Origin of the sequence: Paraburkholderia sp. A1RI_3L (genome assembly GCF_048957895.1) — a bacterium.
Lineage (GTDB): Bacteria > Pseudomonadota > Gammaproteobacteria > Burkholderiales > Burkholderiaceae > Paraburkholderia > Paraburkholderia kururiensis.
Window position 1 is genome coordinate 342,516 of sequence record NZ_JARCHA010000002.1, and the last position, 57,671, is coordinate 400,186.

The window sequence follows — 57,671 nt, forward strand, 5'->3', positions numbered from 1 at the left end:
GCCGCGCCGCCGAGCCGGTCCTCCTGGCGCTGCACGTGCACCACGGGCACGGGCGCTTCGGGCGAGATGCGATTGACGTCGCCGAACCAGTAGCGGTCGAGCATCACATCGCCCACCACGAGCACGCGCGCGCCGGCAAGCCGCTCGCGCGGCACGATGCCGACCTCGGGAGCCAGCCTGCTGCCCGGCGCCATGGCGCGCGCGCCGTCAGACTGCGACGCCGGAGCCATTCTGGATTGCGACATGGGGCCGTCCAATCGAGTAATAGTCGATGCCGAGTTCGCTCATCGCGTCCGGTTCGTAGAGGTTGCGACCGTCGAAGATACGCGGCGTCTTGAGCACGGCCTTCAGATGCGCGAAGTCCGGTGCCTTGAATTCCTTCCATTCGGTCACGATCACGAGCGCGTCGGCACCCGCGAGCGTTTCGTCCTGGGTGCCTGTGAAATGCAGGCGCGCGAGATGGTCCGGTGCATTCTCCAGGTCCATGGCGAAGACGCGGCGCGCTTCCTCGGTCGCGACGGGATCGTAGGCGCGAACCTGTGCGCCGCGTGCGAGCAGATCGGCGATCACGCGGCGGCTCGGAGCCTCGCGCATGTCGTCCGTGTTCGGCTTGAACGCGAGCCCCCACACGGCGAACGTACGGCCGCGCAAGTCTTCGCCGAGCGTCTTCGTGATCTTGCGCACGAGGACTTCCTTCTGCGCATGATTGACGTCCTCGACCGCTTCGAGAATGCGCAGATGCTCGCCGATCTCTGCCGCGGTGCGGATCAACGCCTGGACGTCTTTCGGGAAGCACGAGCCACCGTAGCCGCAGCCCGCATAGAGAAAGTGGTAACCGATGCGCGGGTCCGAACCAATGCCGCGACGCACCGCTTCGATATCCGCGCCGACGCGGTCGGCCAGATTCGCGAGTTCGTTCATGAACGAGATGCGCGTGGCGAGCATCGCGTTCGCAGCGTACTTCGTGAATTCCGCCGAGCGCACGTCCATGTACAGCGTGCGCTCGTGGTTGCGGTTGAACGGCGCGTAGAGCCGCTTCATCTTCTCGCGCGCAACCAGACCGTCCTCGTCTTCATCGCTACCAATGAGGATGCGGTCGGGTCGCATGAAGTCGTCCACGGCCGCGCCTTCCTTGAGGAACTCGGGATTGGACACCACCGAGAAACGATGCTGCGCGCTGTCCGCAAGGCCACGCTGCGCGAGCTCGGCGCGCACCGCGTCGCTCACGCGCCGGGCCGTGCCCACCGGCACCGTGGACTTGTCCACGATCACCTTGAAGCCGTCCATGTAGCGGCCGATGTTGCGTGCCGCTTCGAGTACGTACTGGAGGTCGGCGGAACCGTCTTCGTCGGGCGGCGTACCCACGGCGATGAACTGCACGTCGCCATGCGCAACGCTCGCTTCGATGTCGGTGGAAAACGTGATACGCCCTGCCGCACGATTGCGCGCGATGATCTCCTGCAAGCCGGGTTCGTGAATGGGCACGCCCCCGTTGTTCAGGATGCCGATCTTGCGCGGATCGACGTCGAGACAGAAGACGTCGTTGCCGATTTCAGCGAGGCAGGCCCCCGTGACGAGGCCGACATAGCCGGTGCCGATGATGGTGATTTTCATACGTGTTCCGGGTCTAGATTCCGGTCATGAAGTTCGTTGACGGGTTCCGGGAAGGCCCGGGCAATCTTCGTGCAGCAAGCGCCCGCGCGAGCGGGGCTGCTGCGGCGCCTCAGCTCGAAGCGGTAATCGGCTCGACGCGGCGCGGCGCGTAGGTTTCCCAGCCGCTGCAGCCGGGACATTGCCAGTAGAAGAGACGCGCCCGGAAACCGCAATTCTGGCACGTATACCGTGGCAGATTTTTGGTGCGCTGCCGGATCAGCGTGCGCATGAGTTCGAGTTCGCTCTTGCGCGGTTCCTCGGCGGTGGCTTGCTGGGCTTCCAGCAAGCGCATCATGCCCGCGAGGTTGGGCGACTTCTGCATCTGCGCGCGCGCGAGCGCGTGCGCAGCGTCGAGACCGCGCAGGTTCTCGACATAGCGGTACGCCACGTCGAGCAGATCGTTCGACGGATAGCGGTCCACCCACGACGTGAGCAACTGCACGCCCTCTTCGGCACGGCCGAGCGTCTCGTACGTCTTCATCACCTTTTCGGCGACGAGCGGCAGATACGATGCGTTCTGCTCCTCGACGCGGCGCCATTGCGCGAGCGCGGCCTCGTGATGGCCGGCCGCCGCATCCACATCGCCCGTCAGGATCGTGGCGCGCACGTTCTGGGCATTCGCCTTCAGCGCGAGATCGAGCTGACGACGTGCCTCGTCGGGCTTCTTCTGCTGCAGCGCTTCCTGCGCAAGTTCGCAATGGAACTGCGCGATTTCGAGATCGAGCGAAGCCGCGCCCATGGTCTCCAGCTTGCGAGCCGTGTCGATGGAGCGGTTCCAGTCCTTTTCGATCTCGTAGATGGTGAGCAGCGCGCGCTGGGCACCGAGGGCGTAGTCGCCAGCTTCGAGCGCCCGGAACGTCTCTTCGGCGCGATCGAGCAGGCCTGCCTTCAGGAAGTCCTGACCCAGCTCATAGAGCGCGTGATCGCGCTCGCTCGCGGGCAGGTCGGCGCGAGAGAGCAGGTTCTGATGCACGCGGATCGCCCGGTCCGTTTCGCCGCGACGACGAAACAGGTTGCCGAGGGCGAAGTGCAGCTCCACGGTTTCGGGATCGAGCTTAGCAACCTCGATGAAGGCATCGATCGCCTTGTCGGGCTGCTCATTGAGCAGGAAGTTGAGGCCGCGGAAATACGAACGCGGAAGATTGGCGCTTTCGGAAAGCAACGCCTTGAGGTCGTAGCGCGCCGCCATCCAGCCGAGCGCGAACGCGACCGGTATGACGAGGAGCCACCAGAAATCCAGATCCATGCGAACGATGGTAAAGGCAGGAACAAAGCCGCGCGCGAACGGCGCGCGGCGACGGGAGTTTGGGTCAGATGAGCGGCGGCATGGGCGGCTCGGCCACCGGCGCCGGCGTCTCGCGCGCGGCGCGAAGATCGCGCTTCAGGCGGCCGTTCTCGAGCCTCAGTCGAAACACCTGCGGCAGCAGCGAAACGAGGCCCGCCAGCAGGCCAACCACGAAGAAGACGAGGCCGATCAGGATCAGCGGCGCCTGCCACGCATAGCCGGCAAGGAAATTCAGCGTAGCGCTCTGCGTGTTCGCAAGCGCAAGCACGAGCAGCAAGACGAACACCAGTACACGAATCAGCCAGGCGATAAATTTCATGAAGAGGTCTCTTGGCAGTTGCAGGGCGGCGCCGGCCGTGGGATGCCGCACCACGGAAGGTCCGCGCCGAAGTGACCCGTATTGTAAATGAAGCCCTGGCCCAACAGACGTAGGCGGTAAGCCGCGGAAAGCAGGCAGAAAAAAAGCGCCCGGAGGCGCTTTTTTAATCAATGCCGTCTGACGTTAGCCGCCGGCTGCATTCAGGACCATCGGAAGACGGCGCTTACTGATCGTCGTCCGGCTCCTCGGCCTTGAGCGGTTCGCCCGAACGCCGGTCCACACGCTCGCGCAGTTCCTTGCCCGGCTTGAAGTGCGGTACGTGCTTCTCCGGTACCAGCACCTTCTCGCCCGACTTCGGATTGCGCCCGACGCGCGACGGACGGCGGTTCAGCCCGAAGCTGCCAAAGCCGCGAATTTCGATGCGATGTCCTTTCGCAAGCGCTTCGGACATCGCGTCGAGCATCGTCTTGACCGCGAAATCCGCATCCTTGAGGACAAGTTGCGGAAATCGCGTAGCCAGCTGCGCGACCAATTCAGATTTGGTCATACTTCAGCGAGCCTCCTCGAGGCTTACTGGTTCTGGCCGTCGAGCTTGGCCTTCAACAGCGCGCCGAGGTTCGTCGTGCCGCTTGCCGCCGCGTTCGTGTCGGACGAGATGGTGCGCAGGGCTTCCTGCTGCTCGGCCGAATCCTTCGCCTTGATCGACAGGTTGATGCCGCGCGACTTGCGATCGATGTTGATGATCATCGCGTTGACCTTGTCGCCTTCCTTCAGCACGTTACGTGCGTCTTCGACGCGGTCCTGAGCGATTTCCGACGCGCGCAGGTAGCCTTCGACGTCAGCCGTGAGCTGCACCACAGCGCCCTTCGCGTCCACGGCCTTGACCGTACCGTCGACGATCGAGCCCTTGTCGTTCATGGCCACGAAGTTGCTGAACGGGTCGCCTTCGAGCTGCTTGATGCCGAGCGAAATGCGTTCCTTCTCGACGTCGATGCCGAGCACGACCGCTTCCACTTCGTCGCCCTTCTTGTACTTGCGCACGGCTTCTTCGCCGGTCTCGCTCCACGACAGGTCGGAGAGGTGAACCAGGCCGTCGATGCCGCCAGGCAGACCGATGAACACGCCGAAGTCGGTGATCGACTTGATGGCGCCGCTGATCTTGTCGCCCTTCTTGAAGTTGCGGCTGAAGTCGTCCCACGGGTTCGGCTTGCACTGCTTCATGCCGAGGCTGATACGGCGGCGGTCTTCGTCGATCTCGAGGACCATGACTTCGACTTCGTCGCCCAGCTGCACGACCTTCGACGGTGCAACGTTCTTGTTGGTCCAGTCCATTTCCGACACGTGGACGAGGCCTTCGATGCCCGATTCCACTTCGACGAATGCGCCGTAGTCGGTGATGTTGGTGACCTTGCCAAACAGGCGCGTGCCCGACGGGTAGCGGCGCGAGATGCCTTCCCACGGATCGTCGCCGAGCTGCTTGATGCCGAGCGAAACGCGGTTCTTTTCCTGGTCGAACTTGAGGATCTTCGCGGTGACTTCCTGGCCAACCGACAGCACTTCGCTCGGGTGACGCACGCGACGCCACGCGATGTCGGTGATGTGCAGCAGGCCGTCGATACCGCCCAGGTCCACAAACGCGCCGTAGTCGGTGATGTTCTTGACCACGCCGTTGACGATCGCGCCTTCCTTGAGCGTCTCGAGCAGCTTCGCGCGCTCTTCGCCCTGGGTAGCTTCGATCACGGCACGGCGCGACAGCACGACGTTGTTACGCTTGCGGTCGAGCTTGATGACGCGGAATTCGAGCGTCTTGCCTTCGTACGGGGTGGTGTCCTTGACCGGACGCGTGTCGACGAGCGAACCCGGCAGGAACGCGCGGATGCCGTTGACCATCACGGTCATACCGCCCTTCACCTTGCCCGTGATCGTACCGGTCACGAGTTCGTTGTTGTCGAGGGCCTTTTCCAGCGACAGCCACGAAGCCAGACGCTTCGCCTTGTCGCGCGACAGGATGGTGTCGCCATAGCCGTTTTCCAGCGCGTCGATCGCGACGGAAACGAAATCGCCCGCCTGAACCTCAACCTCGCCCTGGTCGTTCAGGAATTCCTCGATGGGAATGTAGGCCTCGGACTTGAGGCCGGCATTGACGACCACGAAGTTGTGATCGACACGCACGACTTCGGCAGAGATGACTTCGCCGGCGCGCATGTCCTGGCGGGTCAGCGACTCTTCGAACAGAGCCGCGAAAGATTCGGTATTCGGGGTAGAGGTTTGCAGGTCGGACATAAAAATCGGAAGTTGCATGGTTTTCGCCGCTCGACTTGCTGGACGCGCCAGGTGGCACGCCTGCCGACTGCTGCGCCGCAACGAAAACGTTCGCGGCCCGATGCGAAAGCCATACGGGGTTAAAGGGTTTAACACACGCTCCGCGTTTCACGGCGGAGCACCTACTGCTCGCTGCTTACTGCTAATTCTTGCTGCCTACTGTCTGCCGTGGGCACCGTCATGCTGGGCGCCCGGCACTGCGCGGTACCACTGCACCACTTCACCAACCGCCTGGTCGATGGAGAGCGCCGAGGTATCGAGCAGCCTTGCATCTGCCGCAGGCTTGAGCGGCGCGGCCGCACGCGTACTGTCGCGCTCGTCGCGTTCACGCAAATCCCGGAGCAAGTCATCCATATTAGCAGAAAAACCTTTTTGGATCAATTGCTTATGCCGGCGCGCCGCGCGGGCCTCCACGCTTGCCGTCAGAAAGACCTTCAGCGCGGCATCCGGGAAGATGACGGTACCCATGTCGCGGCCGTCCGCAACGAGGCCCGGCGGCTTGCGGAAGGCACGCTGGCGCGCTACGAGCGCCGCGCGCACAGCGGGATGAACGGCAATGGCCGAGGCGCGCTTGCCGATCTCTTCGGCCCGGATTTCCGTCGATACGTCCACGCCGTCCAGCTGGGCAAGACCTTCGCGAAACGTGATGTGCAGGTCGTCGACGAGCTTTGCAAGACCGTCGGCGTCCTCCGGCGCGATGCCGTAGCGCACGCTGGCGAGCGCGGCGAGCCGGTACAGGGCGCCGCTGTCGAGCAGGTGAAAGCCGAGGTGCGCCGCCACGAGCGCGGCGACGGTGCCCTTGCCCGAGGCAGTCGGGCCGTCGATGGTGATGACGGGCGTCTGGTGAAAGGGACGGGTCGGTTTCATCAGGTCAGGCTTTCGCGAGCGCGAGGAAGCGCTCGAAGTAGTCAGGAAACGTCTTGCCGACGCATTTCGGGTCGTTGATGCGCACCGGCACGCCGCCCAGGCTCACCAGCGAAAAGCACATGGCCATGCGATGGTCGTCGTAGGTATCGATGGCGGCATTCGGCACGAGCTTCTCGGGCGGCGTCACCACGAGGTAATCCGCGCCTTCCTCGACCTGCGCGCCCACTTTGCGCAGTTCGGTAGCCATCGCGGCGATACGGTCGGTTTCCTTCACGCGCCAGCTCGCGATGTTGCGCAGCGTCGTCGTGCCGCGCGCGAAAAGCGCGGTCACGGCGATCGTCATGGCCGCGTCCGGGATCAGGTTGAAGTCCATGTCAATGGCTTCAAGCCCGCCGCCCACGCGCCCGCTGCCGCGCACTTCGATCCAGTCGTCGCCCATGATGATGTCGGCGCCCATCTTCTCGATGGCATCCGCGAAGCCCACATCGCCCTGGATGCTCGCGCGGCCCACGCCTTCCACGCGTAGCGGTCCACCGCCAATGGCACCCGCCGCAATGAAGTACGACGCCGACGACGCATCGCCCTCCACCATGATGCGGCCCGGCGACTGGTACCGCACGCCCGCGGGAATGGTGAAGCGCTGCCAGCCCTCGCGCGCAACCGTCACGCCGAAGCGCGCCATCAGGCGGATCGTGATGTCGATGTAGGGCTTCGAAATCAGCTCACCGTCCACTTCGACGGTCGTGAAGCCCTCTTTCGCGCGCACGAGCGGCAGGCTCATCAGGAGCGCCGTGAGGAACTGGCTGGACACGTCGCCGCGCACGCGGATCGGCGCGTCCACCGAGAGCGGCGCCGCGCGGATGCGCAACGGCGGGTAGCCCTCGTTCGCCTCGTAGTCGATCTTTGCGCCGATCTGGCGCAGCCCGTCCACGAGGTCGCCGATTGGCCGCTCGTGCATGCGTGCCACGCCATGAATACGGTAGTTGCCGCCGTTGACGGCAAGCGCAGCCGTGAGCGGCCGCACGGCCGTGCCTGCGTTGCCGAGGAACAGATCCGCCGTCTTCGCCGTGAACGCGCCGCGCGTGCCCTGCACGACACAGGTGTCGCCGTCGCGCTGGAGCCGCACGCCGAGCTTCTGCAGCGCGTCGAGCATCACGCGCGTGTCGTCGGAATCGAGCAGGTTCGTGATCGTGGTTTCGCCTTCCGCCAGCGCGGCAAGCAGCAGCACGCGGTTCGAAATGCTCTTCGAACCGGGCAGGCGAACGGTGCCTTCGGCGCGGGTAAACGGTCCGAGGTCGAGGTAGTCCATATGCGTGTCCTGTTTATTCAGCGGGCGCGCCGTCTTCGGGCGGCGCCTCGGGTGTTGCTGCGGCGGGTGCGTCAGCCGCTTCGCCGCTCGTTGCCAGCTTGCCGCCACGCTCCTGCCACGCGGTGCGGGCGACGCGCGAACGCGTAAATACCGCTTCGAGCGCGGCGCCGTCGCCGGCGTCGATCGCCACGCGCAGACGCGCGAGCACCGCGGTATAGGCGTCCAGTTCGTCGAGCAGCGCCTCGCGGTTCGCGAGGCAAATGTCGCGCCACATTTCGGGACTCGACGCGGCGATGCGCGTGAAATCGCGGAAACCGCCCGCGGCGAACGAGAACTTCAGCTCCGCGTCGGGCGAACCGAGAATCTGCTCAACGAGTGCGTACGAGAGTACATGCGGCAAGTGACTCACCGATGCCAGCACGCGGTCGTGCTGCGCGGCGGACATCGCGCCCACTACCGCGCCCGTCGCGCGCCACATCGCCTCGATACGTGCCACCGACTGCGGCGCGTTCTCCGGCAGCGGGCACAGTACGACGTTGCGTCCTACGTACAGGTCGGCCAGCGCCGCGTCCACGCCACTCGACTCGCGACCTGCGATGGGGTGGCCCGGCACGAACTGGCCGATGCGCGCGCCGAGCGCCGCGCGCGCGGCCGCGACGACGTCGGACTTGGTGCTGCCCGCGTCGGTGACGATCGTGGCGGCGTCGAGGAACGGCGCGATGCGCTCCATGAGCGGACGCGTCTGCGCGACGGGCGCGGCGAGCAGCACGATATCGGCGCCGGCGAGCGCCGCGGCAAGCGCGCGGTCGTCGTCGAGCGCTACGGCGGCATCCGTCACGCCGAGTTCGACCGCGCGCGCAGCGGAACTCACCGAACGCGCGACGCCGATCACCTCACGCGCGCCGCCCACGCCGGGCCGCTCGCGCAACGCGCGCGCGAGCGACCCGCCGATCAGCCCGACGCCGAAAATCACAAGTTTGTCGAAAGAGAACGCCACCACGCTGCCCAACCGGAAAGAAGACGTGCCGCAGCGCCCCTGCGGGCTGCGCCACGCCATACTGTTCAACGCCCCATCGAGAGGTTCATGCCGCGACGAGTGTCTTCTCGAGCGCCGCGACGAATGCCTCGTTTTCCTCGGGCAAACCGATCGTCACGCGCAGCCATTGCGGCAAACCGTAGTTGCCGACGGGCCGCACGATCACGCCCTGCTTCAGAAGTTCCAGATTCACGCGGTTGCCCGCGCCGTCGTCGCTGCCCACGCGCACGAGAACGAAGTTGCCGTCCGAAGGCACGTACTCGAGCCCGAGGCGCTCGAACGCCTCGGTCAGGTGCCGATAGCCCTGCGCATTGAGCGCGGCGCTGCGCTCGATGAACGCGCTGTCGTTGAGCGCTGCGATCGCCGCGGCCTGTGCGAGCGTGTTCACGTTGAATGGCTGACGCAGGCGGTTCAGCAGATCCGTGAGTTCCGGCTGCGCAATCGCGAACCCCACGCGCAGGCCGGCCAGACCGTACGCCTTCGAGAACGTGCGCGAGACCATCAGGTTCGGATAGCGCTTCACCCAGCCCATTGCGTCGTAGCGCTTTTCGGCGGGCAGGTATTCGGTGTACGCCTCGTCGAGCACGATGGCCACGTGGCGCGGCACCTTCGCGATGAACGCTTCCAACGTAGCACCGTCGATGAACGTGCCGGTCGGGTTGTTCGGGTTCGCGACGAACACGAGCCGCGTGTCGTCGGCGATCGCGGCCAACATCGCGTCGAGATCGTGGCCGTAATGCACGGCGGGCGTCACGATGGCGCGCGCGCCCAGCCCTTGCGTCGCGAGCGCGTAGACGGCGAACGAGTACTGCGAGTAGACGATCGACTGCCCCTTCTCCACCAGCGCGTGTGCCGCGAGTTCGAGGATGTCGTTGCTGCCGTTGCCGAGGGTGATCCAGTCGGCCGGCACGTCGTAGCGCGCCGCCAGCGCGGCCTTCAGTTCGAACGCGTTCGAGTCGGGATAGCGGCCCAGTTCGCTTGCGGCCTGCGCCATCGCGCGTTGTGCCGACTCCGGCATGCCGAGCGGATTCTCGTTCGACGCGAGCTTGACGATGCGCGCCTCGTCCAGCCCGAATTCGCGGGCGACTTCCGAGATCGGTTTGCCGGCAACGTAGGGCGCGATGGCGCGCACGTAGGTAGGACCGAATTGCATTGTCATGATGGCTCCAGATCGGCGATGGCTGTGTGCGACAAAGGTAATTTGGCTGACGGGGCAGCGCGCCAGGTTGTGGTCGGTATAGCTCGTTAGTGACTCGTTACGCGCTGCCGGGGAACGGCCGAAGTGCCGGCCTCGCATGGCGTCCAGGGCGCCGGCGCATCGGAAAGCCGGTGCAAGGACGGTGCATGGCCAACACAACGCCGCGCAGGACGGCGCCCCCTGTCGTTCAACGGGAACGCGGATACGAACCGAGAATCTTGAGGAACGCTGCCTTCTCTTCGAGCTCAGCGAGCGCAGCCGCAACCGGCGCGTCGTCGCGATGGCCTTCCAGGTCGATATAGAAGTAGTACGCCCATGTGCCCGAACGCGCGGGCCGCGACTCGAAACGCGTCATCGAAACGCCGTGGCGCGCAAGCGGTTCGAGCAGGCGGAACATCGCGCCCGGCTCGTTCTGCACCGAGACGATGAGCGACGTCTGGTCGTAGCCGCTTGGCGCTGCAGGCTCCTTGCCGATCATCACGAAGCGCGTGCGGTTGTGCGGATCGTCCTGAATCAATGCGTACGCCACCTGCAAGCCATAGTGTGCGGCCGCGCGGTCGCCCGCGATCGCGGCCACGGTCGGATCTTCGGAAGCGATACGGGCGGCCTCGGCGTTGCTCGATACCGCCTGGCGCTCCAGGTGCGGCGCATTCGCCGTGAGCCAGTGCTGGCACTGCGCGAGCGCTTGCGCATGGGCGCATATGCGTGTCACGCCGGTGAGGTTGCCCGAAAGCGTCAGCAGGTTGTGATGGATGGGCAGCGCCAGTTCGCCGCCAATGACGAGTTGCGTTTGCAGAAAGAGATCGAGTGTGCGCGAGACCGCGCCTTCCGTGGAGTTCTCGACCGGCACCACGCCGAATTCGGCGGCACCCGCTTCGACGGCGCGAAACACCTCGTCGATCGACGGACACGGCAGCCCTTCGATCGATTGCCCGAAGTACTCGTGCATCGCCTGTTCGCTGTAAGTGCCGACAGGACCGAGAAAAGCGGTCTTGATGCTCTTTTCCAGCGAACGGCTGGCGGCCATGATTTCGCGCCAGATCGCGCTGATGTGCCCGGCGGCGAGCGGCCCTGCGCTCATCGACTGCAGGCGCGCAATCACCTGCTGCTCGCGCTCGGGGCGAAACACCGGCGCGTTGAAATGCTTCTTGACTTCGCCCACTTCGAGCGCGACCGCCGCGCGCTGGTTCAGGAGCGCAATGAGTTGGGCGTCGATCGCGTCGATGCGCTCGCGTAAGGGTTTGAGGCGTGAATTGAGTTCGTCGTCCATGCGTGAAACCGGCCGTATCAGAAAGGACAGAAAGGAAGTGCGCGCAGACGCATGGCGTCAGGCGCAACGCGCTTCGAATTCCTTCATGTACTCGACGAGCGCCTTCACGCCCTCGAGCGGCACCGCGTTGTAAATCGACGCCCGCATGCCGCCGACGGACTTGTGGCCCTTCAGCTGCAACAGCCCGCGCGCTTTCGCGCCGGCAAGGAAATCTTCGTTGCGTGACTCATCGGCGAGGAAGAACGGTACGTTCATCCGCGAGCGCGCATGGCGCTCCACCTTGTTGATGTAGAAGCTGCTCGAATCGATGACATCGTAAAGCAGCTTCGCCTTTTCGATGTTGCGCGCCTCCATCGCCTTGAGGCCGCCTTGACGCTTGAGCCACTTGAACACGAGGCCCGAAATGTAGATCGCGTAGGTGGGCGGCGTGTTGAACATCGAGTTGTTCTCCGCCACCGTCTTCCATTCGAACGCCGAGGGGCAGATCGACATGGCGCGGCCCAGCATGTCCTCGCGCACGATTACCACCGTCACGCCGGCAATGCCGATGTTCTTCTGCGCGCCAGCATAGAGCACGCCGTACTTGGCGATGTCCATGGGACGCGAAAGGATGTGCGACGAAGCGTCTGCCACGAGCGGAATGTCGCCCAGATCGGGGATATCGAACGTCTCGACGCCGTTGATCGTCTCGTTGGTGCACAGGTGCACGTAGGCCGGGTCCTCGGAAAGCTGCCATTCGGTGCGCGCGGGAGCGCGCGTGAAGCCGTCTTCCGTCTTGCCGGTTGCCGCGACGTGCGCGGTGCCGTACTTCTGCGCTTCCTTGAACGACTTCTGCGACCACGAACCCGTGATGATGAAGTCGGCGCGCGGCTTCGAACCGAACAGGTTCATGGGCACGATGGCGTTTTCGCCAATGCCGCCACCCTGCAGGAAAAGAATGTGGTGGCTCGCCGGCACCTCGAGCAGCTCGCGCAGATCGACGAGCGCCTCCTGGTGGATCGACATGAACTCCGCGCCGCGATGGCTCATTTCCATGACGCTCATGCCGCTGCCGTGCCAGTCGAGCATTTCGTCGGCGGCCTGGCGAAGCACTTCTTCGGGCAATGCCGCTGGTCCGGCGGAGAAGTTAAAGACGCGCATGTGAAGAACCCCGAGGCAGGCGCTGCGGCAAAGAAAGACCGAATACCGCGATACCGCGCCCAGAAAAGAAAAAGGCCGCTTGCGCAGATCGCGCAAACGGCCATTATCGCACCCTCGCCACCAACCCGCCAAACCAGGCGGCCTATGCCGCGAGGCTTTCAGGCGCGCCGCCCGAGGCAACGAACGATGCCGCGAGCAAACGCCGGAGCGTGGCGAGAAAGACTGGCGCCGCCGGTGTGGCGACGCGTCTTCTTACTTGGCCGGCTTGACCGAAGCGACTTCCTTGTCAGCCTGGTCGCGGGTCGCCTTGATCGATTGCGGCATGTACTTCTGCATCAGACCGTTCACAACGTCGCGGCCCACCTGGTCTTGCACCTGGATGAACTTGCGGCCCGTCGGGCTCTTGTAGAACGTGGTCAGGTCCTTGATTTCCTGCGCGCTGTAGTACTTCGCGTAGGCGTCGTACTGAGCTTGCATGGCGTCCTGGCGGAATTGGTCCGTAGCGAAAACCTGGCCTGCCGAGTCAACCAGCTTCGGCACGGCATTCTTCTGCAGGGTCGGCACGGCGGCCTGCTTCTGCTTGTCCGACAGCGTCTTGTTCTCCGACAGCGCGTCCGACAGGATGGCCGGCACGAGCTGCTTGGCCTGCATCTGGGCGCTGTTGCCGATGGCACCGACGAGTTTCTGTGCATCGATTGCGTCGAGCAGGTCCTTGATCGCGGCCTGCTTGGCCGGATCGACCGGTGCTGCAGTCGCGCTCGCTGCCGGCGCCTGGCTCTGCAGAGCCTGAGCCATTGCGAAGGTCGGCACAAGAGCGGCCAGCAACATTACCTGCTTGAATCGTTTTTGCATCATTACTCCCTAAGAGAAATTAGTCGAACTCTCGCCTGCGGACTCAAAAAAACGGCGCCATCTGTTCTCGTCTGGCGCCGCTTCCAGCCTGCAAGGCCTAACCATTGCCTGCGGGCGGGCGCGGTTTTAACTCTCCGCGCCGTCTTCACCCGGGTCAGCCGCTTCGCCACCGTCGGCAGCCGACGCGTCGGCGTCTCCTTCAGCTTCGGCCTCCGCCTCTGCAATGTGTTGCAGACCCGAAAGCTTCGTTCCTTCGTCAAGGCTGATGAGTGTAACACCTTGCGTTGCGCGCCCCATTTCACGGACTTCCGACACGCGCGTGCGAATCAGCACGCCCGTCGTCGTAATCAGCATGATTTCCGATTCCGGGTCTACGAGGGTCGCGGCGACCACCTTGCCGTTGCGCTCCGACGTCTGGATCGCGATCATGCCCTTCGTGCCGCGGCCGTGACGCGTGTATTCCGTAATCGGCGTGCGTTTGCCGAAACCGTTTTCCGTGGCCGTTAGCACCGACTGCCGCTCGTCGCCGGCCACCAGCATGGCGATTACCTGCTGGCCGTCTTCGAGTTGCATGCCGCGCACACCGCGCGCTTCGCGCCCCATGGGGCGCACGTCGTTTTCGTCGAAGCGAACCGCCTTGCCGGAGTCGGAGAACAGCATCACGTCGTGCTGGCCATCGGTGATGGCCGCGCCAATCAGGTAATCACCGTCGTCCAGACCGACCGCAATAATACCCTTGCGCAATGGTCTGCTGAAAGCCTCCAGCGGCGTCTTCTTGACCGTGCCGAGCGCCGTTCCCATGAAAACGTACTTGTCGGCCGAAAATTCCTTCACGGGCAGCACGACCGTGATCTTCTCGCCTTCCTGCAGCGGGAACATGTTCACGATGGGGCGACCACGCGAGTTGCGCGAGCCTTGCGGCACCTCGTAGACCTTCACCCAGTAAACGCGGCCGCGGTTCGAGAAGCACAGGATGTGATCGTGCGTGTTGGCGATGAACAGCGTGTCGATCCAGTCGTCTTCTTTCATCGAGGTGGCCTGCTTGCCGCGACCGCCCCGCTTCTGGGCTCGATATTCCGACAACGGCTGCGATTTGACGTAGCCCGTGTGCGACATCGTTACGACCATGTCCTGCGGCGTGATGAGGTCTTCGGTGTTGAGCTCCGTGGCGTTCATCTCGATCTTCGAGCGACGCTTGTCGCCGAATTCGGTTTTGATCGCCGCGAGTTCGTCGGAGATGATAGACGTTACACGCTCCGGCCGGGCCAGGATGTCCAGCAGGTCGGCGATCTGCGTCATGACTTCGCGATACTCGCCAATGATCTTGTCCTGCTCGAGACCCGTGAGGCGCTGCAGCCGCATTTGCAGGATTTCCTGCGCCTGCGTATCCGACAGACGGTAAAGTCCGTCGCCCTGCATGCCGAACGCCGGGCTTAAGCCTTCCGGACGGTACGCGTCGCGGCCGCCGGCGGTGGCGTTCTCGGACTCTGCGCGCGTCAGCATCTCGCGCACGAGGGACGAGTCCCACGACCGCGCCATCAATTCCTGCTTGGCGATGGGCGGAGTAGGCGCTGCCTTGATGATCGCGATGAACTCGTCGATATTGGCGAGCGCAACGGCGAGACCTTCCAGCACATGGCCACGCTCGCGCGCCTTGCGCAGTTCGTAGATGGTGCGCCGGGTGAGCACTTCGCGCCGGTGGGCGAGGAAGTACTCGAGCATTTCCTTGAGGTTCAGCAGCTTCGGCTGGTTGTCGACGAGCGCAACCATGTTCATGCCGAAGGTGTCCTGCAGCTGCGTAGCCTTGTACAGATTGTTGAGGATGACCTCGGGCACTTCGCCGCGCTTGAGCTCGATCACGACGCGCATGCCGCTCTTGTCGGATTCGTCGCGGATGTCCGAGATGCCTTCCAGCTTCTTCTCGTTGACCAGTTCCGCGATGCGCTCGAGCAGCGAACGCTTGTTGACCTGGTACGGCAGCTCATCAACGATGATCGCCATGCGCTGGCCGCGATCGATTTCCTCGAAGTGGGTCGTCGCGCGCATCACGACGCGGCCGCGGCCCGTGCGATAGCCGTCGCGCACACCGGCGACGCCGTAGATGATGCCGGCCGTCGGAAAATCGGGGGCCGGGACAATCTCGATCAATTCGTCGATCGTCGCCTCGGGGTGCTTCAGCAGGTGCTGGCACGCATCGACGACCTCATTCAGATTGTGCGGCGGGATGTTCGTCGCCATGCCGACCGCAATGCCCGACGAACCATTGATCAGCAGATTCGGGATGCGGGCCGGCAGGATCAGCGGCTCGCTTTCGCTGCCGTCGTAGTTGGGCCCGAAGTCGACCGTTTCTTTGTCGATGTCGGCGAGCAGTTCATGGCCGATTTTGGCCATGCGGATTTCGGTGTACCGCATGGCGGCGGCGTTGTCGCCGTCCACGGAGCCGAAGTTGCCCTGACCGTCCACGAGCATGTAACGCAGCGAGAAGTCTTGCGCCATCCGCACGATCGTGTCGTAGACCGCCGTGTCGCCGTGAGGATGGTACTTACCGATGACGTCGCCGACGATACGCGCCGACTTCTTGTAGGCGCGGTTCCAGTCGTTGTTGAGCTCGTGCATGGCGTAGAGAACGCGCCTGTGAACGGGCTTCAGGCCATCGCGAACGTCCGGAAGCGCACGCCCCACGATCACGCTCATCGCGTAATCGAGATACGAGCGACGCATTTCCTCCTCGAGGGAGATGGGCAGGGTCTCTTTGGCGAATTGATCCATTTATCCGTGTCTTGTGCGTACTTGCTCGGGTGCCGCACCCTCCTTCGCACACGTGCTTTGCTGGCTAAAGCAAAGCGGTGGCAGGGCGCCGGGCATCACGCGATTCTACCACGCGCCAACTCCCGCCCCGCGCCTACGTATACCTATTAGAGGGAGGCCGGGCCGACGCCTCGAAGCTGCGTCAAAAAGACCACCGAAGGGATCAACGGGACACGCCACCAATGGCACTCGGTCGGCTATGCGGCCGCAAACCCACGCCGGGCGGCCTTTTGTTGCGCATGCACCACAATTGGAACCGGGCTGCCAGGAGGGGCGGCTTTTTTTATCGTCGGACGGGAACGATATGGCAAAATGCCAACGCACAAAGTCAGACGCTGCTCGAAGTCTATACAAAGCGTCGCTCACAACGCACCGATGTTATACTTCGAGCAATGTATGACTTGTCTTCGTCATCAGGCTCGCAGTAAACCTGCGGTAATCTCAATTTCGAGAGGAGAAATATGAATAAACTTTCAAAGCTCGCGTTCATTGCAGCTACCGCAGTTATGGCTGCATCCGCTTCGGCACAGTCCGTGCCGGCGTCGCGACAAGCCACGAATGACAACTGGGTGAACGGCACCGGCGAATACGTGTGGATGAACGGCACGAACGAGCTTTGCTGGCGCGATGCGTTCTGGACGCCGGCAACGGCTAACGCAAAGTGCGACGGCGCACTGGTCGCCCAGGCACCGCAACCGCCGGTCGCTCAACCGCCGGCACCGGCTCCCATCACGAGCCAGAAGATCACGTATCAAGCCGACACGCTGTTCGACTTCGACAAGGCTGTCCTGAAGCCGGCCGGCAAGCAAAAGCTTGACGAGCTCGCATCGAAGATCCAGGGCCTGAACCTCGAAGTGGTCGTTGCAACGGGCTACACGGACCGCATCGGTTCGGACAAGTACAACGACCGTCTGTCGCTGCGCCGCGCTCAAGCTGTGAAGGCATACCTGGTCAGCAAGGGCATCGACGCCAACCGTATCTACACGGAAGGCAAGGGCAAGCGTAACCCGGTCACGACGGGCTGCAACCAGAAGAACCGCAAGCAACTCATCGCCTGCCTCGCACCGGATCGTCGCGTGGAAGTCGAAGTTGTCGGTACTTCGAAGCAGTAAGCAGCAAGTTACCGCAGCATCCAAAGCCCCGCTTCGGCGGGGCTTTTTTTCGTCTGGCGCTCGCCCAAAGTGGCTCCGTCCTGCGTCGCCCGCGCGACAGCTGACCGCGCGCAATCCGGAAGTGCTGCATTTTGCCGCCATGGCACGCCGCCTATATACTCCGGGTTTATCCCCGTTCCCCGCTCCGCGCGCCCCAATCAAGGCCGTCCGACCCATGACCAACGCCGATCCCCACGAACTGCAGAAATTCAGCGATCTCGCGCATCGTTGGTGGGACCCGAATGCCGAGTTCAAGCCGCTGCACGAGCTGAATCCGGTGCGGCTCGACTGGATCGACGCGCACGCGCATCTTGCAGGCAAGCGCGTGCTCGACATTGGCTGCGGCGGCGGCATCCTGTCCGAATCCATGGCCGGGCTTGGCGCGAACGTCAAGGGCATCGACCTTTCCCACGAGGCACTCGGCGTCGCCGACCTGCATAGCCTGGAAAGCGGCGTCACGGTCGAATACGAGGAGATTGCCGCCGAAGCGCTTGCGGCCCGCGAGCCGGCCTCGTACGACGTCGTGACCTGCATGGAAATGCTCGAGCACGTGCCGGAGCCGGCGGCGATCGTCGCGGCCTGCGCAGCGCTCGTCAAACCAGGCGGCTGGGTGTTCTTCTCCACGCTCAACCGCAACGTGAAGTCGTATCTGCTTGCCGTGGTCGGCGCCGAATACATCGCCCGCATGCTGCCGCGGGGCACGCACGACTACGCGCGCTTCATCCGTCCGTCCGAACTCGCCGGCTTCGTGCGCGCCGCCAGGCTGAACACGGCCGACATCAAAGGCATTGTCTACCACCCGATCAGCAAGCATTTCGCGCTGTCGGACGATACCAGCGTCAACTACCTGCTCGCCTGCCGGCGCGAGGCCTGAGCCTCTACCGTTCGCACGCCAAAACCACGTTCATGAGCGACCCGACGCCCCTGCCCCAGCGCGAAAACGACGACGCCTCCATCCGTCTCTGTCAGGCTGTGCTGTTCGATCTGGACGGCACCCTTGCCGACACCGCGCCTGACCTCGCTGCTGCTGTGAACCGCATGCGACACGAACGCGGCCTGGAAATGGTGCCGCTCGACAAGCTGCGGCCGCTTGCGTCGGCGGGTGCACGCGGTCTAATCAGCGGCGCGTTTGGCATCGGGCCCGATCATCACGATTACGCCACTTTGCGCGAAGAATTCCTCGCCAACTACGAGGCCGACCTGTGCATCGAAACGACGCTCTTCCCGGGCATCGATACGGTGCTCGACGAACTGGATGCGCGCGGCGTGCGCTGGGGCATCGTGACGAACAAGGTCACACGGCTCACCGAACCGCTTGTTGCGCTGCTCGGTCTCGAAGAACGCGCGAGCTGCGTGGTCAGCGGCGACACCACACCGCACTCCAAACCGCATCCCGCCCCGCTGCTCCATGCCGCGAAGGCGCTCGACATGGAGCCGGAGCGCGTCGTCTATGTCGGCGACGATCTGCGGGATGTCCAGGCCGGGTTTGCGGCCGGCATGGTTACCGTGGCGGCGGCCTACGGCTATTGTGGCGACGACCTGCCCCCCTCCCATTGGCATGCGCAGCACGTCGTCGAATCCACGGCCCAGCTGCGTCTGCTCCTGCGCGACATCAGCTGAGGGGCGTCTCTTCAGTCGCTTCTTCGAAGCGACCTCTTGAAACCCCACCTCTTGAAACCCGGTCAGTTAGCCCCACATCCGCTTCTATGGGATAATGCTTGTTCCACTTGGGGCCGACCTGGTTTCGACGTGGGTAATGAAGCAGCTCAGGGCATACCGAGGACCCGTCACCTCGTAAATCAATGGGACTTAAGTAACTGCGAACGACGAAACGTACGCATTGGCGGCTTAACCCCGCCAACCTCGCACTGACTCGCTGACGGGTCAGGGTCGCAAGACCAGCGAGGTCATTCACGTCAGATAATCCTCAGCGATGTCACGGCGCCGGGGCCGAAAATCAAGTGACTCGCCGTAACGAAGCGTGTTCGTCCGCGTCGGTGCGGTTAAATCAAATGACTGAACTAAGTATGTAGAACTGGTTGTGGACTACTTGCGGACGCGGGTTCGATTCCCGCCGGCTCCACCAAGACACCTTCGAGCATCCGGACACGGATAGCAAAAAACCCCGACGGCTGAACGCCCTCGGGGTTTTTTGTTGCCTGTTCAATCTTGCGGACACTGCAGGTTGCAGCCATTCGGATCGCCATCGTCACCGCGACGACGCATCTTCGAGGGCGCGCCTTTCTGGTATTTCTTCGAGGGCGCCGATGCCGCGAATTGCATCTGAGGATGCTCCTGCAAACGGAACTCGTCCTGCAGGATGCCGCCCGGCACACCGGGCGAGTTCTGGGCAAAGGCAATCGAAACGGTGGCGAAGAGCGTACCGGCCGTCGCGGCGGCCACGCATGCGTTGAGCAGAAATTTCATGTCGGATGGGCGCGGTGGTCGCGCGGCAGAAAGCAAAGCGTAGCGCAAAGTATCGCAAAAACGACGGCCTGTTGCAGCGTGCTTGCGTCGCGCCGCCTCTTGCCTCGCGTTACTGCGTCTTACCGGAATCATCGGCGGAGGTCACCGCGAGCCCTTCTTCCAGGCCCACCACGGTGCCGCATGCGCGCGGGTCGTAGCCCTGCAATCCGGCCACGCTGGCATGAAACGCTTCGCTGCGCAGCAAAGCGACCACGGCGGCGAGCGGCTCGCGCGCGAGGCGCGCGCGCTCGCAGGCGAAGTAATAGTCCTCGTCCACCACGGGAATGAAGTCGAGTCCGAAATGATGCGCGGCCGGCTCGACGCCAAAGCCAACATCCGCCATGCCGCTCGCGACAAACGCCGCAATGGCCGAATGCGTGAGTTCCGCCGACGCATAGCCGTTCACGCGTTCCGGATCGATACCGATGCGCGTGAGCGCGAGATCGAGCAGCATGCGCGTGCCCGAGCCGGGCTGCCGGTTGACGAAGCGAATGTCGTCGCGGGACAGATCGCGCAGCGACCCGATCCGCTTCGGATTACCTCGTGCGAGAAAGAGGCCCTGCTTACGGCGCGTCAGATGAATCAGCACGTGGCGGTCTGGATCGAGCCAACGCCGGTAAACCGCGGCGCACGCGTCGCGAAACTCGCCGCGCGGCAGGTGAAAGCCGGCCAGATCGCACTCGCCGCGCGCGAGGGCGGCAATCGCGTCGGCGCTGTCGCGGTACTTGATATCAACCGGCAAATCCGACGCGACGAGTGCCGTCACGAGCGCTGCCACCGCATAGCCGTGCGAAGCGTAGATGCGCACGTTCAGCGACGGCGGCGAGAGCCAGCGGTTCAGGTCGCTTGCCACTTCGCTCGCGAGCGCCTGCATATTCCCGTCCAGCCGCTCCACGCACAGCCGCTGCGCCCGCAATACCGCCTCGCCGAGCGCCGAGAGTTGCGAGCCGCGACCACGCTCCTTCGCGATCAGGGCGCCGCCCAGGCGTTCCTCGAGCGCGCGCAGCAAACCCCAAGCGTGGCGATACGAGAGCCCCCGCCGTTCCGCCGCCTGCGCGATGCTCCCCGTTTCATCGACGAGCGCGAGCAACGGCACCACGTCGGTGAGGCTCGCTTCGCGGCCGTCTACGTCGCGCACCACCAGCTCAGCATGGCACTTTATCTGGATCATTTATGCAATCCGGTTTCCTATTGCACAAGTCATGGCAGCGGCCTATTGTTCGGCTAAACGTTTATGAGATAAGAAAGCATACGTGCGCGCCTTATGAAGGGCAAGTGCATATATGACTTTCCGAGGAGCCCCACTTTGGACGAGACACCCTCCCTCGCGCCCGACGATCTCGTCCGGCGCCATGCGCAGCCTGGCCGGTCGCTCGTGGCCGTGCTGCACGCCATTCAGGACGAAGCCGGCTTCGTGCCGCCCGCCGTGGTCACACCGCTTGCGCGCGCGCTGAACCTGTCGCGCGCCGAAGTGCACGGCGTCCTGACCTACTATCACCACTTCCGTACCTCGCCTGCCGCGCCGGTCACCGTGCAGCTGTGCCGTGCCGAGGCGTGCCGCAGCATGGGGACGGAAGCGCTCGCGCAGCACATCGAGGCACGCACCGGTTGCCGTTTCGATCAGGGCCACGACGCGGGGCACAACGGCACGGTCGCGCTCGAATCGGTCTATTGCCTCGGCCAATGCGCGCTGTCTCCTGCGATGACCGTGAACGGCACGCTCCACGCCAAAGTCACGCCGCAGAAATTCGATACGCTCCTCGCTGCTGCCACTGAAGCGGCTGAACGCGAGGCGAAGGGCGAAGCGAGGAGCGAGACGAAAACCCACACGAAGGAGCCGGCATGACGCGCGTCTACGTTCCCCGCGACTCGTCGGCACTCGCACTGGGCGCCGATGCCGTTGCCGCCGCGATCGTCCACGAAGCCGCGGCCCGCGGCGTCGCCGTAGAGCTGGTGCGCAACGGATCGCGCGGCCTACTCTATCTCGAACCGCTCGTGGAAGTGGAAACGCCGCGCGGTCGCGTGGGCTACTCGAACGTCGAGGAAAGCGACGTCGGCTCGCTGTTCGACGCGGGCTTTCTGGAAGGTAGCGAGCACGCGCGCCACGTGGGCATCGTCGACGAGATTCCGTACCTGAAGCGCCAGCAGCGGCTCACGTTCGCCCGCATCGGCATTACAGACCCGCTCTCGCCGGAAGACTACGTGGCCCATGGCGGCCTCGACGGTCTGCGTCACGCCATTGCCATGACGCCTGCGGATGCCTGCGAAGCGCTCATCGAATCGGGCCTGCGCGGACGCGGCGGCGCCGCCTTCCCGGCCGGCATCAAATGGCGCACGGTGCTCGGCGCCCAAGCCGACCAGAAGTACGTGGTCTGTAACGCCGACGAAGGCGACTCGGGCACCTTCTCCGACCGCCTCGTCATGGAAAGCGACCCGTTCGTGCTGATCGAAGGCATGACCATTGCGGGCATCGTGGCAGGCGCGACGATCGGCTACATCTACGTGCGCAGCGAGTATCCGCATTCCATCGCGGCGCTCGAAACCGCCATCGAAAAGGCGCGCGACGCCGGTTGGCTGGGCGACAACGTGCTCGGCAGCGGCCGGCGTTTCGATCTGTATGTCGCCAAGGGCGCCGGCTCCTATGTGTGCGGCGAGGAAACCGCGCTGCTCGAATCGCTCGAAGGCAAACGCGGCATCGTGCGCGCCAAGCCGCCGCTGCCCGCGCTCGCGGGCCTGTTCGGCAAGCCGACGGTGATCAACAACGTCATCACGCTCGCCACCGTGCCCATCATCTTCGCGCGCGGGGCCGCAGCGTATCGCGACTACGGCATGGGCCGCTCGCGCGGCACGCTGCCGTTCCAGCTGGCCGGCAACGTGCGCCAGGGCGGACTCGTCGAGCTCGCATTCGGCGTGACGCTGCGCGAGCTGCTCTACGACTACGGCGGCGGCACGGCAAGCGGCCGGCCCGCACGCGCCGTACAGGTGGGCGGCCCGCTCGGCACCTATCTGCCCGAGAGCCAGTGGGACATTCCGGTCGACTACGAAGCCTACGCGGCCGTAGGTGCGGTGGTGGGTCACGGCGGGCTCGTCGTGCACGACGACACGTCGAACCTCGCCGAACTCGCGCAATACGCCATGCACTTCTGCGCCATCGAATCGTGCGGCAAGTGCACGCCGTGCCGCATCGGTTCCACGCGCGGCGTCGAGGTCATTGCGCGCATTCGCAACGGCGATCGCTCGCCGAAGCAGGTCGAACTGCTGCGCGACCTCTGCGACACGATGGTGTCCGGCTCGCTGTGCGCCATGGGCGGTATGACGCCGTACCCGGTGCTCTCCGCACTCGAGCATTTCCCCGAAGATTTCGGTCTCGACACCGCGTCGCAGCGTCCTGCTGCGGCGGCGGCCTGACGATGGAGACAAGGATGTCAGACGCGCTCAATTCCAGCACGGGCGGTTGCGGTTCAGGCAACTGCAGCTGCAAGTCGCAGGCGCAGCAACGCGCCGCCCGCAATCCGTTCGACGACACCGACTACGGCACGCCGCTGCGTCACGCCGACGTGGACGTGACGCTCGAGATCGACGGCAAGAGCGTCACGGTGCCTGCGGGCACGTCGGTGATGCGCGCCTCGATCGAAGCCGGCGTCAACGTGCCGAAGCTCTGCGCCACCGATTCGCTCGAACCGTTCGGCTCGTGCCGCCTGTGTCTCGTGGAAATCGAGGGCCGGCGCGGTTATCCGGCCTCGTGCACGACGCCTGTCGAAGCAGGCATGAAGGTGCGCACGCAAAGCGATCGCCTGCAAAAGCTGCGCCGCAACGTGATGGAGCTGTACATCTCCGACCACCCGCTCGACTGCCTCACGTGCCCTGCGAACGGTGACTGCGAGCTGCAGGACATGGCGGGCGTGACGGGCCTGCGCGAAGTGCGCTATGGCTTCGACGGCGCGAATCACCTGCGCGACACGAAAGACGAATCGAACCCGTACTTCACCTACGACCCGTCGAAGTGCATCGTCTGTAACCGCTGCGTGCGCGCGTGCGAAGAGACGCAAGGCACGTTCGCGCTCACCATCGCCGGCCGCGGTTTCGAGTCGCGTGTGGCGGCGAGCGAAAGCCAGCCGTTCATGGACTCCGAATGCGTGTCGTGCGGTGCGTGCGTGGCCGCATGCCCCACCGCAACGCTGCAGGAAAAGAGCGTGACGCTGCTGGGTCAGGGCGAGCATTCGGTCATCACGACTTGCGCGTATTGCGGCGTGGGCTGCTCGTTCAAGGCCGAGATGAAAGGCTCGCAGGTCGTGCGGATGGTGCCGTACAAGAACGGCGAGGCCAACGAGGGCCACGCCTGCGTGAAGGGTCGCTTCGCCTGGGGCTACGCCACGCACAAGGACCGCATCACGAAGCCCATGATCCGCGCGAAGATCACGGACCCGTGGCGCGAAGTCAGCTGGGACGAAGCGATCCGCTACGCAGCTTCCGAGTTCCGCCGCATTCAGGACAAGCACGGCCGCGACTCGATTGGCGGCATCACGTCGTCGCGTTGCACGAACGAGGAAACGTACCTCGTGCAGAAGCTCGTGCGCGCGGCCTTCGGCAACAACAATGTGGATACCTGCGCACGAGTGTGCCACTCGCCGACGGGCTATGGCCTGAAGACGACGCTGGGCGAATCGGCGGGCACGCAGACCTTCGCTTCGGTGGAGCACGCGGACGTGATCGTCGTGATCGGCGCGAATCCCACCGACGGTCACCCCGTGTTCGGCTCGCGCCTGAAGCGCCGCGTGCGTGAAGGCGCGAAGCTGGTCGTGATCGACCCGCGCCGCATCGACATCGTCGATACGCCGCACGTGCAGGCTTCGTATCACCTGCAACTGCGCCCGGGCACCAACGTCGCCATCGTCAATGCGCTCGCGCACGTGATCGTGACGGAAGGGTTGCTCAACGAAGCGTTCGTGGCCGAGCGCTGCGAGCCGCGTGCGTTCGAACAATGGCGCACGTTCGTCGCGCTGCCGGAAAACTCGCCGGAAGCCACCGCCGACGTCACCGGCGTGCCCGCCGAACAGGTACGCGAAGCGGCGCGCCTCTACGCGCGCGGTGGCAGCGCGCCCGGCATGCCCGCGGGACGCTCGGCCATTTACTACGGCCTCGGCGTGACCGAACACGCGCAAGGCTCCACGATGGTGATGGGCATTGCGAACCTCGCGATGGCCACCGGCAACATCGGCCGCGAAGGCGTGGGCGTGAATCCGCTGCGTGGTCAGAACAACGTGCAGGGCTCGTGCGACATGGGCTCGTTCCCGCACGAACTGCCTGGCTACCGCCATATCAGCGACGAAAAGGTGCGCTCGCTGTTCGAGGACGCCTGGAACGTCACGCTGCAGCCCGAACCCGGCCTGCGCATTCCGAACATGTTCGACGCCGCGCTGGACGGCAGCTTCAAGGGCCTCTACTGCCAGGGCGAAGACATCGTGCAGTCGGACCCGAACACGCAGCACGTGGCGGCGGCGCTTTCGTCGATGGAATGCATCGTCGTGCAGGACATCTTCCTCAACGAGACGGCCAAGTACGCGCACGTGTTCCTGCCGGGTTCGTCGTTCCTCGAAAAGGACGGTACGTTCACCAACGCCGAGCGCCGCATCTCGCCCGTGCGCAAGGTGATGCCGCCGCTCGCGGGCTACGCGGACTGGGAAGTGACGCTGCTGCTCTCGCGGGCGCTCGGCTACGAGATGGACTACGCGAGCCCGTCCGAGATCATGGACGAGATCGCGGCACTTACGCCCACCTTCCACGGCGTCTCGTACGCGAAGCTCGACCAGTTCGGCAGTATTCAATGGCCCTGCAACGAAGAGGCGCCCGAAGGCACGCCGACCATGCACGTCGATACGTTCGTGCGCGGCAAGGGCCGTTTCGTCATCACGAAGTTCATCGCCTCGCCGGAAAAGGTCACGCGCAAATATCCGCTGCTGCTCACCACGGGCCGCATCCTCACGCAATACAACGTGGGCGCGCAGACCCGTCGAACCGAGAACTCGCGCTGGCACGAGGAAGATCGCCTCGAGATCCATCCGCACGACGCCGAGGAGCGCGGCATTCGTCACGGCGACTGGGTGGGCATCGAATCGCGCGCGGGGCAGACCGTGCTGCGCGCGAAGGTGACGGACCGGGTGCAGCCGGGCGTGGTGTACACCACGTTCCACTTCCCCGAGTCGGGCGCGAACGTCATCACGACGGACAGTTCCGACTGGGCCACCAACTGCCCCGAGTACAAGGTGACCGCGGTGCAGGTGAACCTCGTGCAGCAGCCGTCGCAGTGGCAGCGCGACTACTCGCGCTTCAACGCCGAGCAGCTCGAACTGTTGCGGCAGCGAAGCGCGGCCGGTGCGACCGAATCCGTGACCGCAGGGAAGTGACGCAATGGATCAACACCACCTGATCGAGATGGCGAACCAGATCGGCAGTTTCTTCGAATCGATGCCGGACCGGGAAGAAGCCACGGCAAGCGTCGCCGATCACATCCGCCGCTTCTGGGAGCCGCGCATGCGGCGCGCGCTGTATGCAGCTTTCGACGCCGGCACGCCCGGCATGTCGGAGATCGTGAGCAACGCGCTCACGAAGTATCGCGAGCAGTTGACGCCCGTTGCGGCCTAAAGGGTTGCGGTCGGCCGACCGTGGTCGGCTGTCGCAAGATCAGCCCTGCGCCGCGGCGCCGGTCTCGTCCGCGCCGCGCACAAACCAGGCCTCGCAGTGGCGCAGCAGCGCATTGAGATCCGACGCAGGGCGACCACGCGCCGCGATGTAGCCGTCGGGCCGCACGAGGTAGAACGCCGGCCGCGTGCGGCCATACGACTCCACGAGGGGCGCCGCGCCCTCGCCTTCGGTGTCCGTCACGCGCCAGATGCGCACGGCTTCGCCGAGCAGCCCTTCCACGGCGGAGACGAGGCGCGTGAGGTCGTCTTTGTCGCCATCGCCACCGTTCGCTGCGGCGAGCGTGAGGCGCTCGTTCATGGCCGTAACTGCCGGCGCAGACTCTGTGGCCACGTCCAGCGCATCCGCCGCTTCCGCTGCTTCCGCCTCCCGTTCCACGAGCACGAACAGCGAAAAGCAGCCGGGATCGTGCAGGTCGAAAATGCAGCCCTTGCCGGGCGCCTTGCCTAGCGGACCGTCAACGACGTGAACGAGCGCGTCGGGCGCCCGTTCTCCGGCTCGCGGTCCGCCGTCCAGCACGCGTTCCAGCGTGAGCGGGCTGCGCCGGTACTGGATCGCAAGCTCGCTGACCGTGGCGCGCGCCGCGTCGCGCAGCGGGCCGAACGCAGCAAGCAGCGGCATCACGCGCTCGCGCAGCAGCTTGAGCGGCCCGTGCTCCGCGCCCACCAACTGCGTGACGAAGCTTGTCTGCCGCAGCACGTCGCACTCGATCGGATGCCGTTCCATGTGATAGGTGTCGAGCAACCGGTCCGGCGCGCCGTGCGCGAGCACGCGCGCAATCTTCCAGCCCAGATTGAACGCCTCCTGGATGCCCGTGTTCATGCCCTGCGCGCCGGCCGGACTGTGTACGTGCGCGGCATCGCCGGCAAGAAACACGCGGTTCGCGCGCAATTGCTCCACCATGCGGCTGTTCACATGGAAGTTCGAAGACCACGAGAGTTCGGAGAGCATCACCACGTGATGCACGCGCCGTTCGACCACGGCCCGGCACTCGTCGAGAGAGGGCGCAGCCGCGGCCCCGCCATCCGGCACGTGCCCGCTGGCATCCGCTTCCTCGCCCTTCGCAGCTGGCATCCCCGCCGGCGCGTGATCGGCAATCAGCCGGTACCAGCCCTTGCCGAGCGGAAACAGGCCGACCAGACCTTCGCCTGACGCGAAGAGATGGAACTCGTCATCGGGCCATTCCGTTTCGGCGCTCACGTCGGCGAGCAGGAAAGTCTGCTCGAAAGCCTTGCCCACGAAGCTCATGCCGAGCCGATGGCGAATCGTGCTGTGCGCGCCGTCCGCGGCGACGAGATACGAAGGGCGCAGTGTTTCGGTATGGCCGTCGGTGCGCCGCAACGTGGCGTGCACGCCGGCCGACCCCTGCGAAAACTCCACGAGTTCCACGCCGCGCTCCACCTTCACGCCGAACGATTCCAGATGCGCGGCGAGAATGCGTTCCGTCACCGTCTGGTCCAGAAAGAGCAGATACGGATAGCGGGTTTGCAGCGGATCGAAATCGAGCCGCGCGCGGCGCTGCCCGTTCGAGTAGAGGTTGGCCACCCGAGCGCGATGACCGAGTTCGAGAAACGGCTCGACCACGCGATGCTGCTCGAAGAGTTCGAGCGTGCGGGCCTGAATGCCGATGGCGCGGGAATGCCGGGCGGGCTCGGGCGCGCGGTCGATCAGACGCACGGGAATGTGCGCGCGCGCAAGGCTCATCGCAGCGGCGAGCCCCGTCGGGCCGGCGCCGACGACGAGCACCGGCTGCAGGTCAGAAACGGCAGCCATGCATCGAACCTCCGAAGGTCGACATGCCGGTTAGTGTACGCCGCCCCATTTCGCTGTCGTTCACAACTTCGCGTGACAACACGCGACAACTTCGCGCAGCGGCCCTCGCGTCGCATCAAATTCGGGGCGCGTAGAACGCCGCGGCGAATGTGGGAAAATGCGGCGTTTTGTTTTTGCAGGCCTTCCCCGACCGTCATGGAACAGGTTTTTGCCCGCGCCTACGCGGCCCACCGCGACGGCCGGCTCGACGATGCCGAGCGCGGCTACCGCGCGACGCTCGACGCCAACCCCGTGCACGTCGATGCGCTGCACCTGCTCGGCGTGCTGCGTCACCAGCAGGGGCAGCACGCCGAGGCCGCGGATCTCGTGGGCCGCGCCGTGGACCTGCGCCCCGAAGACGCTGCGCTGCAACTGAACCTGGGCAACGCGCTCAAGGCGATGGGGCAGATCGATCGCGCGATCGAGCGCTTTCGCAACGCCCTCACGCTCGCGCCCACTTTCGCGCTCGCCCACTACAACCTCGGCAACGCCTACGCTGCGCTGGGCCGCCACGAAGACGCGGCGCACGCGTTCGATCGCGCTCTGCGGCTGCAGCCCGACGATGCCTCCGCCAGCAACAATCTCGGCAATGCCCTGCATGCGCTCGGCCGTCACGAAGAAGCGATCGAGGCGTTCAAACGCACGCTCGCGTTGCGGCCCCGACATGCCGGCGCGCACAACAACCTCGGCATGGCGCTCAACGCGCTGGAACGCACCGACGAAGCGCTGCTGCAATTTCGCGAGGCGCTCAAAGCCGAACCGCAGTTCACCGCTGCCCGGTTCAACCTGGGCAATACGCTCGACGCGCTCGGCCGTCACGAAGAGGCTATCGACGCCTTCGAGACCGTTCTTGCGCAGCAACCATACCTGCCCCCTGCGCTCTTCGCACTCGGCAATGCGCTTGCCGGGTTGGGTCGGCACGAGGAAGCGGTAGCCCGCTTCGAGCGCGCCATCGGTCACGATCCGAAATTCGCGCTCGCGTGGCTCGCGCTCGGTACGGCACACCATGCGCTTGGTCGGCACGCCGCTGCCTTGCGCGCGTTCGACGAAGCGCTGCGCCTGCGCCCCGATCTCGCCGCCGCCCACCTGAATCGCGCGCTCACGTGGCTCACGCTGCGCGACTTCGCGCGCGGCCTGCCCGAGTACGAATGGCGGCTCGATGCGCTCGCGCACAGCGCATTCGCCGTCGACCCGACGGCAACCGGCGCGGCAGATGCCGCAGCGCTCACGCCATCGCCCCGTACACCGGCGCTGCCGCGCTGGCAAGGCGAGCCGGCTGCTGGCCGCACGCTGCTGATCCAGGCCGAGCAGGGTTTCGGCGATACGCTGCAGTTCGTGCGCTTCATTCCGCTTGTGGCCGAGCGCGTGGGGCGCATCGTGCTCGAAGTGCAGCCGGAACTGGTGCCGCTGATCGCGCCCACGGCCGAGGCCTGGCGCATCACGCTCGTCGCACGCAACCTCGCACGCAACGCCGATGGCTCGCAATGCGGCCCGCGTCCGGCGGCGGACCTGCACTGTCCGCTGCTCAGCTTGCCGCTCGCGCTCGGCATGACGTTCGAGACGATTCCTTCACGTACGCCCTACCTCGCGGCGCCAGCCGCGTACCGGCGCAAGTGGCGCGGCTCGCTCGGCGGCCAGGCGAAGCGCAAGATCGGGCTCGCGTGGTCGGGGCGCATCCAGAAGCACGAGAACCGCACCATGCCGCTCGCCGCGCTGGAGCCGCTCTTCGCGCTTCCGGGCATCGACTGGCTCGTGCTGCAGCCCGACCTCAGCGCCGCGGAACAGGCCTCGCTCGACGCCCATCCGCGCGCCGGCACGATCCACCGTATCGGTCATCGCATTGCGGACTTCGCGGATACGGCGGCGACCATCGAACGGCTCGATGCCGTGGTCACCATCGACACGTCGATTGCGCACCTGGCCGGCGCGCTCGGCAAACCGCTCTGGGTGATGCTGCCGTTCGCCGCCGACTGGCGCTGGTTCACGGGCACAGACGAAAGCCCCTGGTATCCGGCGGCCACGCTCGTTCGTCAGCCGCAGCCGGGAGATTGGGCGAGCGTGGTGGAGCGGGTGGCTGCGGCGCTGCGACACGGTTAGCAGTTCGGCTTCATCGCCCGATTAGCCCTGAACGGCCCGTGCAGCAAGCCATAAAAACACAACAGCCCCGCACTCGCGAATCGAGTGCGGGGCTGTTGCTTTGAGGGCTCGCGGCTTTAACCCTCGCGGCTTTCACCGCTACGCCGCGTCGCAGCCTTCGTCACCGCGCCTGAACATCCACGGCGCAGCGGGCCGCCACAGCGTTCATGCCGTCTTGTACTGATTGCGCGCTTCGGGCGTGCGATAGAGCACGAGCGTCGCGATGAGCCCGCAGATCGCGGCCACGCCCATCCATGCGCCGGGCGCCGCCTTGTTGCCGCTCACGTGAATGAGCAGCGTCGAGATGGCGGGCGTGAAGCCGCCAATGGTCGTCGCAAGGCTGTACGCGAGCGAAAAACCCGCGGTGCGCACGTCAGACGGCATCACCTCGGTGAGCGCCACCACCATCGCGCCGTTGTAGCTGCCGTACAGGAACGAGAGCCACATTTCGACCGCGAGCAGGCGGCCGAACGACGGATCGGCCACGAGCCACTGCACCGCCGGGTACGCCGTGAGAATCGTGAGAACCGTGAAGGCGATCAGCACGGGACGCCGCCCGATACGGTCCGACAGTGCGCCCGAAAGCGGCAGCCAGATCAGGTTCGACAGACCGATGCAGACCGTCACGACGAGCGTGTCGATGGCGGAGAGCTTGAGCACTTCCTTGCCGAAGGTCGGCGTGTAGGCCGTAATCATGTAGAACGACACGGTAGTCATGATCACCATGCCCATGCCCGCCAGCACGACGCCCCAGTTCTGCGCCATCGACCTCAGGATCTCGCTCATCGACGGACGATGCTTTTTCGCGAGGAACTCATCGGTTTCCTTGAGCGAGCGGCGAATCAGGAACAGGAACGGCACGATCAGGCAGCCGATCAGGAACGGCACGCGCCAGCCCCAGGCTGTCATTTCCTCGGCGGGCAGCAGGCGGTTCAGGAACACGCCAATCAGCGCGGCGAACACCACCGCCACCTGCTGGCTACCCGACTGCCACGACGTATAGAAGCCCTTGTTGCCCTTGGTCGCGATCTCCGAGAGATACACCGACACACCGCCCAGCTCGACACCGGCCGAAAAGCCCTGCAGTAGGCGTCCCGCGAGCACGAGCACGGGCGCGAGCGCACCGATCGTGGCGTAGCCTGGAATCGCGGCCACGGTGAGCGTGCCGAGCGCCATCAGCGCGAGCGTGAGAATGAGGCCCTTGCGGCGGCCGTGATGGTCGATGTAGGCGCCGAGCACGATGGCGCCGATGGGTCGCATCAGAAAGCCGGCGCCGAACACGGAGAGCGACAGCATGAGCGAAGCGAAAGCGTTGCCGCTCGGGAAATAGGTCTTGGCAATCGCCGATGCGTAATAGCCGTAGACCATGAAGTCGTACATTTCCAGGAAGTTGCCGCTGACGACGCGGAACACAGTCCGGGCTTTCGACTCGTTGGGCGATGCGTGGGACGCAGTAGACATGACACTCTCTGAATAGCGCGCCGCGCGGCACGGCCGCACGGCTCTGAGTTGACGACGGGGGGCGCCGCGCCGGAGCGGGGCGCCTCGGGATATCCCTGATAGGGTCTACCCTTATCGCGCTGGGGCGGGCCATTATGCGCGGCTCGTCGAGGCGTCGATATCAGGGTTAAACCTGATCCAGTGAGCATCCCGCTGCGCCTCGTCGAACCACGCGCCGCCTGGCACCATGAGGCGAGTCGCCGCGCCCTGCCTACCTTTCGCGTACGCCGCCCGCCACAAACGCGGCAGAAGGCGACGGAAGGTGGCAGTACACTCTACCCTCCCCTCCGTTTTCGATGCAGCCCGATGCACGCCGACCGCTCCGCCACGCCTGCCCCGCTTACCCCGCTCACGTTGTCCCTGCGTACCGCGACACCCGCCGACGCCCCGCTCATCGCCGCCATGCACGCGGCGAGCTGGCAGGCCACCTATCGCGGGCTGCTGCCCGACACGTTCCTCGATACCGAAGTGAGCAATGACCGTGCGGCCTATTGGCGCGCGCGGCTCGAAGCGCCAGGCGAAGAGCGGCGGCTCGTGCAGATCGCCGAGCGCGCGCCGCACGAACCGGTGGGCTTCATGTGCGTGGAGCGGCAGATCGGCTCGCCATGGGGCGTGCTGCTCGACAACCTTCACGCGATGCCGGCATGGCAAGGCATGGGCGCCGGCAAGCTGATGATGCGCGCAGCGAAAGACTGGGCACGCGAACAGGGCGAGACGCAGCTCTACCTATACGTGCTGGAAGGAAATGCCCCGGCCATCGCGTTTTACGAAAGCCAGGGCTGGCAATACTCGGGCGCCGAACCGGACAAGATGGGCGGCATCGACATCACCGCGCTGCGTTACGTCTACCGGCTCCACGCGCAGGGCTGAGCGCAGCCGCCACAGCGAGGCGAGGCGCTAGAACCGCGTTTCGCGCGCCACGCGCAGGAAGGTATCGAGCAGCGGCGTGCAGTCGAGCAGTTCAGGTCCGCCCGCGCGGTGAAATTCGGGGTGCCACTGCACGCCCACCACGAACGGCGCGCGCCGGTAGCGCACGGCTTCGATCAGACCATCGCCCGCCGAGACCGCCTCCACGTTCAGATCTCGGCCCAGCGTCTTCACGGCCTGATGGTGAATCGAGTTGACGATAGCCTCGCGCCGGCCCGGGAACATGTGCGAGAGCGTGGAGCCCTCCGGAAAATGGATAGCGTGGCGATGCTGGTCGTAATGCTCGCTCACGTGGACGCCCGCGGTCGGCACGTCCGTCGCGATGTCCTGGTAGAGCGTGCCGCCGAACGCGACGTTGATCAGCTGGCAGCCGCGGCACACGCCCAGCACCGGCTTGCCCGACTCGACGAATTCGTGCAGCAGCTCCAGTTCGTACATGTCGCGCACGCGGTCGCCGGGCCATTCGGGCCGCGCGGCGCCGTCGGCATAGGTTTGCGGCGAGACGTCCGCACCGCCCTGCAACAGCAGCCCGTCGAGATGCTTCGCGTAGTCGCGCAGGCGGATGTTGCTCGGGTGCAACATGCCCTGATGACCGACTGTCGGGATCATGAACACCAGCACGTCACGCGACATCACCCAGTGCGCGATGGATTCCTCCAGATACTGCAGCGTCTTGCCCCGCAGGCCGACCGCCCCCGGCTCAGGGTGGAAGATGCGCGCCGACACGCCGATGCGCAGCGTGCGCTGCGTGATGCGCTGCCCGGCGCGGTCGAAAATCTGCCGCGCGCGGGCCGCGATGATGCGCCCGAACACCGACCACGCCGAATCGTTCTGGTGCAGGTAGCGCGGCGCGCCGGGCGGCAAGGCGCCAGGCGGCGGCGGATTCTGCGCGGTGAAGTCGGGCGCCTGGCCGAAACCGGCCGGCGCGGTGCCGGGCCGTGAGCCGGATGCCTGGCTGGATGGAGTCGATGAGGCCGAGGCAGCAGCATCGGCGGAAGACGACGACGCCCGCGCGGCTTCGGCCTGCGCAGCTTGCGCCGCAGCCGCTTCCGCCTGGGCGGTGGCCCGCTCCGCCGCGCCTTGCGGCGCTTTCTGCTGCGTGGTCGTTACGGTCGAGGCACTGGAGGGGGCATCGGTGGACGCACGCTCCGCCGCGGAGGCGTCCTTGCCCGGCGCCTCTTCTGGCGGCGTTGGACGCGCGGCGGCCGCGGTCGGCGTGCTCGCCATATTCGACGCGCCAGGAAGTTCGGTGGAAGAAGCGGAAGGGGAACCGGCAAGACCGGTGGGAGGAGGATTGTTTTCGCTCATGACTTCGGGTCAGGCGCGCGCCGCACGCAAACGGGTGGACATAGCGCGATTATCCGCCAGCACGTCGCCGCGCGGCAAACCGGCCCTTCGTGCCCCATCTTCGCGGCCCTTCGGCGTGTCCATTCCGTCGTGCCCATTCCGTCGTGCCCCTTCTGCCGCGCCGGCCGCGTCGCGCATTTCACGGGTCCGGCTGCTCGTTGAGCGTTTCCTTGAAGGCGATCTGCATGCTCGCGTGAATCTTCACGCACCAGCGCCAGAGCACCGCCATCAAGAGCGCCGCGCAGACAAGCACCGCTGTGAGCAGCCCGACGGGCGGCAGGATGGCGCCCGAGAGCGCCGCCACCAGCAGAAACACGCCGATCATCGAGACCACCGGCACGAGTTGCGCAATCGTCTGCCGGATCGCCCCCGTGAAGCGCCCCGCCGTGGCCGGCTGCACGCTCACCTCGGCGAGCAGCATCGCAAGCGACGTCGCCTTGCGCCACACCGCGACGAGAAACGGCATGGAGAGCACGAGCGCCCCGCTCCAGAGCACCACGCGCCGCATCGACTCCTCGCCGAGCCAGTTGGCGAGCAAGCCGCTCGTCCAGGGCGCGCTGTACGACACGCCAAGAAAGATCGCGGCCACGAGCGCGAGATTCACGGCGATCTGTACGACGATCGGCCCCGTCATGCCGAGCACCGTCGGCTCGCCGCTGGCCGGCCGCAGACTGCGCAACCACTGGCCGTACAGGCCGAAGACATTTGCGAGCGTAGGCGGCATCGCATTCGCCACACGCCGCGAGAGCGGGTCGGCCACGCGGATCAGATAAGGCGTGGTGAGCGTCGTGAGCGCGGAGACCGATACCGCCACGGGGTAAAGGAACGCGCTCGTCACCTTCAGCGTGAGCCCGAGCGAGGCGATGATGAACGAGAACTCGCCGATCTGCGAAACGGTCATGCCCACGCGCATCGCCGTGCGGCCATCCTTGCCCGCGAGAAAAGTGCCGAGTCCGCACGACACCAGCTTGCCGAGAATCACCGCCGCCGTGATCGTCGCGATGGGCAGCGCGTAGTCCACGAGCACGAGCGGATTGAGCATCAGCCCGATGGTCACGAAGAAGATGGCCGAAAACGCGTCGCGCAACGGCGCGATGAGATGCTCGATGCGATGCAGATGGCGTGACTCGGCCATGATCGCGCCGATCAGAAAGGCACCCAGCGCGATGCTGTAGTCGAGCTTCACGACGAGCAGGCAAAAGCCGAAGCAGAAGCCGAGCACGGCGACCAGCAGCATCTCGTCGCTACCCGTGCGCGCCACGTAGGCGAGCGCGCGCGGCACGACGAGAATGCCCGCCACCAGCGAAACGGTCATGAAGAGCAGCAGCTTGCCGAGCGTGACGAAGGCGATGCCCGCCGAAAGCTGTCCCGTCTGAGCGATGCCCGAAAGCAGCACGAGCATCGCGATGCCGAGAATGTCCTCGACGATCAGAATGCCGAACACGAGCTGCGCGAAGCTTTCGCGCTTGAGGCCGAGTTCGGAGAGCGCCTTGACGATGATCGTCGTGGACGAAATGGCAAGAATGGCGCCCAGAAAGAGCGAGTCCATCGGACTCCAGCCGAACGCACGGCCAATCTCGAAGCCGATCCACAGCATCAGCACGATTTCGGAGAGCGCGGCCACCACGGCCGTCGCGCCCACACGAAAGAGCTTGCGCAGACTGAATTCGAGGCCGAGCGAGAACATCAGGAACACCACGCCAAGCTCACCGAGCGTCTGGATGGTCTGTTCGTCGTGAATCAGCTGGAACGGCGGCGTGTACGGGCCGATGATCACGCCGGCCGCGATGTACCCGAGCACCACCGGCTGCCTCAGGCGATGGAACAGCACGGTGACGATACCTGCGAGCACCATCACGACCGCCAGGTCCTGAATGAAGCCAATGCCGTGGTGCATGAAGATGATTCCTTACAGACAGTAATGTGAAGTGCGATGGTACCGCACGCGGGAAAGCCGCCCAACCGTGAGCGGCACGGCGCCCGACCCTTCTGGCGGTGAGCGCAAGCCGGTCGCCGGCACGGACAGGCCCTAGAATGTGGCCCACGTCCACGCCCACGCCGCCCGAGCGCCTCAGCACTCAAAGCGAAGCGAGCCCCACCACCTGCACGCCGCACGACCATGACGACCCACTCCGACGCCTCCCTCCCCTTCCCGCCGCTCGCCCAGCTGGCCGCCGACCTCGCCGCGGGCCGCACCACGAGTCGCGCGCTCGTCGAGACCGCGCTCGAACGCATCGCCGACCCGGCGAGCCAGGGTTCCACCGTGTTCCTTCACGTCGATGCCGCGAGCGCCCGCGCCGCCGCGGACGCCCACGACCGCCTGCGCGCCGCCGGTACCGTGCTCTCGCCGCTGGCGGGCATTCCCGTATCCGTGAAGGACCTGTTCGACGTCGAAGGCCAGGTGACGCGCGCCGGTTCCCGCGCGCTCGCGAACGCGGCACCGGCCACGACCGACGCGGTCGCCGTGGCGCGGCTCAAACGCGCAGGCGCCGTGATCGTGGGACGCACCAACATGAGCGAGTTCGCGTTCTCCGGGCTCGGGCTCAATCCGCATTACGGACATCCGCTGTCGCCCTGGCAGCGCCACGTGAAAGGTGACGAGCGGGTGGCGGGCGGGTCGTCGTCGGGTGCGGCGGCGTCCGTTGCGGACGGCATGGCCGCCGTGGCGCTTGGCACCGACACGGGCGGCTCCATCCGCATTCCCGCCGCGCTGTGCGGCCTGACCGGCTTCAAGCCCACGGCCGCGCGCATTCCCAGACAGGGCGGCGTGCCGCTCTCGACCACGCTGGATTCGTTCGGGCCGATCGGCATGACCGTGGCCTGCTGCGCACTCGTGGACCGCATCCTCGCGGGGCTCGAGCCGCATGTTCCGGCGGCACGCAGCATTGAAGGACTGCGGCTCGGCGTGCTGACGAACTACGTGACCGATGGCGTGGAGCCCGCCGTGGCCGCAACGCTCGATACGGCGCTCAAGCACCTGGAAGCCGCGGGCGCCATCGTGAGCGAAGTGCGGTTCGCGCCGTTCGACCGGCTGCCCGAAATCAACCGCTTCGGTTTCTCGCCCATCGAGGCTTACGCGTGGCACCGTCCGCTGCTCGCCGAGCATCGCGACGCTTACGATCCGCGTGTGCTCGCTCGCATCCTGAAGGGCGAACCGGCCACGGCCGCCGACTATCTCGACCTCATGGCCGAACGCGCCGCGATGCTCGAAGCGGCGCAAACCACGCTGTGGCAGCGCTTCGACGCGGTCGTGGCGCCCACGGTGCCCATCGCGCCGCCGCGCGTGGCCGACCTCGAACACGACGACGACGCGTTCGGCCGCACCAACGCCCTGGTGTTGCGCAACCCGTCCGCGTTCAATTTCCTCGACGCCTGCGCGCTCTCGCTGCCGTGCCACGCGCGCGGCACGGCGCCGGTCGGGCTGATGCTCGCCGGCGCGCCCTGGGCGGACGACGCCCTGCTCGCCACGGGCCGCGCCGTGGAGGCGGTGCTGAGCACGATCCGCTAGACCCGGACCGGCGCCGCGGAACCGGCGAGGCGCCGCGACGACCGTCACGCGCTTCGCGCTAGAATCGCGCAACGCTTCGCCCGACTTAATCCACACAATTCGCACACAATTCGCACACGATTCGCCACACGACCCGATATGAACTACAACGATGCCCTGTTGCGCCGCGAGCGCTCCCTGCTGGTCCTGCTCGGCTTCATCTGCCTTGCGCTCGTGGGCGGCGCACTCTGGCTGCAATACTTCAAGAACGAAGACCCGTGCCCGCTGTGCATCATCCAGCGCTACTTCTTCCTGCTGATCGCCGTCTTCGCGTTCCTCGGCGCGCGCTTTCGCAGTTGGGGCGGCGTGCGCGTGCTCGAAGCGCTGGCGGCACTCTCGGCGCTAGGCGGCATCATTACGGCGGTGCGCCATGTCTATGTGCAGGCTCATCCGGGCTTCAGCTGCGGCTTCGACGCACTGCAACCGCTCGTGGACAGCCTGCCGCCCGCGCACTGGCTGCCCGGCGTCTTCAAGGTGGCCGGCCTGTGCGAAACGCCGTATCCGCCGATACTCGGCCTCTCGCTGCCGGCCTGGGCGCTCGTCGGCTTTGCTCTCGCGTTCGTATCGCTCGTGTTGAGCCTGTGGGGCAATCGCGGCCGGCGCTGAAGCCGCGCCGTTGAGTCGTTCGGCGCAGCGAAGCGCGACTGTGGCGCTTCGTCTACGCCGTGTCCGCTCCTGGGTTGTGCGTTTGCCTGGTACGTTTGCCTCGCGCCTTTGCGCCGCGTGTTTCGCGCCGTCTGCCCGGATCCGCGGTTGCTTCTTCGCGCCTCTGCGGCCACTAGCCCGGCCATCTGCTCTGCAGCAGCGCCTGCCATGCGCCTCAACGCCCCTTTGAGCCACGGCCGCCGCGCAACTTCTTCCCCGTAGCCGGATCGTAAGAGGGCCATGACAGCCGGCTGATAGGCTTCATCATGCGCGGGAAATATTTCTGGCCGCGAGCAGTGCTATCTTCGAACCTGGATGGCGATCTACGTGCGCGAGGCCGGCTGCGGCAGCCCGATGCGTAACGCGCGCCCGATCCGCAATGTCTCCTGGATTCACCATGACAACGCAAACCATCCGCTTCTTCCCTCGTGGCGCGGTCCACGAAATGCACCGCGTCCCGGTCACGCGCATCGTGGCCGCGTCGCGGTGTGAAGCCGTATCGGGCCCGCACAACCGCCGGCCCACGCCCAGCGCACTTGCCACGACGAACCTGATCGATACGCGAAGAGGTACTGAACGTTCGCGCGCCTTCAGGGCCTACGATTCCAGTGCAACGTAGAAACTGAAACGATCAATCCGCCGCCCGTGCGCTCCCGCAAGCGTTCGTGCTGCCCAGCTGGAGAAAGCCGCATGCATGCCTGGCTCACCGATCTGCAACACCTGCTGGCACACGGCGACGCCGCCGTGCTGGTCACGGTCGCGCGCGTGGAAGGCTCGGTGCCGCGCGATGCCGGCACGAAGATGATCGTCACGCGCGACAGCGCGCGACACACCATCGGCGGCGGGCACCTGGAATGGAAAGCCATCGAGATCGCCCGCCAGGTGCTGCGTGACGGCATGCGCACGCCGCACGCGCGGCGGCTCGAACGTCTCGCCCTCGGCCCGAGTCTCGGGCAGTGCTGCGGCGGCTCGGTGGTGCTCGCGTTCGAACGGCTCGACATCGGCGACCTGGGCTGGCTCGCCTCGCTTGCCAAGCGGTTGGCTGCCGGCGTCTCGACCGTTCGCAGCGTATCGTTCGGTCCCGCGCCGGACGCCGTGATGCTCTCCGATCCCGAGCCCGGCGTGCACGGCTCCGACTGCCTGCTCTGGGAAGGCGCGGGCTTCGGCAGCGACGGCGCGCTGCTGACCGAAACCATCGCGCCCAACGAATTCGAGGTGCTGCTGTTCGGCGCCTCGCACGTGGGCCACGCGCTCGTGCGCGTGCTCGGCACGCTGCCCTGCCGCGTGCGCTGGATCGACCGCCGCGAAGCCGCGTTCCCCACACCCGATGTCTTCGCCACCTACGGCGCGCCGAACGTCGTCATGGAGCCGGGCGACGCGCCCGACGAAGCCGTCGATACCGCGGCCGCCGGCACGTACTTCATCGTGATGACGCACGACCACGCGCGTGATCTCGTGCTCGCGGAGCGCATCCTGCGCCGCGGCGATTACGCGTTCTTCGGCATGATCGGCTCGCATACGAAGCGCAAGCAGTTCGAGCATCAGCTCGCGGCGCGCGGCATCGATCCGATGCAGATTGCGCGCATGAAGTGCCCGATCGGCGTGGAAGGCATCGTCGATAAGGCACCCGAAGTGATCGCGATCTCGGCGGCTGCGCAATTGCTGCAGGCTGTGGAAGCAAACGTGCATACGCGCGAGCCCGCGTGAATACCGCGGGGGGCGCGCACCCCACACGTCATTCTTTACCCCAGGCACTGAAAATAATTCGATCTCGACATGAATAGTTCCGTCCCCGCCTCTCTCGTACAGAAAGCCGCCGGCGCACCGAAAGCCGAACTGCACATCCATATCGAAGGCTCGCTCGAACCCGAGCTGATCTTCCGCCTCGCGCAGCGCAACGGCGTGAAGCTCGCCTACGACTCCATCGAGGCATTGCGCGCGGCCTACGCATTCACGGACCTGCAATCGTTCCTCGACATCTACTACGCCGGCGCGAGCGTGCTGCTCACGGAGCAGGACTTCTACGACATGACCGCCGCCTACGTGGAGCGCGCGCTCGCCGACAACGTCGTGCATACCGAAATATTCTTCGATCCGCAGACGCACACCGAACGCGGCGTGCCGATTGCCACGGTGGTGGCCGGTATCGACCGCGCGCTCGCGGACGCGGAAAAGCGCGGCCTGTCGAGCAAGCTGATCCTCTGCTTTCTGCGCCACCTCCCGGAGGAAGACGCGCTCGCCACCTTCGACGCGGCGCTGCCGCTCTTCGAGCAGTACTGTCACCGGCTGATCGGCGTGGGCCTCGATTCGTCCGAGCGCGGCCATCCGCCGTCGAAGTTCGAGCGCGTGTTCGCGAAGGCGCGCGCCAAGGGCCTCAAGCTCGTGGCGCACGCGGGCGAGGAAGGGCCGCCTTCGTACGTGTACGAAGCGCTCGATCTGCTCAAGGTGGATCGCGTGGATCACGGTGTGCGCAGCATCGAAGACCCGGCGCTCGTGGCACGCCTCGCGGACACGCGCATCGCGCTCACGGTGTGCCCGCTTTCGAACGTGAAGCTCTGCGTGTTCGACGACATGACGAAGCACACGCTCAAAGACCTGCTCGATCGCGGCGTGGCCGTCACCGTGAACTCGGACGACCCGGCCTACTTCGGCGGCTACGTCAACGACAACTATCTCGCCACCATCGAGGCGCTGAAGCTCGACGACGCCGAGGTGTACACGATCGTGCGCAACAGCTTCGAGGCCTCGTTCGTGACGCCCGAGGAGCGCGCCGTGCTGATCGCGAAGCTCGACGCTTACTGGCACGGCGGGCACGGTGAGCGCGGCGGTAGCGTCGGCGCGAGCGGCTCATAACAACACAACAACAGCACACCTCTCTCTTCAGGATTCAGGAGACGTCGTACCCATGACTCAATCGGCTTACCGCGCGCAACTGCTGACCTTCACCGGCGACCCCGCGCAATCGTCCAGCGCGGCGGTATTCGACGAAGACGGCCTCGTGATCGTCGAAGACGGCCGCGTCGTGGCGGCGGGCGCGCACGCGGCGCTCGTCTCGCGGCTCGCGCCCGGCGCACAGGTGCACGAAATGCGCGACAAGCTGATCGTGCCCGGCTTCATCGACACGCACATCCACTATCCGCAAACGGACATGATCGCGTCGCCGGCGCCGGGCCTGCTGCCCTGGCTGGAGACGTACACGTTCCCCACCGAACGACGCTTCGCCGAAGAGGCCGTTGCCCGCGAGACGGCGCGCTTTTTCATCGACGAACTGCTCGCCTGCGGCACGACGACGGCGCTCGTTTACTGCACGGTGCACAAGCAGTCGGCCGATGCGTTCTTTGCCGAAAGCGAGGCGCGCAATCTGCGCATGGTGGCGGGCAAGGTGCTGATGGATCGCCACTGCCCCGAGTTCCTGCGCGATACCGCGCAATCGGGCTACGACGACAGCGCGGAACTCATCGCACGCTGGCACGGCCGCGGGCGGCAACTCTATGCGCTCACGCCGCGCTTTGCACCGACGTCCACCGAAGCGCAGCTCACGGCGTGCGGCGAGCTCGCGAAGCGCCACCCCGACGTCTTTATCCAGAGCCACGTGGCCGAGAATCTCGACGAAGTGAAGTGGGTAGCCGAGCTGTTTCCCGGTCATCGCAGCTACCTCGCCGTCTACGATCACTATGGGCTGCTGCGCCGGCGCGCCGTGTACGGCCACTGCATCCATCTCGACGACGAAGACCGTGCGCGGATGGCGCAGACCGGCGCCGTGGCATCGCACTGCCCGACGTCGAACCTTTTCCTCGGCAGCGGCCTGTTCGATTTCGAGAAGGCCGGGCAGGCGGGTATGCCCGTCGCGCTCGCCACGGACGTGGGCGGCGGCACGTCGTTCTCCATGCTTCAGACCATGAACGAGGCCCACAAGGTGGCGCGCCTCACGGGCCACCATCTCACGGCCACACGCATGTTCTGGCTCGCAACGGCGGGGGCGGCAGCGGCGCTCGACCTGGCGGACAAGGTCGGTACGCTCGCGCCTCGCGCCGAGGCGGATTTCGTCGTACTCGACCCGCAGGCGACGCCGCTGCTCGCGCGACGCACGGCACGTGCCGAGTCGCTCGAAGAACTGCTGTTCGCGTTCGCGCTGCTCGGTGACGACCGCGCGGTCTTCGCCACCTATGCCGCCGGCCAGTGCGTGCATCGGCGCGACGGACGGCGCGGGGCGGCGATCGGCGGCGGGGCCAGGCCGGCAGCGCTTCAGGCTACGCACTGACCGCTGACTTCGCTGGATTCGGTGCGGAACCGGCACGGGTAGACGAGACGAAGCACGCCTCGAAGCGGCGGGAAAGGAAGGCTGCTGGCGACGCAATTTCCGCGCCGCCCATACAGCGATTCGGGCAATTCGGGTTTTGCCGCCGCGATTGCTGCTATACTCCGCCGCTCATTGGGGAGTAGCCGCCTCGTTCCGTATCTGCATGCGCGAGCGGGGGTGTCCGTCAACAGACTTGGCCCGCGCGGCCATGGCGGACACAGCCTCTGGCCTGGCGAGACCGATGACCCACCGCCGCCGTCACAGGGCCCGGCGAGCCGTGGGTCGTCGCTCGCACACATCTCGGCCCGGGGATCATCAAAACGTGGAACAAGCCTTTCTGATTTCGACCGGCGCGGTCGCTCTCGCCGAAATCGGCGACAAGACGCAACTGCTTTCGCTCGTCCTCGCGGCACGCTACCGCAAGCCCATGCCGATCATCCTCGGCGTGCTGGCCGCCACCCTCATCAACCATGCCGGCGCGGGCGCACTCGGTGCGTGGCTCGGCACGCTCCTGACACCTTCCGTGATGCGCTGGGCGCTCGCGCTCTCGTTCGTCGTGATGGGCCTGTGGATTCTCGTGCCCGACAAGCTCGACGAAAACGAAACCCACCTGACGCGCTCGCATCTGGGCGTGTTCGGCACCACGGTCCTCACCTTCTTTCTCGCGGAGATGGGCGACAAGACCCAGATCGCGACGGTAGCCCTTGCGGCGCGTTTCCACGACTTCTTCGGCGTGGTGGCGGGCACGACATTCGGCATGATGATCGCCAACGTGCCGGCCATCCTGCTCGGCGACCGCTTCGCTCACCGACTGCCGACGAAGCTCGTGCACGGCATTGCCGCCGTGCTGTTCGTGGTGCTGGGCGTGCTGGCGCTGCTGGGCGTGGGGATTTGACAGGAAGGCTGTGTGGCCCGTGCCACGACGTAAGCGCGCGGGCCACATAAGGCGGGCAGGCCGGATGGCCGTGCCCGCCAGCATGAGATGAAAATGACGACGGGCGTCTCTGTGGTTTAGAGCGGCGTTTAGAGCGTCATTTTCAGCGCGCTCTTTACTGCGGATTCCTCGCCACCGCAGGCGCGGACGCTCCGGCAGGTGCCGCAGGCCCAGCAGGCGCAACAGGCTCAACAGGCTCAACAGGCACCTCGTTCGATGCCACCCCGCCATGCCGGTCCACCGGCAGCTTCACCGTACGCACCGCGCCGTTGGACAACGGGAAATCGGCAAGCGCGCTGCGCACGAGATACGGCATCGCGCGAACCAGCGAGGGCTCGTCGCCTGCGTTGCGCGCCGTCACGTTATAGACCTCCTTGCCCGTCGCACGCTCGGTGATCCGGATGCCGAGCGAATGCGTGAATACCGCGTAGGTCTGATTCACGTAGGTGGGCGGGAACGGACCCAGCGGCCCCCACGGATCGTACGGACGCCAGAACGGTCCCGGCCACGGGTTGTAGTTGTAGTAGACCGGCTGGGCGACCGTCATCTGGTCGGTGTGACTGCCGTAGGTCAGCGCCACGAGATAACGCGCGCGGTCCACAGGCGTCTGGCGGAACGCGTACGTCTCCAGTTCGTTCGCAACCAGCCCTTCGTAGGTACGCTGTTCGATACTGTTTTGCTGCTGTGCGGTGCGCGTGAACGCGTAGGTGCGCGTGGCGTCGCTGCCGCTCCAGTCGGAAAACGCCGTCACCTGCGTCGTCACGTAGGTCGTGCATCCCGAGAGCGTCACGGCGAGCGTGGCCAGCATCAGCAGCGCGCGGCGCGTCCATTGGTCGAACTTCATGGTCTTCCTTATTGGTGCAGATGCGGCGGTACGGGCGCCGCGGTACGGACGTTGCGGGTCAAAGCCGACGGCGGCCCGATGATACGCTGACCCGCGCCGCCCGCCAAAAGTTCGCCGTGCACGCCTTGCGCAAGGCTTTGTACAATGGCCCGACGCGCCCGCCATCCGGGCGAGAAAGGCGCAGGCCCAAGGCTCATGGCCCGCCGCCCGCTCTCCGGATGCGGCTCCCCGAATTCCTACCTCATACGCCATGTCCGATACCGCCACGCCCGCCGTCATCCGCCGCGCCGACTACGCGCCCCCCGCCTTTCTGATCGACACCGTCGCGCTCGAATTCGATCTGGTCGCCGAACGCACCACCGTCAAGAGCACCCTGGTCGTGCGCCGCAACCCCGACGCCGCCGGTTCGTCCGGCCGCGCGCCGCATCTCGAGCTGATGGGCGAAGCGCTCGAATTCGTGAGCGCCGCGCTCGACGGCGAGGCTTACGCCGCCGTGCGCGTGCACGAGCACGGGCTCACCGTGGAGAACGTGCCCGATGCGTTCGAACTCACGCTCGTCGGCATCTGCAATCCCTCGGCAAACACCACGCTCTCGGGCCTGTACGTGTCCAGCGGCAACTTCTTCACGCAGTGCGAAGCGGAAGGCTTTCGCCGCATCACGTGGTTCCTCGACCGTCCCGACGTGATGTCCACCTACACGGTCACGCTGCGCGCCGACAAGGCCGCCTACCCGGTGCTGCTCTCGAACGGCAACCTCGTGGAGGAAGGCGATCTGCCCGATGGTCGGCACTTTGCGCGCTGGGAAGATCCGTTCCGCAAGCCGAGCTACCTCTTCGCGCTGGTGGCGGGCAAGCTCGTGGCGCTCGAAGAGCGCATCCGCACGGGCTCGGGCAAGGAAAAGCTGCTGCAGGTCTGGGTGGAACCGCACGACCTGCCGAAGACGCGTCACGCCATGGATTCGCTGATCCACGCCATTCGCTGGGACGAAGAGCGCTTCGGGCTCGAACTGGATCTGGACCGCTTCATGATCGTCGCCGTGGGCGACTTCAACATGGGCGCGATGGAGAACAAGGGGCTCAACATCTTCAACACGAAATACGTGCTGGCGAACCCCGAGACCGCGACGGACACCGACTTCGCCAACATCGAAGCCGTGGTGGGCCACGAGTACTTCCATAACTGGACCGGCAACCGCGTGACCTGCCGCGACTGGTTTCAGCTGAGCCTGAAGGAAGGGCTGACGGTGTTTCGCGACCAGGAGTTTTCCGCGGACATGGAAGCCGGTAGTCTGAACAACAGCGCTGATAACGGCGGCGGCGCCGCGGCGCGCGCAACGAAGCGCATCGAAGACGTGCGCGTGCTGCGTCAGATGCAGTTCGCCGAAGACGCCGGCCCGATGGCGCACCCGGTGCGCCCCGAAAGCTACGTCGAGATCAACAACTTCTACACGATGACCGTCTACGAGAAAGGCGCGGAAGTCGTGCGGATGTACCAGACGCTCTTCGGCCGCGAAGGCTTTCGCAAGGGCATGGACCTGTACTTCAAGCGGCACGACGGCCAGGCCGTGACCTGCGATGACTTCCGCCACGCAATGGCGGACGCCAACGGCCGCGACCTCGCCCAATACGAGCGCTGGTACAGCCAGGCCGGCACGCCGCGCGTGACGGTGCAAACGTGCTACGACGAAGCCTCGCGCCGCTATGTCGTGACGCTCGCCCAGGGCTACGGCGAGGCGTCGCCCGCCGCGCGCGAAACGCAAAAGGGACCGCTGCTGATTCCGTTCGCGATCGGCCTGATCGGACCGGACGGTCAAGATTTGCCGCTGCGCCTCGAGGGCGAAACGCAGGCGCGCGGCACGACGCGCGTGCTGGAAGTCACCGAAACCGCGCAAACCTTCACGTTCGAGGACGTCGCCGCGAAGCCTCTGCCCTCGCTGCTGCGTAACTTCTCGGCGCCGGTGATCGTCGAGTACGACTACAGCAACGACGAACTCGCGTTCCTGCTGGCACACGACAGCGATCCGTTCAACCGCTGGGAAGCCGGCCAGCGCCTCGCCACGCGCGAGCTGCTGGCGCTCGCCGCACGCGCCGCCAGCGACGCACCGCTTACGCTCGACGACGCCGTGGTGGCCGCGTTCGGCCGCGTGCTCAACGACGAGACGCTCTCGCCCGCGTTCCGCGAGCTCGCGCTGATGCTGCCGTCGGAAGCGTATCTCGCCGAGCAGATGGCCGAGTCGAATCCGGCTGCGGTGCACACGGCGCGCCAGTTCGTCCGCCGGCGCCTTGCGCAGGCGCTGAAGGCCGACTGGCTTGCCATCTACGAGCGTCACCGCACGCCGGGCGCCTATCAGGCCACCCCCGAAGCTGCGGGCCGTCGCGCGTTGAAGAACCTCGCGCTCTCGTATCTGGCGGAACTCGAAGACCCAGCCGAGGCGGTGCGCCTCGCGGGCGCGCAATACGACGCGGCGAACAACATGACGGATCGCGCCGCCGCGCTCGGCACGCTGCTCAATGCCGCGGCGACAGCAGGCGGCGCCTGGGCCGACGAGCCGCTCGACGACTTCTACCGCCGCTTCGAAAACGAGCCGCTCGTCATCGACAAGTGGTTCGCCCTGCAGGCCACGCAGCGCGGCACCAAGGCGCGGCCGGTAATCGAGACGGTGCGCACGCTGATGGCGCATCGCGCGTTCAACCTCAAGAACCCGAATCGCGCGCGCTCGCTGATCTTCAGCTTCTGCTCGGGCAACCCGGCGCAGTTCCACGCGCCCGACGGCTCCGGCTACGCGTTCTGGGCCGAGCAGGTGATTGCCCTCGACGCGCTCAACCCGCAAGTCGCGGCGCGCCTTGCCCGTGCGCTCGAACTGTGGCGCCGCTTCACGCCCGCGCTGCGCGAGAAGATGCGCGCTGCGCTCGAGAAAGTAGCAGCGCAGGCGAAGTCGCGCGACGTGCGCGAGATCGTAGAGAAAGCCCTCGCCTGAGGTTGTGAAGCTCTGAAGCTTCGAAGCGAGAGCGGCCCGCGGCGGCATGCGTGTATTCGTGCACGCATGCGTCGCTGCTGCGGGCCGCAGTCCTGACGTCGGCCTCGACGTCGGTCGAGCCCGTGGCCTCGCCGTTACCCGTGATGCATCGAAGGGCCGACGCTGAGGCCACAGCGCGTCATGCGACGGCGGCTGGCATCGAACCGGAGCCGCGCACGTTCGGGCTCACGGTGGCCATCCACCTGCCGATTGCAAGCCGACGCTGCATCGCCACGTTGCCGGGCGCGAAAGAAGTGCCAAGACCGGCGGAGGTGAGCGGTTAGAATTCGGGGTATTCACTGGCATCCCCGGAGCACAGCAATGTCCTTGCAACGTCGTACCACTCTCACGAAGTACCTGATCGAGCAGCAGCGGGAGAACAACAATCTGCCCGCCGACCTGCGCCTGTTGATCGAAGTCGTCGCGCGGGCCTGCAAGGCGATCAGCTATCACGTCAGCAAAGGCGCGCTGGGCGACGCGCTCGGCTCGGCCGGCAGCGAGAACGTGCAGGGCGAGGTGCAGAAGAAGCTCGACATCCTCTCCAACGAAATTCTGCTCGACGCCAATGAATGGGGCGGCAACCTGGCCGCGATGGCGTCCGAGGAAATGGAGACGTTCTTCCCGATTCCGGCCAACTATCCGAAGGGCGAGTACCTGCTGGTGTTCGATCCGCTCGACGGCTCGTCGAACATCGACGTGAACGTGTCGATCGGCACGATCTTCTCCGTACTGCGCTGCCCGGACGGTCAGCTGGCTACGGAGCAGTCGTTCCTCCAGCCCGGCACGCGCCAGGTTGCGGCGGGCTACGCGGTGTACGGTCCGCAGACCGTGCTGGTGCTCACCACGGGCAACGGCGTGAACTGCTTCACGCTGGACCGCGAGCTCGGTTCGTGGGTGCTCACGCAGAGCGACATGCGCATCCCGGTGGAAACGCGCGAATACGCGATCAACGCGTCGAACGCGCGCCATTGGTACGAGCCGGTGCAACGCTACATCGGTGAGCTGAACGCCGGTAGCGAAGGCCCGCGGCAGCACGACTTCAATATGCGCTGGATCGCCTCGATGGTGTCCGACGTGCATCGCATCCTGAACCGGGGCGGCGTCTTCATGTACCCCGCGGACAAACGCACGCCCGACCGTCCCGGCAAACTACGCCTGATGTACGAAGCGAACCCCATGGCGTTCATCGTCGAACAGGCCGGCGGCGCGGCCACCAACGGCGAACAGCGCATTCTCGACATCCAGCCGACGAGCCTGCACGAGCGCGTGGCCGTGTTCCTCGGGTCGAAGAACGAGGTGGATCGCGTGACGCGCTATCACCTCGAAGCAAAAAAGTGAGCAGGGGTCTTGCCAAGCCAATGAAGAAGTCCCTATAATCGCGTTTCTCCTGATGCCGGAATAGCTCAGACGGTAGAGCAGCGCATTCGTAATGCGAAGGTCGGGGGTTCGATTCCTCTTTCCGGCACCAAGCATCATTCGAGAAACCCGCATCGTCGAAAGACCATGCGGGTTTTTCATTTGCGCGGCCGCTCGGCCGTGCCCCTCTCTCTCCCCAGCAGAATCCTCAGTTACACAGGCTGCACACAACCCGCCGACCTGTGTTCCGCTTCACCCGCCTCGCCTGCCCCATTGCCAAGCGTTTCGCTTCAGTCTGAGCCATTTCCCAAGACAGGCGATTATCTCTAGCAAAATGATTTAAACCGGTTTAACGAACGTGCGCGATAAAGGCCCCGCTCGACCATTCCTTCGCGCAGGCGGAACAGACCATTTCAGGCGTGAAGCGTCAACGCAACACGCCGATCAGTCGTTGAGAAAGAACGGAAAGCAGGAAGTCGATGAGGCTGACCCACAAACGGGCGCGGCCACGCCGAGGAAGAGAGGAAGAAATGACCGACTCGCTCATCAACTGACGGAAGTAAGTGCCGGGTACCGAACAGTGCCGATGAACGCGACGTGATGAATTAGACGCAACCAAAAAATTTTATTCCCAATGCTTTAAATACTGCGGCCTTGTGCCGTTAAAGCAACAAAAGCGCAGCCAGAAACATTGCGCCGCGCCGGGCCACTGGCGCAAACGAAGAGCCGAGGCTGATAATCGGCCTACACAGGAGAAAGATCATGGATGCCAAACCGCCGACGATTCCGACCCCGGACAAGGTGTTCAGCCCGGATCCGGAGCCCGCAGGCGTCGAGTTCCTCGGGGCTGAGTTGCCTGAACACGTACGCGCTTTTTTCGAAGAGCAACGCAAGGCGCACGAACCGAAATGACGCGACGGCTGAAGGCCATTCCGCGCGACGCCGCACCAATGGCGCGGCGGGTGTTTTTACGCGCGCATCGCCAATCGCGCGGCGGCCTTCCACGCCGCCTGATCGCACTCGCCTGACGGTTTTTCTCCTGCCTGGGAAGGGATGCCCCTACGCGGCACCAGCCTTAACCAGGGTTGCCGGCGTCGCCGACACCTGCGCGGCACATCGTCTATCCTGCGATTTTTCCGCTTCGGCCCTCCGCGGGCCCTTTCCCGATGACGTTCTCCTTTCGCCTCGCCGCGTCTTCCGTCGTGGTCGCGCTCATCGCGACATTCGCCCTCCCTCGAACCGTCCATGCGGACGGCGACGATACGGCCCTCACCAACCTGATTGCTCTCGCCTCCGAACGGCTGTCGCTTGCCGAGCCGGTTGCACGGTGGAAGTGGGCCCATCATCAATCGATCACTGATGCGCCGCGAGAAGCCGCCTTGCTCGCCGATGTCGAAAAACGGGCCACGGCAGCAAACGTCGATCCCGCCTACGCACGCGCGTTCTTTCAGGATCAGATCGAAGCCAGCAAGATCGTGCAAAACGCGTTGTTCGAAAACTGGCGAGCGACGCGCCCGCCTGAGGGCCCGGCACCCGATCTGGCAACCAGCACTCGGCCCCGGCTCGATCAGTTGACACAGTCGCTCATTGCCGGCCTTGCACGCGTTCAGCCGGTGCGGAGTGCGTCGGATTGTCCGACGCGCGTCGCCCGCGGCATCGCCAACTGGAAATCGCTCACGCGGTACGACGCGGCGCGCGCTGAAGCGCTCACAAAGGCGCTCCAGCACGTATGCGCGTCGGGCGGCGTGGGCGGCGTCGCCTGAGACGACTCAGACAGCCGCGCTCATCTGTTCGCCGGCTGTCGCGAGCCCCGCGAGCGGAAGCGCTCGCAGGCCGCGAGCGAGGTGAGTCTGGAGAATTCGGTAAGTGGGAAGCTCGAACGCCCCCGGAGCGGCTGCAGCGGCAAGCGCGGCCGCCTCGTCCAGCGAAGGTGCATGCCCGATGTAGCGCCAGCGGTCGACCACGTGGAAGGCGCGCACGTCCCCGGCCGCGTCTTGCTCTTCGAATGCCACCGCGCTGTCGAACGGCCACGGCGCGTCGACGGGGTCGTTTTTTGAAACGCGCGGCACGCGGTTGAACGCGGGCCGCAGACTACCGATCCACTGAGCCTCGACCAGCAACGCACCCAATTCGCCGCCGGTTGCGCGCCATTCGACGCGGCGTACCTGCTGCGCCATGCGCAATTCGCGGGACGATCGTCGTTCGCCGGAAAGATGTGCGCGAATACGCTGGCGCACCCGCACACTGCGTCCGACGTAGAGCGGCTCGCCCGCTTCGCCGTAAAACACGTACGCTCCGCATCCGGCCGGCGCGCGCTCGATCAGGTCGTCCGTAATTTCGCCCGCGAGCCGGTAGCGTCGTGTCGTGCGGTCAATCTGCATGCGCAGGGTGTCCGCCGGCACGAGCGTGTGAAGGCGGCCCCAGAACTGCCAGAGCAGATCGGCGTCCGCTAGCGCGCGGTGCCGATCCGCCGGCACAAGCGCATGCCGCTCGACGAGTGCATCGAGCCCATGGCGCTTTTCAGCCGGAAACAGCGCGCGCGACAGGCGAACCGTGCACAGTACGTCGGGATTGAACGCCAGGCCGGCCCGCTGGAACTCCGCCCGCAGAAATCCGCGATCGAAACTGGCGTTGTGGGCGACGAACAGCTTGCCCGCAAGCCGCTCGAAGAGCGATGGCGCAATGTCCTCGAAGGTGGGCGCACCGCGAACCATGGCGTCGCTGATGCCCGTGAGTTGCTGAATGAACGCGGGGATGGGCCGGGCGGGATCGACGAGCGTGCTCCAGCGCGTCACACCACCCGCCCCGACCTCCACTACGCCAACCTCGGTGATGCGATCGACCCCAACCGACCCCCCGGTTGTCTCGAGGTCGACGAAAACGATGGGCAGATCGATGACGGGAACGGACGGCGAAGAGAGTTCGGACATGGCAAATGTTACGGTGGCGCGCGCGGTGTGGGCCAAAGTATGCACCAGTTCGTGGCGCGACATAACGGAGTCAGAGGTCCACGCGGATATTGCATGTACCGTCTGGGACGCTTTTTTAACGCGCGCGAGTTCCAATACCGGTCGATAAGGTGGCGTCTTCGTCAACACGCGATGCGCGCAATTTAGGTGGACCGTAATGCGGCCACATTACCCAGACGGCCGATACTCCATTCAACGGGCGCGATTATCTCCGGGTTAACCCGATTATTCGAATACGCAGCCCGGCGACATTCAATGGCGAATTTGAATCGACATTGCTGTCAAGTAAAAATAAAAAGCCCCGGTTGAGATGCCGGGGCTCGACGACACTTTGGCGCCACAGGGGCGCGCGGACTTACAGCGGCTGGATGTTCGCCGCCTGCTTGCCCTTCGGGCCGACCTTGACGTCGAACGAGACGCGCTGGTTCTCCTTCAGCGATTTGAAGCCGTCGGCGCGGATCTCCGAAAAGTGCGCGAACAGATCTTCACCGCCTGCGTCCGACGTGATGAAGCCAAACCCCTTAGCATCGTTGAACCATTTGACGATACCGGTTTCCATGTTGCAGTTTCCCTCAAAATTTTAAAAAAGCGGGCCAAGCCCATACGCCGAAAAACGAAGCGGTATTCCGTCATCGCGGAAAGAGTGCGGTGAATGTTCCACAGACCGGTCGCACGTCGAAAATCAGCCATGCTTTTATAATGGCGGTCCAATGAAGCGTCAAGAGAATTTTAGAGAATAGATTCGCACCCGGCAGAACAGAGGCAATGTGCATAAACGAGTGCGAAAAAACTGCCATCAGGCAGCATCCAACGGACGCAAATCAGCATTAATTACGCATTGGACGAACAGGACAGGAAATACTTGCCGATTTGTAACAAAACATGTCAATCGTAAGTGTTTCCACCGGTTGTTCGGCGCCTCCCTTCAACTCAACATGGGAGCTATTAATTGCGCCTTACTTAGGGAGAGGGCCATGCTGCTGAGCAAACTCTTTCATCTCGCCGCATCACTTGTTCGGCCCGTCGCGTCCACACCATCGTCGTCAGCCCTGCTGGACTCTACATGGCATGGCGACCACTGGCAGAACTTGCTGTCAGCCCCTATGGACGCACGCCACTACGTCATGGAAGATTGGAGCGTCGTTGCGGCATTTCAGCCGGAGCCGACTGGAATATTGGCCAAGCAATAGGGCCGTAGGCCACGCGATAGTAAAGGCCAAAAAAAAGCGCGGCGGAAGCCGCGCTGACAAAGGTTTGGAGATCTTTTTCGTCAACGAAAAAGTCTGCTTCGAAAAGCAGTGGCGCCAGTATAACCGGCCGCACTAGAACCAATTAACAGCACACTACACAACCATCTATTCCTCATACTGCAACAATCTGATTTTTACCAATTTTTGCATTGTTGCTTCCTCCTGAGTTGTGTCGTAATCGCACAACGCCTCGCAATTGACACGCTGTCGCCCAGACGGCGAATCAACCTCAAAGCCTTTTCCAGCAAGGCATCCAGTCACATTTCGACATAATTTCTCGCAGAGTAATACTTTATTGCGGAAATCGGAATGCGCCGGGACGAGGCGCCTCTCTACACTTTGCCTGTCCGGAAACCGGCGCGCTCGCTTGTCTGCGCGCTTTCACGCGAATTCCGCCTCTCGCAGCGCTCGCGTGATGGGTTTCCTTCAAGCCTGGGTTCCACAAAACCCATCCTGTACTCGGAGTTTACAAAGATGAAAAAGACTCTCATGGTCGCTGCCCTGTCGGGCGTTTTTGCTACGGCAGCTCACGCACAGAGCAGCGTTACGCTGTATGGCCTGATTGACGCCGGTATCACGTACACGAACAACCAGCATGGCCACGCCGCCTGGCAAGAAACCAGCGGGTCGATCAACGGCAGCCGCTGGGGCCTGCGTGGTGCGGAAGACCTGGGTGGCGGCCTGAAGGCTATCTTCACGTTGGAAAACGGCTTCGGCATCAACAACGGCACGTTCAAGCAAGGTGGTCGTGAGTTCGGCCGTCAAGCCTTCGTGGGTCTGGCGAGCGATCAATTCGGCGCCGTCACGCTGGGTCGCCAGTATGACAGCATGGTCGACTTCGTCGGCCCGCTGGCGCTGACCGGCACGCAATACGGCGGCACGCAGTTCGCGCACCCGTTCGACAACGACAACCTGAACAACTCGTTCCGCGTCAGCAACTCGATCAAGTACACGAGCACGAACTACGCTGGCTTCAAGTTCGGCGGCCTGTATGGCTTCTCGAACCAGGCTGGCGGCTTCTCGAACAACCGTGCATACAGCGCCGGTGGTTCGTACTCGTGGAACGGCCTGAACGTCGGCGCCGCTTTCCTGCAACTGAACAACGCCGGTACGGGTAATGCCGGCGGCGCAGTGTCGGATGACTTCACGTTCGGCGCCAAGCGCCAGCAAACGTGGGGCGCAGGCGCGAACTACACGTTCGGCCCGGCAACCGCAGGTATCGTGTACACGCAGACCAACCTGACGGGCCTCAACAGCATCTCGTCGGCAGCTTCGGGCTTCTCGAACGGCATCACGGGCTTCGGTGGCAACAGCGCGCACTTCCAGAACTTCGAAGGCAACGTTCGTTACGCTCTGACCCCGGCACTGAGCCTGGCTGGCGCATACACGTACACGCGCGCAAGCCTCGGCGGTGTCCACGCTCACTGGAACCAGGTCAACCTGCAGACGGACTACGCGCTGTCCAAGCGCACCGACGTCTACCTGCAAGGCGTGTATCAGACGGTGAACGAAGGTTCGGGCCTGTTCGCGAACATCAACGGCCTGGGCGCTGCTTCGAGCACGAACAACCAGGTCGCTGTGACGGCGGGTCTGCGTCACCGCTTCTAAAGCGACAGGTAGCACTGCAGCATGAAAAGGCGCCGCTTGCGGCGCCTTTTTTCGTTTCGCCGCGCCGCAAGGAGCAACATCCTGCAAGTCTCGGCGAACGTCTGAAGACGCTTATTGCCGCGGCGGGTATTTCACGTCGAGCACATCGATGGGCTCTGGTCCCGCCGGCGTGTGCAGCGTCACCTGCTCTCCAATGCGCGCCTTGAGCAACGCCCTCGCCACGGGCGAAATCCAGCTCACGTGACCGCGGTCCAGGTCGACTTCGTCGATACCCACAATGGTTACGGTATGTTCCTCGCCGTCTTGCGTCGCGTAATCCACCGTCGCCCCGAAAAACACCTGATCGAGATTCTCCTGACGACTCGCGTCCACGACCTCGGCAAGATCCAAGCGCTTGGTCAGGAAGCGGATGCGCCGGTCGATCTCCCGCAGGCGACGTTTGCCGTAAATGTAATCCCCGTTTTCGGAGCGGTCACCGTTCGACGCCGCCCACGACACGAGTTTTACGACATCTGGCCGTTCTTCGTCGATGAGATGCAGCAGTTCGCTGCGCATGCGCTCGTAACCCGCTGGCGTGATGTAGTTTTTGGCACCGGCCGGGATTTCGGCCTGGGCGACGTCGAGATCGTCGTCACTGTCCTCACTCGACTCTTTAACGAAGGCTTTGTTCATAATCCGCAACCGCAATAGACATCGTTCCCAAGGTTACACGAACGCCCGGACGATACAAACCGCGTCGAGACGCTTCCCTTTTTCCGCAGCTTTGCTATAATTTCGCTTCTGCGTGCGGCTGTAGCTCAGTTGGATAGAGTACTTGGCTACGAACCAAGGGGTCGTGGGTTCGAATCCTGCCAGCCGCGCCACCTTTTTCAAGGGCCTTCTACCTGAAGGCCCTTTCGTTTCACACTGCATCACCGCAGTACCCGGTTTGCGTGCGGCTGTAGCTCAGTTGGATAGAGTACTTGGCTACGAACCAAGGGGTCGTGGGTTCGAATCCTGCCAGCCGCGCCACCTATGAAGGGCCTTCCATCGGAAGGCCCTTTTTCTTTGGCTCCATCCGCGAATGCCGCACTCCGGACGCCCAGCCACGGCTTATCAGGGCCGCGGGGCCGATCCGATATCGCCGATATGCATGTCCGGCCTCGGCGTGTCTTCCACCGACCACAGCGCGCTTTGCTCGGCAATCGGCTCTGCTCGCGGCCCGATGAGCGCCTGCGCCTGCCGCATCACATCACCCACGGTATCGCCGAAGCGGCTCGCCACGAACGCGCGGAGCAGTGCGATGCGAAACGATTCGCCCCGCCCTTCCACCGTCCGATGGCTACCCTCGAACTGCGCCACGCAATGAGCCGAGCCTCGTTGATGGGCAGGCTCCTGCACTTCGAGCCGCTGCGTGCGTTCAAGCACCACCGACGCAGCATCCCAAGACGTGGACGGCGTGAAGCGGCCATCCCACGGGCGGCCACGGTCCGTGCCGCGAACGGCGACCGTGTTGCCGCTATCGGTGAAATGGATTTCCCGCACGAAGTCATGCAGGCTGCGGGCGACCCAGTAATCGAGCGCCACGCCGGTCAAGTCAGCTACCTTCATCACGTCGTCCCTCCCACACCTGGCTGGTAAGCGTGGAGACAGGCCTGCCAGGCAGTCCGGACCGTCAATAGTCCGCCCGCTCCCGGTCGATGCGCATTCCGCCATCGTGGCGATGGTGAGGCTCTTCGCTCGGCCGTTCTCGCGCGATCCGCATCACATCCGGATTCGTCCGCACCCGTCGCATCACGTTCGCCAGATGGACGCGGTCGCTCACCTGGATCACAAAGCGAAGCAAGGTGGATTCCTGCGACAGGTCTTCATCCATCGCGATGTGAACGATGTTCGCGTCAGCGGACGTGATGTCGGCCGCCACGCGGGCGAAAACGCCCTTGGTGTTCTTGACCAGCACCTTCACCGCTACATCGAACAGGCGACCCGGTTGCGGCGCCCAGGCGACGTCGATCCAGCGGCCAGGATCGCGACGGTGAATGCGCTGCGCGACGCGGCAATCCGTCGTGTGAATCGCCATACCCAGGCCGATGCCGATGTAGCCCATGATGTTGTCGCCCGGAATCGGGCGGCAGCACGCCGAGAGTTGCACCGACATGCCTTCAGTTCCCGTGATGACGACGGGCGGCGCATGCGGATGATGGGCGGCTTCGCCGCGCGGATGCTCGTCGTCATCCGCGTCGTGGCCGCTCATCAGCACCTCGATGCGCTTGGCCATCACCGCGGCTACGCGGCGGCCAAGACCGATGTCCGCGAAGATTTCCTGGCGATTCTTGTTGCCCGTCCATTGCACGAGCTTGTCCCACACCTCGGGTGTCACGTCCGCGAGGGCGTAGCCGTAGCCCTTGAGCGCCTGATCCACGAGCCGCTCGCCGAGTTGCACCGACTCCGTGAGCCGCATCGTCTTCAGGTAGTGGCGGATCGCCGAACGGGCCTTGCCCGTGCGCACGAAACCGAGCCACGCCGGATTCGGCTTCGAGTACGGCGCCGTGATGACCTCGACGATGTCGCCGCTCTTGAGCTCCGTGCGCAACGGCAGCAGCTCGTTGTTGATCTTCACGGCGACGCATTGATTGCCGAGGTCGCTGTGGATCGAATACGCAAAGTCGAGCGCCGTGGCACCGCGTGGCAGCGCCATGATCTTCGACTTCGGCGTGAACACGTAGACCGCATCCGGGAAGAGGTCGATCTTCACATGTTCGAGGAACTCGCTCGAATCGCCGGCTTCGCTCTGAATGTCGAGCAGCGACTTGAGCCACTGATGCGCACGTTTCTGCACATCATTGAGGTCGGCGCCACCGTTCTTGTACATCCAGTGCGCGGCCACGCCGGCCTCGGCGATCTCGTGCATCTTGCGCGTACGCACCTGAAACTCGATCGGCGCGCCAAACGGCCCCACCAGCGTCGTATGCAGAGACTGGTAGCCGTTCACCTTCGGAATCGCGATGTAGTCTTTGAACTTGCCGGGCACGGGCTTGTAGAGCGCATGCAGTGCGCCGATGCAGGTATAGCACTCGAGCGGCGTTTCCACGACGACGCGAAAACCGTACACGTCGAGCACCTGCG

At 64.9% G+C, this 57,671-nt stretch carries 47 protein-coding genes, 3 tRNA genes, 1 other RNA gene and 1 riboswitch (2 of these 52 cut by a window edge); of the genes, 25 read left to right on the top strand and 26 right to left on the bottom strand.

The window, feature by feature from the left end:
• From rfaE1 to gyrA, 14 genes are all read right to left on the bottom strand, one after another.
• Positions 1–194, bottom strand: the start of a protein-coding gene (gene rfaE1, locus PXJ20_RS07660; RefSeq protein WP_413213913.1) for a D-glycero-beta-D-manno-heptose-7-phosphate kinase. The gene continues 769 nt to the left of window position 1, outside the view; only the first 194 of its 963 coding nucleotides appear in the window; it begins with the start codon at positions 192–194; its stop codon lies off the left edge, out of view.
• A gap of 13 nt (positions 195–207) precedes the next feature.
• Complete coding sequence (locus PXJ20_RS07665) at positions 208–1,614, bottom strand: UDP-glucose dehydrogenase family protein (RefSeq protein ID WP_199540329.1); 1,407 nt, start codon at positions 1,612–1,614, stop codon at positions 208–210.
• A gap of 109 nt (positions 1,615–1,723) precedes the next feature.
• Positions 1,724–2,899 (bottom strand): lipopolysaccharide assembly protein LapB, encoded by a 1,176-nt coding sequence (gene lapB / locus PXJ20_RS07670; RefSeq protein ID WP_017774586.1) that lies wholly within the window; start codon positions 2,897–2,899, stop codon positions 1,724–1,726.
• A gap of 64 nt (positions 2,900–2,963) precedes the next feature.
• Positions 2,964–3,257: a LapA family protein gene (locus PXJ20_RS07675; RefSeq protein WP_017774585.1), complete on the bottom strand. Its 294-nt coding sequence runs from the start codon at positions 3,255–3,257 to the stop codon at positions 2,964–2,966.
• A gap of 223 nt (positions 3,258–3,480) precedes the next feature.
• On the bottom strand, positions 3,481–3,804 hold the full coding sequence (locus PXJ20_RS07680) for an integration host factor subunit beta (RefSeq protein ID WP_017774584.1): 324 nt from the start codon (positions 3,802–3,804) through the stop codon (positions 3,481–3,483).
• Between the two features lie 23 nt (positions 3,805–3,827).
• Entirely contained in the window at positions 3,828–5,558 is a 1,731-nt protein-coding gene (gene rpsA, locus PXJ20_RS07685) for a 30S ribosomal protein S1 (protein WP_081884853.1), read from the bottom strand.
• A 177-nt stretch (positions 5,559–5,735) separates the two neighbouring features.
• Positions 5,736–6,446, bottom strand: coding sequence for a (d)CMP kinase (gene cmk, locus PXJ20_RS07690; protein WP_017774582.1), 711 nt, complete (start codon positions 6,444–6,446; stop codon positions 5,736–5,738).
• 4 nt (positions 6,447–6,450) lie between these two features.
• Positions 6,451–7,755, bottom strand: coding sequence for a 3-phosphoshikimate 1-carboxyvinyltransferase (gene aroA, locus PXJ20_RS07695; RefSeq protein WP_017774581.1), 1,305 nt, complete (start codon positions 7,753–7,755; stop codon positions 6,451–6,453).
• Between the two features lie 13 nt (positions 7,756–7,768).
• The gene (locus PXJ20_RS07700; RefSeq protein ID WP_421030939.1) at positions 7,769–8,764 is read right to left on the bottom strand and encodes a prephenate dehydrogenase; all 996 of its coding nucleotides are present in this window, start codon (positions 8,762–8,764) and stop codon (positions 7,769–7,771) included.
• A gap of 73 nt (positions 8,765–8,837) precedes the next feature.
• A complete protein-coding gene (hisC, locus tag PXJ20_RS07705; RefSeq protein ID WP_413212290.1) occupies positions 8,838–9,950 on the bottom strand; it encodes a histidinol-phosphate transaminase in 1,113 nt (370 codons plus the stop codon).
• A 226-nt stretch (positions 9,951–10,176) separates the two neighbouring features.
• A complete protein-coding gene (pheA, locus tag PXJ20_RS07710) occupies positions 10,177–11,259 on the bottom strand; it encodes a prephenate dehydratase (protein ID WP_017774578.1) in 1,083 nt (360 codons plus the stop codon).
• Positions 11,260–11,316: 57 nt separating this feature from the next.
• Entirely contained in the window at positions 11,317–12,399 is a 1,083-nt protein-coding gene (gene serC / locus PXJ20_RS07715) for a 3-phosphoserine/phosphohydroxythreonine transaminase (protein ID WP_199540325.1), read from the bottom strand.
• A 252-nt stretch (positions 12,400–12,651) separates the two neighbouring features.
• On the bottom strand, positions 12,652–13,251 hold the full coding sequence (locus PXJ20_RS07720; protein WP_026121387.1) for a DUF2059 domain-containing protein: 600 nt from the start codon (positions 13,249–13,251) through the stop codon (positions 12,652–12,654).
• Positions 13,252–13,377: 126 nt separating this feature from the next.
• Positions 13,378–16,020: a DNA gyrase subunit A gene (gyrA, locus tag PXJ20_RS07725; protein WP_421029696.1), complete on the bottom strand. Its 2,643-nt coding sequence runs from the start codon at positions 16,018–16,020 to the stop codon at positions 13,378–13,380.
• A gap of 500 nt (positions 16,021–16,520) precedes the next feature.
• On the opposite strand from gyrA, the gene ompA reads away from it, so the two are divergent.
• The 4 genes from ompA (at position 16,521) to ssrA (ending at position 19,296) form a co-directional block, all read left to right on the top strand.
• A complete protein-coding gene (gene ompA, locus PXJ20_RS07730; RefSeq protein ID WP_026121386.1) occupies positions 16,521–17,171 on the top strand; it encodes an outer membrane protein OmpA in 651 nt (216 codons plus the stop codon).
• Positions 17,172–17,385: 214 nt separating this feature from the next.
• Complete coding sequence (gene ubiG / locus PXJ20_RS07735; RefSeq protein ID WP_421029697.1) at positions 17,386–18,084, top strand: bifunctional 2-polyprenyl-6-hydroxyphenol methylase/3-demethylubiquinol 3-O-methyltransferase UbiG; 699 nt, start codon at positions 17,386–17,388, stop codon at positions 18,082–18,084.
• 32 nt (positions 18,085–18,116) lie between these two features.
• Positions 18,117–18,830, top strand: coding sequence for a phosphoglycolate phosphatase (gene gph / locus PXJ20_RS07740; RefSeq protein WP_421029698.1), 714 nt, complete (start codon positions 18,117–18,119; stop codon positions 18,828–18,830).
• 109 nt (positions 18,831–18,939) lie between these two features.
• Positions 18,940–19,296, top strand: a transfer-messenger RNA (tmRNA) gene (gene ssrA / locus PXJ20_RS07745).
• Between the two features lie 77 nt (positions 19,297–19,373).
• On the opposite strand, the gene PXJ20_RS07750 is transcribed toward ssrA, so the two are convergent.
• Both PXJ20_RS07750 and PXJ20_RS07755 read right to left on the bottom strand, forming a co-directional pair.
• Positions 19,374–19,637, bottom strand: a complete 264-nt coding sequence (locus PXJ20_RS07750) for a hypothetical protein (protein WP_017774571.1) — start codon at positions 19,635–19,637, stop codon at positions 19,374–19,376.
• A gap of 109 nt (positions 19,638–19,746) precedes the next feature.
• Positions 19,747–20,847 carry a substrate-binding domain-containing protein gene (locus tag PXJ20_RS07755; RefSeq protein WP_421029699.1) on the bottom strand — a complete coding sequence of 367 codons (1,101 nt, stop codon included), beginning with the start codon at positions 20,845–20,847 and terminating at the stop codon, positions 19,747–19,749.
• Positions 20,848–20,940: 93 nt separating this feature from the next.
• Here PXJ20_RS07755 and PXJ20_RS07760 point away from each other — a divergent pair, with 93 nt between their 5' ends.
• From PXJ20_RS07760 to PXJ20_RS07775, 4 genes are read left to right on the top strand one after another with little or no spacing between them, the layout of a single operon-like run.
• A complete protein-coding gene (locus tag PXJ20_RS07760) occupies positions 20,941–21,522 on the top strand; it encodes an NAD(P)H-dependent oxidoreductase subunit E (RefSeq protein WP_421029700.1) in 582 nt (193 codons plus the stop codon).
• The gene (locus PXJ20_RS07765; protein ID WP_421029701.1) at positions 21,519–23,084 is read left to right on the top strand and encodes a formate dehydrogenase beta subunit; all 1,566 of its coding nucleotides are present in this window, start codon (positions 21,519–21,521) and stop codon (positions 23,082–23,084) included. Before PXJ20_RS07760 ends, PXJ20_RS07765 begins: the two co-directional genes overlap by 4 nt.
• A 14-nt stretch (positions 23,085–23,098) precedes the next feature.
• On the top strand, positions 23,099–26,080 hold the full coding sequence (gene fdhF, locus PXJ20_RS07770; protein WP_413212296.1) for a formate dehydrogenase subunit alpha: 2,982 nt from the start codon (positions 23,099–23,101) through the stop codon (positions 26,078–26,080).
• Positions 26,081–26,084: 4 nt separating this feature from the next.
• The gene (locus PXJ20_RS07775; protein ID WP_017774566.1) at positions 26,085–26,318 is read left to right on the top strand and encodes a formate dehydrogenase subunit delta; all 234 of its coding nucleotides are present in this window, start codon (positions 26,085–26,087) and stop codon (positions 26,316–26,318) included.
• A gap of 39 nt (positions 26,319–26,357) precedes the next feature.
• Here the strand turns inward: PXJ20_RS07775 and PXJ20_RS07780 are convergent, their stop codons facing one another.
• Positions 26,358–28,148 carry an FAD-dependent monooxygenase gene (locus PXJ20_RS07780; protein ID WP_421029702.1) on the bottom strand — a complete coding sequence of 597 codons (1,791 nt, stop codon included), beginning with the start codon at positions 28,146–28,148 and terminating at the stop codon, positions 26,358–26,360.
• 195 nt (positions 28,149–28,343) lie between these two features.
• Here PXJ20_RS07780 and PXJ20_RS07785 point away from each other — a divergent pair, with 195 nt between their 5' ends.
• A complete protein-coding gene (locus PXJ20_RS07785; RefSeq protein ID WP_421029703.1) occupies positions 28,344–30,284 on the top strand; it encodes a tetratricopeptide repeat protein in 1,941 nt (646 codons plus the stop codon).
• Positions 30,285–30,488: 204 nt separating this feature from the next.
• On the opposite strand, the gene PXJ20_RS07790 is transcribed toward PXJ20_RS07785, so the two are convergent.
• Entirely contained in the window at positions 30,489–31,784 is a 1,296-nt protein-coding gene (locus PXJ20_RS07790; RefSeq protein ID WP_026121385.1) for an MFS transporter, read from the bottom strand.
• Positions 31,785–32,129: 345 nt separating this feature from the next.
• Between PXJ20_RS07790 and PXJ20_RS07795 the strand changes: the two genes are divergently transcribed.
• Positions 32,130–32,693: a GNAT family N-acetyltransferase gene (locus tag PXJ20_RS07795; protein WP_277596709.1), complete on the top strand. Its 564-nt coding sequence runs from the start codon at positions 32,130–32,132 to the stop codon at positions 32,691–32,693.
• 27 nt (positions 32,694–32,720) lie between these two features.
• On the opposite strand, the gene PXJ20_RS07800 is transcribed toward PXJ20_RS07795, so the two are convergent.
• Together PXJ20_RS07800 and PXJ20_RS07805 are read right to left on the bottom strand one after the other, a co-directional pair.
• Positions 32,721–34,058 (bottom strand): gamma-glutamyl-gamma-aminobutyrate hydrolase family protein, encoded by a 1,338-nt coding sequence (locus tag PXJ20_RS07800; protein WP_421029704.1) that lies wholly within the window; start codon positions 34,056–34,058, stop codon positions 32,721–32,723.
• Positions 34,059–34,236: 178 nt separating this feature from the next.
• Positions 34,237–35,994 carry a cation:proton antiporter gene (locus tag PXJ20_RS07805; RefSeq protein WP_017774560.1) on the bottom strand — a complete coding sequence of 586 codons (1,758 nt, stop codon included), beginning with the start codon at positions 35,992–35,994 and terminating at the stop codon, positions 34,237–34,239.
• Between the two features lie 222 nt (positions 35,995–36,216).
• On the opposite strand from PXJ20_RS07805, the gene PXJ20_RS07810 reads away from it, so the two are divergent.
• From PXJ20_RS07810 to PXJ20_RS07835, 6 genes are all read left to right on the top strand, one after another.
• Entirely contained in the window at positions 36,217–37,605 is a 1,389-nt protein-coding gene (locus PXJ20_RS07810) for an amidase (RefSeq protein WP_421029705.1), read from the top strand.
• 138 nt (positions 37,606–37,743) lie between these two features.
• Positions 37,744–38,250, top strand: a complete 507-nt coding sequence (locus tag PXJ20_RS07815; RefSeq protein WP_017774558.1) for a disulfide bond formation protein B — start codon at positions 37,744–37,746, stop codon at positions 38,248–38,250.
• A 729-nt stretch (positions 38,251–38,979) separates the two neighbouring features.
• A complete protein-coding gene (gene xdhC, locus PXJ20_RS07820; protein WP_421029706.1) occupies positions 38,980–39,996 on the top strand; it encodes a xanthine dehydrogenase accessory protein XdhC in 1,017 nt (338 codons plus the stop codon).
• 69 nt (positions 39,997–40,065) lie between these two features.
• Positions 40,066–41,142, top strand: coding sequence for an adenosine deaminase (locus PXJ20_RS07825; protein WP_421029707.1), 1,077 nt, complete (start codon positions 40,066–40,068; stop codon positions 41,140–41,142).
• 52 nt (positions 41,143–41,194) lie between these two features.
• Positions 41,195–42,550: a guanine deaminase gene (gene guaD / locus PXJ20_RS07830; RefSeq protein ID WP_421029708.1), complete on the top strand. Its 1,356-nt coding sequence runs from the start codon at positions 41,195–41,197 to the stop codon at positions 42,548–42,550.
• Positions 42,551–42,711: 161 nt separating this feature from the next.
• A riboswitch (yybP-ykoY riboswitch) is annotated at positions 42,712–42,855 on the top strand.
• Positions 42,856–42,911: 56 nt separating this feature from the next.
• Positions 42,912–43,484: a TMEM165/GDT1 family protein gene (locus PXJ20_RS07835; protein ID WP_017774554.1), complete on the top strand. Its 573-nt coding sequence runs from the start codon at positions 42,912–42,914 to the stop codon at positions 43,482–43,484.
• Positions 43,485–43,638: 154 nt separating this feature from the next.
• Here PXJ20_RS07835 and PXJ20_RS07840 read toward each other — a convergent pair whose 3' ends face one another.
• Complete coding sequence (locus PXJ20_RS07840) at positions 43,639–44,367, bottom strand: DUF4136 domain-containing protein (RefSeq protein ID WP_421029709.1); 729 nt, start codon at positions 44,365–44,367, stop codon at positions 43,639–43,641.
• A gap of 250 nt (positions 44,368–44,617) precedes the next feature.
• Between PXJ20_RS07840 and pepN the strand changes: the two genes are divergently transcribed.
• From pepN to PXJ20_RS07865, 5 genes are all read left to right on the top strand, one after another.
• On the top strand, positions 44,618–47,344 hold the full coding sequence (pepN, locus tag PXJ20_RS07845) for an aminopeptidase N (protein WP_421029710.1): 2,727 nt from the start codon (positions 44,618–44,620) through the stop codon (positions 47,342–47,344).
• A 360-nt stretch (positions 47,345–47,704) separates the two neighbouring features.
• The gene (locus PXJ20_RS07850; RefSeq protein ID WP_017774550.1) at positions 47,705–48,721 is read left to right on the top strand and encodes a class 1 fructose-bisphosphatase; all 1,017 of its coding nucleotides are present in this window, start codon (positions 47,705–47,707) and stop codon (positions 48,719–48,721) included.
• Positions 48,722–48,775: 54 nt separating this feature from the next.
• A tRNA-Thr gene (locus PXJ20_RS07855) sits at positions 48,776–48,851 on the top strand.
• A gap of 650 nt (positions 48,852–49,501) precedes the next feature.
• Positions 49,502–49,651 carry a hypothetical protein gene (locus PXJ20_RS07860; RefSeq protein ID WP_017774549.1) on the top strand — a complete coding sequence of 50 codons (150 nt, stop codon included), beginning with the start codon at positions 49,502–49,504 and terminating at the stop codon, positions 49,649–49,651.
• A gap of 254 nt (positions 49,652–49,905) precedes the next feature.
• Positions 49,906–50,502: a chorismate mutase gene (locus PXJ20_RS07865; RefSeq protein WP_033350957.1), complete on the top strand. Its 597-nt coding sequence runs from the start codon at positions 49,906–49,908 to the stop codon at positions 50,500–50,502.
• 6 nt (positions 50,503–50,508) lie between these two features.
• On the opposite strand, the gene PXJ20_RS07870 is transcribed toward PXJ20_RS07865, so the two are convergent.
• Together PXJ20_RS07870 and PXJ20_RS07875 are read right to left on the bottom strand one after the other, a co-directional pair.
• Positions 50,509–51,669 (bottom strand): exonuclease domain-containing protein, encoded by a 1,161-nt coding sequence (locus PXJ20_RS07870; protein ID WP_421029711.1) that lies wholly within the window; start codon positions 51,667–51,669, stop codon positions 50,509–50,511.
• A gap of 394 nt (positions 51,670–52,063) precedes the next feature.
• Positions 52,064–52,267 carry a cold-shock protein gene (locus tag PXJ20_RS07875; RefSeq protein ID WP_017774545.1) on the bottom strand — a complete coding sequence of 68 codons (204 nt, stop codon included), beginning with the start codon at positions 52,265–52,267 and terminating at the stop codon, positions 52,064–52,066.
• Between the two features lie 415 nt (positions 52,268–52,682).
• On the opposite strand from PXJ20_RS07875, the gene PXJ20_RS07880 reads away from it, so the two are divergent.
• Positions 52,683–52,898, top strand: a complete 216-nt coding sequence (locus PXJ20_RS07880) for a hypothetical protein (RefSeq protein WP_081601801.1) — start codon at positions 52,683–52,685, stop codon at positions 52,896–52,898.
• A gap of 534 nt (positions 52,899–53,432) precedes the next feature.
• On the top strand, positions 53,433–54,566 hold the full coding sequence (locus PXJ20_RS07885) for a porin (RefSeq protein WP_026121382.1): 1,134 nt from the start codon (positions 53,433–53,435) through the stop codon (positions 54,564–54,566).
• A 111-nt stretch (positions 54,567–54,677) separates the two neighbouring features.
• On the opposite strand, the gene greB is transcribed toward PXJ20_RS07885, so the two are convergent.
• On the bottom strand, positions 54,678–55,238 hold the full coding sequence (gene greB / locus PXJ20_RS07890) for a transcription elongation factor GreB (protein WP_017774543.1): 561 nt from the start codon (positions 55,236–55,238) through the stop codon (positions 54,678–54,680).
• Positions 55,239–55,352: 114 nt separating this feature from the next.
• Between greB and PXJ20_RS07895 the strand changes: the two genes are divergently transcribed.
• Together PXJ20_RS07895 and PXJ20_RS07900 are read left to right on the top strand one after the other, a co-directional pair.
• Positions 55,353–55,429: transfer RNA gene (locus PXJ20_RS07895), tRNA-Arg, on the top strand.
• A gap of 71 nt (positions 55,430–55,500) precedes the next feature.
• A tRNA-Arg gene (locus PXJ20_RS07900) sits at positions 55,501–55,577 on the top strand.
• A gap of 84 nt (positions 55,578–55,661) precedes the next feature.
• Here the strand turns inward: PXJ20_RS07900 and PXJ20_RS07905 are convergent.
• Both PXJ20_RS07905 and PXJ20_RS07910 read right to left on the bottom strand, forming a co-directional pair.
• Positions 55,662–56,156, bottom strand: a complete 495-nt coding sequence (locus tag PXJ20_RS07905; RefSeq protein WP_026121381.1) for a phage protein NinX family protein — start codon at positions 56,154–56,156, stop codon at positions 55,662–55,664.
• Positions 56,157–56,220: 64 nt separating this feature from the next.
• A protein-coding gene (locus PXJ20_RS07910; protein WP_126876702.1) for a RelA/SpoT family protein crosses the window boundary here: on the bottom strand, positions 56,221–57,671 show its 3' portion. It continues 916 nt past the right edge of the window; only the last 1,451 of its 2,367 coding nucleotides appear in the window; the start codon falls outside the window, past its right edge — the gene reads right to left on this strand; it ends in the stop codon at positions 56,221–56,223.

Coding starts and splice junctions, on each gene's coding strand:
- PXJ20_RS07665 (WP_199540329.1), bottom strand. CDS start 1,614: ATGAAAATCACCATCATCGGCACCGGCTATGTCGGCCTCGTCACGGGG.
- lapB (WP_017774586.1), bottom strand. CDS start 2,899: ATGGATCTGGATTTCTGGTGGCTCCTCGTCATACCGGTCGCGTTCGCG.
- PXJ20_RS07675 (WP_017774585.1), bottom strand. CDS start 3,257: ATGAAATTTATCGCCTGGCTGATTCGTGTACTGGTGTTCGTCTTGCTG.
- PXJ20_RS07680 (WP_017774584.1), bottom strand. CDS start 3,804: ATGACCAAATCTGAATTGGTCGCGCAGCTGGCTACGCGATTTCCGCAA.
- rpsA (WP_081884853.1), bottom strand. CDS start 5,558: ATGCAACTTCCGATTTTTATGTCCGACCTGCAAACCTCTACCCCGAAT.
- cmk (WP_017774582.1), bottom strand. CDS start 6,446: ATGAAACCGACCCGTCCCTTTCACCAGACGCCCGTCATCACCATCGAC.
- aroA (WP_017774581.1), bottom strand. CDS start 7,755: ATGGACTACCTCGACCTCGGACCGTTTACCCGCGCCGAAGGCACCGTT.
- hisC (WP_413212290.1), bottom strand. CDS start 9,950: ATGACAATGCAATTCGGTCCTACCTACGTGCGCGCCATCGCGCCCTAC.
- pheA (WP_017774578.1), bottom strand. CDS start 11,259: ATGGACGACGAACTCAATTCACGCCTCAAACCCTTACGCGAGCGCATC.
- serC (WP_199540325.1), bottom strand. CDS start 12,399: ATGCGCGTCTTTAACTTCTCCGCCGGACCAGCGGCATTGCCCGAAGAA.
- PXJ20_RS07720 (WP_026121387.1), bottom strand. CDS start 13,251: ATGCAAAAACGATTCAAGCAGGTAATGTTGCTGGCCGCTCTTGTGCCG.
- gyrA (WP_421029696.1), bottom strand. CDS start 16,020: ATGGATCAATTCGCCAAAGAGACCCTGCCCATCTCCCTCGAGGAGGAA.
- ompA (WP_026121386.1), top strand. CDS start 16,521: ATGAATAAACTTTCAAAGCTCGCGTTCATTGCAGCTACCGCAGTTATG.
- ubiG (WP_421029697.1), top strand. CDS start 17,386: ATGACCAACGCCGATCCCCACGAACTGCAGAAATTCAGCGATCTCGCG.
- gph (WP_421029698.1), top strand. CDS start 18,117: ATGAGCGACCCGACGCCCCTGCCCCAGCGCGAAAACGACGACGCCTCC.
- PXJ20_RS07750 (WP_017774571.1), bottom strand. CDS start 19,637: ATGAAATTTCTGCTCAACGCATGCGTGGCCGCCGCGACGGCCGGTACG.
- PXJ20_RS07755 (WP_421029699.1), bottom strand. CDS start 20,847: ATGATCCAGATAAAGTGCCATGCTGAGCTGGTGGTGCGCGACGTAGAC.
- PXJ20_RS07760 (WP_421029700.1), top strand. CDS start 20,941: ATGAAGGGCAAGTGCATATATGACTTTCCGAGGAGCCCCACTTTGGAC.
- PXJ20_RS07765 (WP_421029701.1), top strand. CDS start 21,519: ATGACGCGCGTCTACGTTCCCCGCGACTCGTCGGCACTCGCACTGGGC.
- fdhF (WP_413212296.1), top strand. CDS start 23,099: ATGTCAGACGCGCTCAATTCCAGCACGGGCGGTTGCGGTTCAGGCAAC.
- PXJ20_RS07775 (WP_017774566.1), top strand. CDS start 26,085: ATGGATCAACACCACCTGATCGAGATGGCGAACCAGATCGGCAGTTTC.
- PXJ20_RS07780 (WP_421029702.1), bottom strand. CDS start 28,148: ATGGCTGCCGTTTCTGACCTGCAGCCGGTGCTCGTCGTCGGCGCCGGC.
- PXJ20_RS07785 (WP_421029703.1), top strand. CDS start 28,344: ATGGAACAGGTTTTTGCCCGCGCCTACGCGGCCCACCGCGACGGCCGG.
- PXJ20_RS07790 (WP_026121385.1), bottom strand. CDS start 31,784: ATGTCTACTGCGTCCCACGCATCGCCCAACGAGTCGAAAGCCCGGACT.
- PXJ20_RS07795 (WP_277596709.1), top strand. CDS start 32,130: ATGCACGCCGACCGCTCCGCCACGCCTGCCCCGCTTACCCCGCTCACG.
- PXJ20_RS07800 (WP_421029704.1), bottom strand. CDS start 34,058: ATGAGCGAAAACAATCCTCCTCCCACCGGTCTTGCCGGTTCCCCTTCC.
- PXJ20_RS07805 (WP_017774560.1), bottom strand. CDS start 35,994: ATGCACCACGGCATTGGCTTCATTCAGGACCTGGCGGTCGTGATGGTG.
- PXJ20_RS07810 (WP_421029705.1), top strand. CDS start 36,217: ATGACGACCCACTCCGACGCCTCCCTCCCCTTCCCGCCGCTCGCCCAG.
- PXJ20_RS07815 (WP_017774558.1), top strand. CDS start 37,744: ATGAACTACAACGATGCCCTGTTGCGCCGCGAGCGCTCCCTGCTGGTC.
- xdhC (WP_421029706.1), top strand. CDS start 38,980: ATGCATGCCTGGCTCACCGATCTGCAACACCTGCTGGCACACGGCGAC.
- PXJ20_RS07825 (WP_421029707.1), top strand. CDS start 40,066: ATGAATAGTTCCGTCCCCGCCTCTCTCGTACAGAAAGCCGCCGGCGCA.
- guaD (WP_421029708.1), top strand. CDS start 41,195: ATGACTCAATCGGCTTACCGCGCGCAACTGCTGACCTTCACCGGCGAC.
- PXJ20_RS07840 (WP_421029709.1), bottom strand. CDS start 44,367: ATGAAGTTCGACCAATGGACGCGCCGCGCGCTGCTGATGCTGGCCACG.
- pepN (WP_421029710.1), top strand. CDS start 44,618: ATGTCCGATACCGCCACGCCCGCCGTCATCCGCCGCGCCGACTACGCG.
- PXJ20_RS07850 (WP_017774550.1), top strand. CDS start 47,705: ATGTCCTTGCAACGTCGTACCACTCTCACGAAGTACCTGATCGAGCAG.
- PXJ20_RS07860 (WP_017774549.1), top strand. CDS start 49,502: ATGGATGCCAAACCGCCGACGATTCCGACCCCGGACAAGGTGTTCAGC.
- PXJ20_RS07865 (WP_033350957.1), top strand. CDS start 49,906: ATGACGTTCTCCTTTCGCCTCGCCGCGTCTTCCGTCGTGGTCGCGCTC.
- PXJ20_RS07870 (WP_421029711.1), bottom strand. CDS start 51,669: ATGTCCGAACTCTCTTCGCCGTCCGTTCCCGTCATCGATCTGCCCATC.
- PXJ20_RS07875 (WP_017774545.1), bottom strand. CDS start 52,267: ATGGAAACCGGTATCGTCAAATGGTTCAACGATGCTAAGGGGTTTGGC.
- PXJ20_RS07880 (WP_081601801.1), top strand. CDS start 52,683: ATGCTGCTGAGCAAACTCTTTCATCTCGCCGCATCACTTGTTCGGCCC.
- PXJ20_RS07885 (WP_026121382.1), top strand. CDS start 53,433: ATGAAAAAGACTCTCATGGTCGCTGCCCTGTCGGGCGTTTTTGCTACG.
- greB (WP_017774543.1), bottom strand. CDS start 55,238: ATGAACAAAGCCTTCGTTAAAGAGTCGAGTGAGGACAGTGACGACGAT.
- PXJ20_RS07905 (WP_026121381.1), bottom strand. CDS start 56,156: ATGAAGGTAGCTGACTTGACCGGCGTGGCGCTCGATTACTGGGTCGCC.